This is a genomic window from Lyngbya sp. CCY1209, from assembly GCF_055795065.1.
On the sequence record NZ_JAYFER010000647.1, the window covers coordinates 1 to 57,671 of the forward strand.

Consider the following 57,671-nt stretch of genomic DNA (forward strand, 5'->3'; position numbering starts at 1 on the left):
CTATAGAAATCCTGTTCGTAAAGGGTGTTGCTCATGGGGTCGGGTCGAACGGATTCTCAGTGTCGTGTGGTTTCTAGGTTAGCATGGGTTAGGGGGGAGGGGCGATCGGTCGGATTTTGCGTTATCATCTCAATTCCACAGATTTTCAGAAAAATGTCTTCAAAAGTTTATATCACAACACAAATAAAATCAACTTCTAATATCACAATTTTTGCAGTGCCAAAGTCATTTCATGGTGACATTGGCATCATTCAAAGAAATGCGATTTTAAGCTGGAGTTTGCTAAAACCTAAGCCGGAAATAATTTTACTGGGTGATGAAAATGGCACAAAAAGAATTGCTGACGAATTTAATATCATTCATCTATCGAGCATCAAATGTAATCATTTGGGAACTCCTATGCTTGATGATGTTTTTGCAAAAACAAAAAAAATAGCCAGTAATAAAATTTTGGCTTACGTCAATTCTGATATAATTTTAACTCAAGATTTTTCCACAACAGTGCAACAGGTTGCAACAAATTTTTCAGAATTTTTATTGATCGGGAGGCGCTGGAATATCGATCTTAAAACAGCCATTGACTTTCGAGATTTGAATTTAGAAAAAAAATTGAAAAAGCTGATCTGGGATCGGGGAATTCTGGCTTCAGAGACAGCGAAAGATTATTTTGTTTTTCCCAAACATCTGTTTTCAGAGATGCCGGAATTTGCGATTGGTAGAGGATATTGGGACAATTGGATGGTTAATCGAGCATTAGAAAAAAGCTATCCAGTTATAGATGGCAGTCAAACAATTTTTGCATTGCATCAAAACCACAGTTATACTCACGTTCGTGGCAGCAAAACAGAAGCTTATTTCGGAAAAGAAGCCGAACGGAATAAAGTAATTGGGAAAGTTGAAAAATCGGGAAGTATTGGAATTTCAAATTATCAAACAAAACCCTTTCATTTGAGTCGTTTACCACGAGTTAGCGTTGTAATCTTCGATCTCGATGAGCGGATCGTTCAAAAAATCAACGATATTTTAAGTCGAGAATCCATAGAAGTAGAGTTTCTTTTAATCGCCACAGATCGGGCAAAAGAAAAACACATCATTGATCGACTTCATTTCCCAAAAATTAGCAAAGTTTTTCGCGAAAAAGAAAACGAATTAGTGACGAAGAATCGTGCCATTGAAATTGCAAAAGGTGAGTTTATTGTTTTCTTGAAAGGTGACTGCTGTCTGCTACCGGGGATGTTAAATAAGCAAGTTTCTTACTTTGACGATCGCTCGTCAACTGTGGATGTATTACTCAGCGGTTGGCAGAGAGGGGAGGGAGAAACGGTGCTCGAGTTAGAACCTTGGAAATTGCTGCCAGATTTAGAAGATATACATATTTGGAAGTTTTGGCAGTTGTGGCAACCGTTGAGGGAAAGTGCGATCATGTTTCGGCGCGATCGCTTGGAAATGTTTGGCGGATTCGATCCTCGATTGCATCCGGTGGCGGCGAATATAGAGGTTGTATTGCGGATGGTATTGTTAAGGGGGAGTAAAGTGGCGTGGTTGCCGGAAGCGACTTGTCATTGCGATCGCGAAAGGGAGGATTGGGAAAATGTGGTGGCGATGGCATCAGATATAGAGTCAGTGGTGAATTGTTTTTTTGAGCGATCGCTTGTACCCGAATGGATGCGGGAGTTGGAGTCGCGGGCTCGCTATCACGTTATGGTATGGTTGGGGTGGTTGATGTATGAGGCTGGGGAGAAAGAAAGGATGGCGGAGTATTTGGGGCGATCGCTTTCCTATTCCCCTTACCAAACGCAACAGACTGCTGTCAGTTGGGTGCAGAGGTTTAAGAAATTTGCCGAGTCCTCTGGGGAGGAGCTTGGGGAGCGATCGGCTTTGGATTTATTGTTAAAGTATTTCGATATTGCGGAAGGTAGATAGGTGGGAGGTTTTACTTTCATGACAAAAACCCCGGATTTTTTCAAAAAAATCCAGGAGTTTTACTGAATTTGCAAATCTAAAATGCTTGCAATTTGATCAACCAAAAGCTTCCAAATCTTTACAGTATTGACCTATTTTTTGTAACTTATAATTCTGATTTCGTGCCACTACGCTAATGTAATCAAACTCCGTACTCCATCCATTTTGAGCCAGCATTACTTTAACATCAAGGCCTTCCAAGATATCTATGATGTTGTAGTAAACCGCATCCCTGTAATGTTTTAAAAATTTAGGAGATGACAAATACGCCTTATTATAACCGCAACAAAACATACAAACCAAGTGTTTGTAACGATCTAAAAAGTGAAAAACTGCTTGTGTAATTGATGCACTACTGATGTTGAAAAAATCATCAATGACAATGATGCCTCCTTGATGAACGCATTGCAAAGCAAGTTCTAAATCGCTCATAACTCCGTCGTAAGAATGTTCGCCATCGACATGAAACCAACGGAAAGAGTCAAAATAGTCTTTGAGTTTTTCCTTTTTTCTTACAGAAATAGAATCCGCTTGAATCCAGTTTATAGCTTCAATTTTTTTGCCACTGGTCTTAGCTATATTGTCTGCAACTTCTTGTTTTCTCAGATATTTATCTATCAGAAAAAGTTGCTCGTCAGCCTGCAAATGAGTGGCAGATAGTCCACTTGCAAAGCCATACCAAACACCAATTTCACCGATGTTTCCCGAGACACCTAAATTGGTCTGTTGATGTTTTAGTAACAAATCCCATATAGCTGCAGATTGCGTATTTAGACCGCCTCCAGCGGGACTGTTAGCAGCTTTTTCTAGGTAAATTGGTAAATAGTTTGACGAGGTAATAGTAACCATTCTTAAATTCTCCTTTTTTTTCTTATCGAACTGACGTTGTAAGGGTTTAAAATCAAGTTTTCATCTTCCATTTATTGACGAACTGTTCGATCTCCTCTTTCGTATAAAAGTGCTGACAATATTTAGACGAATAGATCCGATCTAAAACGGAAACTGGAAACTTTAAGCTTGACAATATATCTTTATACGAATCTCCATAGTTTTTGTCATCAGAGGTATTTGTTTTGATGATTTTTAGCGGTTTTTCTAAATTCAAAAAATTTGTTAAAATTTCACTCCAATTTTGACTGCTTTCCAATCGAAGAACTAGAATGTCTAGATTGTTTTTTGAGAATGCTGTATAAGCTAATTTTGGGTCAAATTGATATTGATATACATCAATATCAAGAGCCTGTTTAAACTCTCGGTCGAACCAGTTGCAATTTTTTCCAGGATCGCGAACATCGTATTGACAAATTAAATTGTAAATATAATCTTTGATTTCTTTGACTTTCAAGTTCTCATCTGCATCTATAAATTGAGTAAAATCAACTTTTAAGTTTTGAAAGACCGATGAAATTAGCTGACCAATTGGTTCACGAACGGCAGTTATCACTTTTAAAGAAGCATTTTCTCTGCTATCTAGATAATCTCTTAAGATTTTACCGTGTTTTAATTGCAATGTTAAAGGTAGATTTCGGGAAATGAAACTGGCAGTTGAAATCTCCAAGTTTTGAGCAGACAAAAGATGAACGTGAAAAACTGGGTTTGGCAAGTTCAGTTCTTGAAGCGAGTGCAGTATAGTTGCAGATCCTACTTTACCCATTTGGTAAATGGCAATAGGGTAATGTCGATCCATTTCTGTAAAATTCTGCTTTAGTTCTTCGACGGAGAGATTATTTTCAACAAACTTGGATGAGAACGACATAACTTAGTACCTAATTGGTCAATAATTTGTTTACGAATCGCAGAAAAAAGAACTAATTAATTTAGCTCCAATACTCTGAATATTCTTGCCTAATCCGCAGCTTTCAGGATGATTTGCGTAATTAATAGGCTGGCAGTCCTTGAATCGTTGGGAGATAATTCCTCAACCCCCGGCGACTCGATATCAATAACGCAAGGTTCGTCCGGATTAATCGTTCCAGCAGGAATCTCGCCATCAAACGTCCATGAACCATCGCTTTTTTGTTGAATTGTCGTATTTTTAATCCCCACATCGCCTACTTTAACCCTCATTCCTTCGACAAAATCCGGATTCGTAGCTAACAAACCTTCAATTTTAATTTGAAGAGATTTTATGGCGAAAATTTCAGTAATAATCGTGCTGTTTTTTTTCATCCACCGAACAAACTTTCCTTGATAAAATTCCGCCGAAAACCAACCGTCACCCTGCAATTGCTCGTCCATCAAAATTTCTTTCTTTTTAAATATTTTTTTCTCCTCAAAAGGTTTAAAAATTACTTTTTCTACCAGCAAACTTGCCAGCCTTGGGTCATTTTCTCCCAACCGGTGAACCCCCGATGTCTCCAGCATTATCAAACAAGTTTCCCCTAGCACTATCGTACCAGTCGGAATAATTCCTTCAAAAATCCATAACCCTTCTGACTGTTGTTTAACCTCGCCTTCAATGGAGCGATCGTTGATTTTTACTGTCAAGTTGGCCAAAAATTCGGAGCCAACAGCGGCCAAAACATTAACTTGTATTTTAGCTGCATTTTCGACGGTAACTTCGGCAATAATTCCTCCCTTTTTTTCCATCCAACGCACGGGTTTATCGCCAAAAAACTCCGAAGGAAACCAACCCCAACCATTCAAGCGGCCGTCCATGAAAATATCTTGATCTACTTTTTCTTTTGCACCGCCTTCAAAATGATTTGAAATTCCACCTTCTTCAAAGGCAATACTTTCGATCAAAAAAGCTAAATCTCTGTTAGCTCCATCTATCAAATACTTCTCAGTTTTCAATGTAAAGTAATTAGAACCGGGCTGCAAGTCAACAAAAGTAGTAAAAGTATTAGGCTGACTAATGTCCGTACTTGATGCCGACTCTTTTAATAATAATTCGTCCTCTAAATACACTTCAATAATCTGTCCTTCACAAACATTTCGACCGGAAATTGTGAGCCTTCCTTGCTTCGCTTTATCAGCCGTAATTACAAACCGACTTTCCGGCCAAATTGCCCATCGACTAGAACTCAAAACTCCGATATCTTGGTTGGGCTTTTCTAAGTGGTCGAAACCTCGCAAAATAGCAAATTCTAGCTCTTGACCCTGCCAAATATCTCGAACCAAAGATTTTTTAGCAGTTTTATCGATATAAATAGGTTCGGCAATTTTTGGTTTTTTAACGCCGAATTTTGTGGCAGGATTTAGTTGCAATTTTTCCAACCAGTTTACTTCTTGAAGGGCGGCCACAAATTTTAAATAGCTGGCTTGCAAAGAAAAAGTGTTCGCAACATAAATTGGAGCGGTAGCAGTTAATCTCGATAATTGATCGCGATCGGAATACAATTCTGTAATCATTTGTGCTAAAGCTTCGGGATTTTTCGTGTCCACTAAACGACCTGAAATTCCATCGGCGATCGCTTCTTGTACCCCTCCAACTCGATAACCAACGGCAGGAGTACCGCAGGCAGCAGCCTCGATAAATGTCTGACCGAACGCCTCTTCTAAACTGGGTCCGACAAATAAATCGGCGGCGCTATAATAAAGAGCCAAAACAGAAGGATCGTTAATAAAACCCGCTTGATAAAGCTCGAATTTACCTTCAGAATCGAGACCGTAACCAAACCCCACAAGCATCGCATTATCTAAAGCAGCAATCTGTAATGCTTCGATCAAATCTTGAGTTCCTTTCCGCCGATCTTTCATGGACTGACAGCCACTAATAATAATAAATTTATCCGGCGGCAAGCCTAACTTTTGACGACACAAAGATTTGTCGTGTGGATAAAAAACGTTTAAATCTAGACCGTAATAAATGCCGTGAAATCGACCGTCTAAACTTAGAAATTGCTGGCGAGATAAATGGTTGAGAATGGCATAGCGAGCCCAGTTAATTGTAGAGTTACTATTGCCCACTACGATCAAATTATCAGATTCTTTTAAAATCCGATGTTTTTTATCGAAAGCATCAGCTATTTCGTCGCCGAGTAAACTGGGATATTCTTGTTGAGTCGGACAACCCCGATCGCATGAAGTCATGTATTTTTCGCAACTACCATTGTAAGCACATCGACCCGTTAGCAACCAGCGATCGTGCATGACAAAAATAGTTGAAAATTTGGAGGTTAACATCTCCAAAATTTCAATGTTTTGCTTGATATTATGAACGTTTCCCACGACTACTAAATCGGGTTCTACGCTGGCAATTAAGTTATAGACATCCGTTACTGATATGTCTGCTGGAGCAAAAGACCATTCCGCTCTAGCTGCAATGGGAATTACTTGATGTCCCGCCAAAGTAAATGCTTGAGCTATACGCTTGTGAGCGATGCCCGCTCCTCCCAAGAAGCCAATATCATTAAAAAATACCACTCTTAGACTATTTCGCTTGGGTTCAATGGCTTTTGCCTGTGGCGCAGGACAATTTAATTGCACTCGCAGGGCGTCTCGCGCTTTAGTCAGTTCGGGAGTATATTTGTCAGTAGTGCTAGTTTTCTGTTCGGGGTGCATCCGATATTGAGCGATCGGAGTACCGATAACATGAATATGAGCTCCGCAGGCAGCAAATCTCGCCCACAACTCATAATCCATACTATAATACAAAGACTCGTTGATCGAACTACCAGATTTTTCCCATATTTTCCGACTAAACATAACCTCTGGCTGATAGAAAAATTTTCCACTCAGCCAACTGTTTTCGATATCTAAGATGTCTTTTAAGGGTAAGACACCGTTGGGGCAAGATGTGATATGTTCGCCAACTTGTCTATCATTTTCAAATATTTGACAGATCCCAGCGACGATATCTGCTTTACTGGTGTGAAATGCCAAAGCCATTGCGTAAAGAGCACCGGGGGCGAGGCGATCGTCGCTATTTATCCATGTTAATATGTCTCCGGTGGCGCGATTTAATCCTTTATTGAGAGCATTACTTTGCCCGTTATCGGGTTCACTGACGACGTAACTAAAATGTTCTCGATAGCGATCGACTACACTCATCGTTTCATCCGTCGAACCCCCATCGATTAATATATATTCGATGTTCGGATAGTTTTGATTTGCGACAGAAAGAATGGTTTCTTCAATAAATTTTCCTTGATTGTAAGAAGGTGTAACGATAGATATTTTTGGCCACGGACTGCCGTCGGGTAAAGTTATCGGCCACTGAAAATTTTTGTGAGCAATATAAGGCCATTGTTCGGGGTATTTTTCTACCGATGGAGCGACAATAATCTCTGGTTTGATCGCCGTGTCAGTCGTCTTTTCTGCCTGTAGTGCATCAGCCAATCTATTGTAGATTGCAGCGTGAATATCAGGTTCAATATCGATCGCTTTTTTGTAGTATTTTATTGCCTCTGACCATTCCCCAAGTATCGTAAAAGCATCGGCTAGTTTCACGTAAACCCATAATGAGTTCGGATTGATGTCTATTGATTTTTTATAAAAATGAATCGCCTCGCTTGTCCGATCAATTATTGCGAGGGATTCTCCAATTTTTTGATATAACTCATCATGATGTTTCGTGTCAATTTCGATTGCACGTTGATACGCTTCAACCGCCTCTTCCCACTTCTCCAATTTTGAAAGCGCATCTCCCAAATTATGATGGGATAAAGCAAGATCTCCTTTTAAACTAATTGTATCTTGATATGCCTCGATCGCCTCCTCCCACTTCTCCAACTTGGATAACGCATCCCCCAAATTGTAGTGAGACCACACAAAATCCGGGTTCAAACCGATCGCACTCCGGTAAGCTTCCACCGCCTCCTCCCACCTCTCCAGCCGGGAAAGTGCGTCACCCAAACTGTTGTGGGACCAAGAAAAATCCGGTTCCAAACCGATCGCACTCCGGTAAGCCTCCGCCGCCTCCTCCCAGCGTTCCAGGCGGCTCAACGCCTCCCCCAAACCGTGGTGAGCCCTCGCCAAATTCGGGTTAACCGCGATCGCCTTTTTGTAAGCCTCAACCGCCCCCGCAAAATCCTCCTGTTTCGCCAGAGCCGATCCCAAATTATAGTGGGGTAAAGCCGGGTCGATCGCCGTTTTACGAAGCCGACGACGGGGGGATGAAATCTCCTCACACCGATAATTTTTATCCCGCAAAAGCTGCGCCAACTTTTGATAAACTTCCCCCCAATCCGGCTTCAACTCCACCGCTTTTTGGTAAGCCGCGATCGCTTCCTGAACCCGGCTCAATTTGACCGCCGCATCCCCCAAACAGTGGTAAACATCAGCCCCATTCGGATTCAATTCGATCGCATCCCGATAACAGGCGATCGCCTGCTCCCATTTCTCTTGTTCGGCCAGTTCTTTGCCCGCATTCAACGCTTGCAAATAGCCCTCTGGGAAAAGTGGAATCACCTGATTTGTCGAACGTCCTGAAGCCATTGTTTAACCGTTCCTAATCAATCTTAAGGGATGGATAAAATTGAATCTCTGAGCCGACTTACTCTTCTATACGATCGCGCGGATAACTATCCGGAGACTTGGCGATTATTTTTCAAGCTGGCCGACTCTCCTGTTGGCGGTGCTTTTCCGCCAAGGCACTCGCCCGCTCGTAGGCTTTGACGGCCTCATCGAGCATCTCCCGCTGCTGGTAGGCATCTCCCAAACTGTGGTGAGCTTCCCAATTCTCGGGTTCCAATTCCACCACTTTTTGATAGTGGGAAATAGCCTCCTCGGTTTGGCCTTGCTCGAATACCAGATCCGCCAGATCGTGATGAACCCAAGCCAAATCGGGATTCAGCTTCACCGCCTTGCGGTAGACCAAAAGTGCGTCGTCCCACCGTTGCAGTTCAGCCAATGCCTGACCTAACTTACCGTAAAACTCCGGCTGACCCGGATGGTTTTCAATTCCTTTTTGATAAACCGCGATCGCATCCTGCCAGCGACCCCTTGACAGCAGCATTTCCCCCAGATTATCATAGATTTCAGTTCGGGACGGATCGGCTTGAATCGCACGACCGTAACAGCCGATCGCCGCTTCCAAATTACCCGATTTCGCCCAAGCATTTCCCAGGGCGATATCCTCCGCCACCGAACCCCCGCCCGGTTCCAATTCCCGCGCCCGGTTCCAGCATTCCGCCCAGGCTTCCACCTTGCCCAAGCGCTTCCAAATTCGCGCCAAATTGCGGTGTGCCGAAGCCAAATTCGGCTTCAGTTCGATCGCCCGCTGGTAATGTTTGATCGCCACATCCCAGCGCCCCTCGCGGCCGTAGAGACTGCCCAAATTGACATGAACTTCGGCAAAATCCGGGTTCAACTCGATCGCCCGTTCGTACTTCTCCCGCGCCGCCACCGCATCGCCCGAACCTTGCAACGCATTGCCCCAAATCTTGTAAATTTGAGCCTCATTTGGAGCGATCGCAACGGCTTCCTCACAGGCTGCGACCGCGCGATCAAATTCTTTCTGTTTTAAATGAGATTCCGCCTGATCGATATAAGTTTTGACGCGATCGGTTTCATTCGCTTTGAGGGGTGCAGTCGCCAACATATCCTCGCTGCGGATGGGTTGATTTCCCTTTCCATTCCGTTCTAAATTCACGGGATATAAAACCAGATTTCCCTTTTGCCGCCGTTCCGCTTCTGCCAGTTTTTGACGGGCTTGATTCAAGTTTTCATCCCGCTCGATCGCCCGATGGTAACAGGCGATCGCCTGGGTAATCTGTCCCTGTTTTAACAAAGCATTTCCCAAGACAAAATGTTCGGTGGCTTTCACTTTATCCGGTTCCAGGGAATAGGCTTCGTACAGACAACCCGCCACCTCCTCTTCTCGGTTCAACTGCCGCCACACTTTCGCCAAATTCCAATAAATCAGTGCGGATTTGGGGTGAAAATCCAACGCCTTATGATAGAATTGAATTGACTGATGCCACTGCTTTTGATAGGCGTACAAACTGCCCAAATTAAGATAAACTTCCCCATCTTCTAGCCCCAAAGCTATCGCCTTTTCGTAATAACTTTGGGCGACTGCGCGATGCACCTGAGCCTGTTCAATTTGCCCCAGAATTTTATAGGCTTCGGCTATGTCAGGCTGCAACTCCAAGGCTCGCCGACAGTCCGCCGCCGCCTCGGGCAGATTTCCCAATTTAGCAGCCAATTCCGCCCGTTGCAAATAATCTTCAACTCCCAATTGTTCGGAAATTTGAAGGGTGACGGCAGTATTTTCCGCTTCTTCTCCGATCCAAATATCAGATAGTTGTTGATACCTGTCCTCGGGCTGAGGTTGGGGAGGCGGAACAGTTGCAGACGTCTGTTGAATGGGAACTTCTGGAGCTGCTGATTTTAAGTCTGAATCCCCTCCAAAACCAGAAAAAATGCGGTTAAATATTCCGAAAAATCCTCGATTATTTTGCGATTTTGATGTTTTTAAATGATGCCGATTAGCCGATCGCATTCTCGGTTTTGAAGGTCGATTACGCACCGCCCCGATCGCCCGTAACGTCAGATTTTCTTGATAGTCAGAAGCGTCCCGACCCGAGTATTGCTGGCGTTTCATCGCCTCACCCAAATGGTGATAAGCCTCGTCTGAATTGGGGTCGGATTCGATCGCACGGCAGTAGGAGGAAATCGCCCGCGTCACCAGCCCCATTTCCATCAAATTGGTCGCCAGATCGAGGTGATCGTCTGCAGACACCTGTTCCCCGTCCAAAGAATAGGCGTGATACCAACATTCCGTCGCTTCTTCCATTTGTCCCAACTGCGTCCAAGCCCGGGCGAGGTTGCGGTAGGCGGCGCCCAATTTCGGCTGTAGGGCGATCGCTTTTTGGTAGCAGGCGATCGCCTCTTGCCACTGTTTTTGGTGGGCGTAAATGGTTCCCAAATTGCTGAAAACGTCGGCGAAATCGGGCTGCAATTGGATGGCTTTGGCATACCACCGTTTCGCCTCTTCAACTTGTCCCTGAGCCTGTCGGGCGTTGCCCAACAACTTGTAAGTTCGGGCATCCTGGCGGATCGCGATCGCCCGCTGACAGGCTTGGACTACCTGCTCGTATTGTCCCTGATGATACAGGGTTTCTGCCCCTCGGAAATAGACCTCCAAATCTTCGCTCGAAACCAACAAGCCACCCGCCGGAGGAGCGACGTTTTTCGGGGGCGAATGGCTGGGAGGATCGAAGGTTGGGATGGGGCGATCACTTCCCGTTTCAATCGTCGCAGTTGACTCGTTCCCATCCCGGGACGGACTGCGACTCGTGCCCGTAGCTGGGGCAGGGCGATTGGTCGGTAACTGTGTGAAAGACACCATTGTATTTTTTTGGATACCGGCAATATTCATCATTTTTTCAAGAGATTTTATGGAAATCAGAACATCTTCCATCAATGGATTGGGATACATCAGTTGTCGGATGGGATAGCAGTCAAAAGCCTCGCCCTTGATGTAATAGTGATGCAAGCCCAATTGCTGACTGATGACCCAGTAATAATGGCGGATGTAGTGGGGCGATACCAGTTCGATAACCGTCGTCCCCGGACGGCAAAACATCAGGTTCGTCAGCCCGCTGCCGTGGGGGGCGACGATCGCTTCGGCGTTGGCAAATAAGAAAGCCTGTCGTTCGACGCTCAAAGCTTCCAAGGCGACCGGAACGAACCCGTATTTTTTCAGACAGGCGATCGCTTCATTTTCATTGACAACTTGGCGATAACTCGACTGATTTCGGCTGATATAAATTCGGGTGGGAAACTGAAAATTACCCCGGCAACTCGTCGATAAAAATTGACGGCGATGAAAAGCTAAAGCCTGCGGCGACGGCCACCCCAACGCATCGGGAAAGGAGGGAACGAGCAGCCGTTCCGCCCGGATGTGGGGATGGCGATCGCTTTCGATGATTTTTTCCAAAGGAATTCCCAATTTCAAAAGGGTTTCCTTTTGAAAGGGAGCTTGATAACTGTTGATCAAAAATCGGTCGATACTTCGCACAGTATACCCCCGGCGACGGAGGATGTCAAATCGAGGCAAAATATCAACCATCCAGTGAAAGTAGACGTTCCCCGACAACCCCGACAAAACAGCCACCGTCCCCGCGACGAACTCCGGCTGCGGAAGTTCCTCAATTCTCAAATTTTTGTGGGGGTTAGAATTTTGACAGTTGGGTAATTGACCCGGATAATTACGCGACAATTCGGGGACGAAGCGATTGCCCCCATCCCACACCGCGATCGCGTTGCAAACCATCCAATCGTTCTTTTGGGGGACGACCCAAATCCGCCCATTTTTGAAGACTTTTGCTTCGCATTTCGGCGACGTTTGAATGGGTTTTGCACGGGGATTTAATCGATAAATTTGCGCTCCGAGGTGGCGGGGCTCGAAGGATTTTAGAATTCCCTCCAGACAGGGACGGCAGTTCAAACCGTCGCAGGGGGGGGTGGAGGAACTTTTTGGAGCCTCGATTCGGCCGGTTGCCGGTTCAATTTTTGCCTCGGAAGATCTGACAAATTCTCGATATTTTATCCCGGCAATTTGATAAACAAAGCGAGCCGCATTGTCTCTTCCCTGTTGGCTGAGACAGTATCCCAAACGGAGATAAATTGTACTCGAATCGGGATGAACCAAGAGCGCTTTGTGATAGTGCGACTCACCTTTCTTGGGTTCCCCATATTCCACCATTACATCACCCATATAAAGGTGAATTTTGGCAAAAAACTCTAAAGTTTTTGTCAGTTTTTCTCGACTTTTTAGCGCAGTAAGGAAATCTGCACAAGCTTGTTTAGACCGTTCCAACTCATCTTTTCCGGTCAACATTTTCGCCCGGTTGCAATAATGTTCGACCCACGGATTGTCCGTCGCGATCGCCGCTTTAAGGCCGGCGATCGCCTCCCGCAACCGACCCATTTCTATCAGGCTATAACTGCGATGATAGCGGGCGAGTTGGAAATCCGGTTTAAGTTGCAAAACCCGTTCAAAACATTCCGCCGCCAGCCGATGTTTTCCCAGGTGCTGCCAGGCCCGACCCAGGTGATAATAACCCGCCATATTCTCGGGTTCAATGCCGATCGCACGTCGCCATGTGAAGACCGCTTTTTGGGCTTCTTGTCGCTCCAAAAACGCTTGCCCAAGGTTGAGATAGAGAACCGCTTCTCCCGGAAATTTAGAAATGGCAATTTCCAAAATTTTTACCGCTTCCTCTAATCGTTGTTCTCGGACTAGCAATCCCCCTAAATTATTGTGAGCATCGACATCGAGCGGATCAACCTCGATCGCCTTTCGATAACTCCGCATCGCTGCGTCAATTTCGCCACAATCTTGGAGCGCAACCCCCAAATTGTAATGTATCTTGGGAAGGTTTGAATTCTGTGCGATCGCGCGCCGATATTGAGCAATCGCTTCTGTCAAGTTGCCGAGCTTATAGTACAGCCACCCCAAATGATACCGAAGTTCCGGGCGATCGGATGCCCTAGAAAGTGCCTGTCGGTACAGGGATACCGCCTCTTCAAATTGCCCATTTTTCTCGCAGATCGAACCCATCGCCGCCCACCTGTCGGCTACTGGAAATTTGACTTTGGACTCCGGGTAACTTGACATCAATACCCTCGACAATTTTTAACCGAGAATGAAACAGCCCTGCTTGGAAAGGGGGACTTTGAATGAATTCTCCCCCCCCAATTCTCCCCCCTTACAAAGGGGGGGGCGAGGGGGATGAATAAAGGTGAACGAGCCAATCTGCCATCTCAACTTGAAGCCAGATGATTTCAAAGTCATCGTCACTTAAATTCAAATTCGTTCCCAACTGGGCGAATCGGGAAATATTTCCCAATTCGTCGATTTGGAAATTTCCAAGAATCGGGGTTTCGAGGTCAGTCCTCTTTACCCAACTGTAACCACGCTCTTCGATCATTGCTATATAGCAGTGTGAAATGATTCGCGAAAATTCGATCCGGTCAAAGCCCCCAGAATTGGGGGTTTGGGGGCTAGATATGTTTCATGATGACTTCACACTGCTATATCATGTCTGCCAGAATAGTTTGAATCAATGCGATCCGGTTCCCCGGGTCAGGTTTGAATTAAAACCAATTAAATAATTTCAAAATCATCATCACTTAAATTCAGACCCGTTCCCAACTGGGCGATTCGAGAAATACTTCCCGATTCATCGATATAGTAAAACTGACCGCTGTTCGGGTCGTAGATCAAGTTGGCTCCCTGAGTCGGGGTCTGACCGGGAATAAAGTTCCCGACCGAAGCAAATTCTCCGGAATCTAAACTGCCACCCAACGCACCGAAGATCGAATCTGACAGTTGGATGGTATCTTCGTCGGGGTCGAAGTCGGTGAGGGTATCGGCGTTTTCTTCCCCAAAATAAGAGAAGGCGAATGTGTCGGCTCCAATTCCTCCCGTCAGAACATCACTTCCTTTATCGCCGTGGAGAATATCATCTCCTTCACCCCCCAAAACGGTATCGTTCTCCTGGCCTCCGTAAATCGTATCGTTACCGGAGCCACCATCTGCCGTATCATCTCCCCGACCGGCCAGAATCAGGTCATTCCCACCGCCACCACTAACGCTGTCATCTCCCTTATCGCCGAAAACCTGATCATTTCCTTCCCCCCCCAGGACGATATCATTACCCTGACCCCCATAAACGCGATCGTCTCCGGAACCGCCATCGACGAAATCCTCGCCCTGGTTCCCCTGAACGAAGTCATCATCGTCTCCGCCGTAAACGGCATCGTTCCCTTCGCCGCCGTAAACTTCATCTTGGCCGGAACCGCCACTGACGATATCGTCGCCTTTGTCTCCGAAGACTTCATCATCGCCGTCTCCGCCGTCAACGGTGTCGTTGTCCTGGCCGCCGTGGGCGGTGTCTTGGCCGGGTCCGCCATCGATGAGATCTTCGCCTTGGTTGCCTTGAAGAAAGTCGTCACCCTCGCCGCCCGCGGTGGTATCATTTCCCAAGCCCCCGGCGAATTCGTCGTTATTGTTCCCGCCGGTGAGATTGTCATTGCCCGGTCCGCCGGCAAAGATATTCGGCTGTTCCGTGGCTCCCCGGAAGATCAAACTTCCGTCGGAGAGCTCTTCGATTTGAGGGGTTTCAATAATTTGTGACATGGTGGAGGACTTTCCTAATACAAAGAGCAACTCATGATTGATCGGGCGATCGGCACCTTAATGACATTGATTCCCACTCTTGAAATGGGGGGTAGGTGAAGGGATATCGCAACAGACTCTAATGGTTAGCTGGATCTTCTCACCCTGTCTCAAATCTGATGGTTCGCAATTGTGCAGTCGTCCGACACCAGATTACTGCACAAACTACTTCTTTACTCCAGCCACAAAGCCACTCATCCGGACAGAACATCGATCATTCTCACCCGTCCGGCGTGTTATATCAAATCCAGTTGAATGCTCGGAACAAAACGGGTTGGATATCCAAACCGCTTGGGAATCAATTCCCTTTTCTTGTCGCTCAAATCATATTCAGATGATTGGGGAGGTTTAGGAGGGGATAACCGCATCTGATCTCATAGCAATGAGCGATCGTGTGTTTACAATCAGCATAAAAAAAATGCAGGGTTATCACTAACCCTACATTTCAAATAATGTTCGATGAGTTTTGGGGAGCTGATCATTGTGGCTCCCAACTGAAAATCACTTGAATAAAATTCCGATCGCGATCCGTTAAACTCTAGAACAGCTCGAAATCGCCGCCATCGATAGTCGGATTTCCCGCGAAGGTAGCCACGAGATCCCCGTCGAAGTACAGTTGGCCAGTGGTTTCGTTGTATTCCAATCCAGAGCCAGTCGGTGCCCCAGTGATGACTGTAAAATTCCTCGTGTTATACCCGGCGGCGATGCTGAGGGCAATGGAATCTTCACCGGCCACGAAGTCGGTAACGATATCGCCATCGGGGGTGGAAGTGAAGGCAAAGGTATCAGACCCAGCGCCACCGGTCATGACGTCGCTGCCTTTGTCCCCGGCGATGAAGTCGTTACCGGCTCCGCCTTGGACGCTGTCGCTGCCTTGACCGCCATACATGATGTCGTTGCCGTCGCCACCTTGGAGAAGGTCGTTGTCTTGTTCCCCGTAGAGAATGTCGTCTCCTTCGCCGCCTTGAAGGACATCATCGCCTTCGTTACCGCGCATGATATCATTGCCGGCACCACCAGCTAAGGTGTCGTTACCCTTGTCGCCCCCCATCAGATCGGCTCCATCTCCGCCGTACAGGAGGTCGTTGCCCTGACCGCCGTAGAGTAGATCGTTACCGTCTAAGCCATAGATGGTATCGTTACCTTGGTTGCCGTAGATCTCGTTGTCACCCGTACCGCCAACGAGGGAGTCGTTCCCCCCGCCTGTTATGTCATCGCCGTAGATGATCATACTGGGGTTATCACCCGCAACGATGGTATCTGCATCTGAGCTACCGACGACTATGGAAGCACCTGCGCTTGATTCCGCAGGAGTTCCATCGGGGTTGAGCGCTGCATTAACACCGGGCTGAATTCTTATACTTTGACCGGACGCGAGGGGTCGGATCGTAACGGCTCCATTCACACCTGGGCCGATGACAACGTCGGCTACCTGTGGATTAATATCGGCTATATTTGACATGAGTGCTCCTCACGAGTATTGGACAATTGAACAATTTTCGACAATTGGGATTCTACAATAGGAGTCTGGATATGTGGTAGGTTTGTGAGTGATTTTGGCTAAATTGTGCTGAACTTTATCGATCTACAAGCCAATTCTCACTTTATTTATCCGAAACAATATGGGCAACACCCCGAACTATTTGTGCCTCATCAATTGAGGTTAAGATCCGGAGAGTTTGTGAAACTTAGACCTAGGGTTTTGGCTGGCATTACCGATCGCTAATGCTTCTAGAGAATTCCTCCAAAATTCAAGATGAATCAAAAAATCATCATTAGCTTAACAGATCGTGCCGAACCCTGGCAATAGCTCGAACACTTTCAACTCAACACTCCCCCAACACTTGATATATCAAGCGTTACAAACTCTCCATTTCGGAGGGGGCCAATTTCCCCTCGGGCTGGAACTGGCCGTTCAAAAGATCCGTCTCGGCGTACCAATTGGGCAATTTTGGAAATTGGATCATCGATCGCGCGGACAGATCTCCGGCTTTTTTAGGAAGACGCAAGCCGTGGGGGAAAGGTTCCAAAATTTTTCTCGGAGCGGCGAGGGCACCCTGACAACCCTTTCAAACCTCCGTATCATCGGGGATCTGGATCTCCAGACCGTTGAGCGATCGCCCCGGATCGGCTAAAATTCTCACGGGTGGCGGGATATCCTCCCCGCCCCATTTCCGATCCCCGGCCACCTCCGAGTGCTTGCATCCCAACATCCACGACCAACAACCTCCATGACAGATCGGCATTTTCTCACACATCGGGTTTTTCTGAGTCATCAATTGAGCCCATCCCCGTTTCGATTTCCAACATGGCGGCGGCTGGGCATCGGCCTCCTGATCGCGCCCCTCGCCCTCGGGCCGATCGCCCCCCTTCTCCCGACCGCATCGGCGATCGCGGCGGGACGAGTCGCAGAAAACGGAGGAGATGGGACACCCGCAACCCTTCCCCCCACCCGAATTTCCCAACAACCCGCCGCGGCCCAAATCCTCCACGTCGATCCCGCCCGGGGCATCGACAGCGCCGGTTCCACGGGCTCCGAAGCGGGTCCGTTTCGCAGCATCACCTACGCCCTACAAAAGGCGACCCCCGGCACCGTGATCCAGTTGGCACCGGGCACCTACAGCCAGGAGACGGGGGAAGCCTTCCCCATCACCCTCAAGCCGGGGGTGACGCTCCGGGGGGACGCGGCCACCAACGGCCAGACCGTGGCGATCGTCGGCGGGGGCAATTACGTCAGCCCCACCTTCGCCCGCCAAAATGTCGGCATCCGCACCCTCGGCGACAGCCAAATTGTCGGCGTCACCCTCACCAACCCCAACACCCGGGGGACGGCGCTGTGGGTGGAAAATTCCCACCCCACCATCACCAATTCCACCTTCGTCAACAGCCAGCGGGACGGCATTTTTATCAGCGCCGAGGGAGACCCCCAAATTCTCGACAATCTTTTTTCCCAAAATGCGGGCAACGGGATCTCCGTGGCGCGATCGGGCCGGGGGGTGATTCAAGGCAACTTGTTCCAAAATACCGGCTTCGGCATTTCCGTCAATGACGAAGCCTCGCCCCAAATCGTCAAAAACCGGATCGTGGAAAACCGGGACGGGGTGGTGGTGTCCCACGCCGCGCAGCCGATATTGCGAAATAACCTGATCGAAAACAACAGCCGGGATGGCATCGTCGCGATCGCCCAGGCCCAACCTGACCTGGGGACACCGGACGATCCCGGGGGCAACGTGATCCGCAACAACGATCGCTACGACCTCTACAACGCCACCCGAGGGTACACCATTTCGGCGATCGGCAACGAAATCGACGAATCTCGCATTTCCGGCCCGGTGGAATTCGTGGCGGCGGCAGTCGAACCCCCGGACGTGGGCATCGAACTCGGCGCCATTTCCGACCTGCGGGGACATTGGGCGCAATCTTACATCGAAGCGCTGGTCGCCCGGGGCATCATGTCCGGATTTGAGGACGGTTCCTTCCGCCCGGACGAACCCGTGACCCGCGTCCAATTTGCCGCGATCGTCCGCAACGCCTTTTCCCCCGCCCCCCAGCAACCGCCGGGGGAATTCGCCGACGTTTCCGGCGACTTTTGGGGATACGAAGCGATTCAAACCGCCTACCGGGCCGGGTTCCTGTCCGGATACCCCGACGGCCAGTTTCGCCCCGGCGAACCCATCACCCGCATTCAGGGGATCGTCGGTCTGGCCCAGGGCCTCGGCTACCGCTCGGACAATGTGGACGTTTTGTCCCTCTACCAAGATGCCGGCGAGATTCCCAATTGGGCCGGGCCCGCCGTGGCGGGGGCGACCGCCCAAAATCTGGTGGTGAACTATCCTGACCCGGATCGGTTGAACCCCAACCGCCTCGCGACCCGGGCCGAAGTCGCGGCCTTCGTCTACCAAGCCCTGGTCAACGCGGGGGAGGCGGAAGCGATCGCCTCCCCGTACCTGGTGAGCGTCCCGTAGTTGGGGAGTGGGGAGCCAGGGGAGGCGGAGGAGGCAGGGGAGTCAAATCCTATCTGTGTTCTTCCTCGGCTTGACCGTTGCTTGACCGTTGCCTGACCGAAGCCCAGACCCGATCCGAATCAATGCCACTAACCAGCTCTCCGAGATCGGGGAGCTGGCAGTGGGGTGGGTTTGATTATGGTTAGGGTCTTTATTCGGCTGACCCCAATTGAAGGTAAATGGGCATTTATCGTTAGGGTCTTTATTTGGCTGACCCCAATTGATCCTTGTACTGTATTGTTGCAGGGATCATGACATCACCCGATGTTTCGTAATATTTTCTTTATTTTCGTTTCTTTGCGAGATGTTTAGGTTTGTCTAGCGATGTGAAGTTATGTTAATCGGACGGGGGCGATCGCGACTCCAGGCGAAACAGCCAGATCATCAGGGCCACGATGCCCACCTGGAGGGCAAAATTGGGGAGGGCGGAGGCGACATCCCGGCCGGCGATCAGTTTGGAGAGGAACACGACGGCCCCGATGAAGCCCGAAGCCCCGAAAGAAATGTATATAAATTTTCGTAAACCCCGGTAAGGCGCCTTGGCTTCGGCCCGGAGGCGCTTGTAAATTTCGGGGTCGAGATTTTTGGGATTGCGGCGATCGCGTTTGGGATCGGACATAACTGTAATGCAATTTAAGCTGGGTAGATTTAGCTATTGTATGACGTCGGGAGTCGGGAATCGGGAGTCGGGAATCGGGAATTTATCAGTTATCAGTTATCAGTTATCAATTATCAATTCTCAATTCTCAATTCTCAGCGCAGCAGCAAAATCACCGTCTGCAGCGACCCGACGATGACGCCGAGGAAGCCGCCCAAATTGACGATCGCCTGCAACTCGCTTTTGACGATCCCGTTCACCGCCACCTCCAACTGTTGCGGGGAGGTACTCATTATCCGTTCGACAATCACCCGATCTAAGTTGACAATCGGAATCGCCTTGGCGACGAGATTCTCCAGATCCTTCTCCAGATAGCGTTCCAACACCAACGCCAACTCCCGGCTGACCATTCCCAGGGAATCGCTGAGGACCGGGGAATTCTGGAGACGCTTCAAAATCAACGCCGACACCCTTTCCCAGTCGATAGATTGGGTCAACCCCTGGATCAGGTCGATGCCCTGGGTCTGGAGGTAGTCCCGCACCGTATCCCGCATGGTTTTCCGCAACTCCCGCACCGTCGAGAGGGGCAAATTGGCTCCGGACAGATTTTGCAACCATTCTTGCAAGCGTTCCCGGGCGCCGAGGGAGGTCAACAATTGCGCCAGACGCCGGTTGGTTTCTTCCTTCTCGTCCAGGCAAAAGGTCCGCAGGCGGGTGAGGGTACTCCGCAGGCCGAACAGGTTGGCGACCACCCAATAGGTGCCCGTGGTTTGCTCCCGAAATCCTTCGTCGATGATGGAAATGTTGCGGTCGGTGAGGAAGTCGATCAAGGCCTGCCGCAGCACTTCCGGGGGAATCACCCGATCTAAGAGCCAGTCCGAGAGTTGTCGCGCCTGTCGGTCGCCGAGTTGAAACTCCAACATGACGCGATCGAAGATTTGGTTGAGTTGGGGTTCCAAAAAATCTTCCCGGCGGGCCAGCACCCGCAACACCCGAGGCAGGGACTCCCCCAGAAAGTCCCGCAGGATGCCGGCTAGAATTTTGGCGGTTTTTTGTTCCGTATCAGCTTTGACCTGGGCCAGGGCGAGTTGCAGCAACCAGAGGATGGTCGCTTCGATGCGTTCGGTTTTCAACAGGCGGCGGGCGATGTTTTGCAGTTCTTCCGGGGTGAGGAGGGACTGCAGGATCGTGTCGGACACCCGCTGCGCCAGACGTTCTTGGTTGCGGGGGATGAGACCCGGGGTGAAGGGGAGTCGCCGTCCCGCGATTTTGACCGCTTTGTAGGGGCGGAACAGCATTTTGATCGCCAGGTCGTTGGTGAAGTAGCCGATGATACCCCCCAACACTGGGGGGACGATCAAAATCGACACGTCTGACCAATTGACCATGTATTTTCTCTCAGAGACCTGCGGCGCGGCGATCGCGCTACGGACGGGATTTGGTGACGACCAATACTCCCATCATACCGCCCGCGATGGTATAGTGTTTAGCCTCGGGGAAACCGGCGTTTCGGGCGATCGCGACCTGTTCGGGACCGGTGGGGAATTTTTCCAAGCTGGGGTTGAGGTAGGCGTACTCGTCTCGGAATCCGAAGGAGCGGGCGACGGGGACGACGACGTCATCGAGATACCACCGTTGGAACTGCTGCCATCCAGTTTGTCCGGGGCGGTGGAAGTCCAAAATGGCCGCGGCGGCGCCGGGTTTGAGGACGCGGCGGAGTTCGGCGAGGCTGCGGGGGATGTCCGCCACATTTCGCAGGCCGTAACCCATCGTGGCGCAGTCGAAGCTGTCGTCGGGGAAGGGCAGGTCGAGGACGTCCGCCTCCACCCAGGTGATGGGGGCTGTGGGGATGGTGAAGGGGGGTTTGCGATCGCGGGCCACGGCCAGCAGTCGGCCGGAAAAGTCCACCCCGACCGCCTCTCCGGAACGGCCGATCGCCTGGGCCAACAGTCGCGTCAGGTCGCCGCTGCCGCAGCACAGATCCAAACCCCGATCGCCGGAACTCGCGCCGCTCCACTTGACGGCCATTTGTTTCCAGATCCGGTGAGAACCCAGACTCAGCCAGTCGTTCATGCGATCATAAACCGGGGCGATGCGGTCGAACAGATCCCGGACCTGTTCGGAGTTTCCGACTTCGATTTCTCCCTTGTCTTGAACCATAATTATTGGAGTCGGTGCAGGTGAGAGAACACCAGCGCCATTTCCTGGGTGACGAGGTGAACTGTATCCAGGTCGTCCGGGGACAGTTGGCAGGGTTTTTGCCACTGAAGAGACAGCAGGCCCACGATCCCCTCGCGGTCGAGGATGGGGGAACAGAGGTGGGCCTGGATGTCGGCGGTTTTGTAGCGATCGCACTCGGCCAGGTCGGAGTTGGCTGGAATGTTGACTTCGCACTGTAGGGTGCGGGCGGCGATCGCTTCTCCGACCAGGGGATCGTCCTTCAGCCAAGTGTCGGCGTCCGTGACGATGCCGTATCCGGCGGCGGGGGAGTCCGGGTTGTCCGCCACCATCGGTTGCAGAACCACCGCATCGGCCCCCAGATCTTCTCCGACGGAACTCGCGATCGCCCTCAACGTCTCTTCCAACGCCTCCGCCTTCAGCGCCAGATCCATGATGGTCGCCAGCAGTCGGGTTTGCTTTTGGGCCCGCTGCAGTTCCTCAGTCCGCTGCTTGAGGAGTTCGTAAGTTTCCGCAGCCCGCTGGACGACGGTTTTCAGTTCGTTCGGGTCCCAGGGCTTCGTGATGTACTTGTAGACCTGGCCGGAATTGATCGCGTCCACCAAGTCTTCGATGTCGGTGAACCCCGTCAAAATGATCCGAACCGTATTCGGGAACTGCGGCACGGTTTTGCTGAGAAACTCCGTCCCCTTCATTTCGGGCATCCGCTGGTCGGAGATGATCACCGCCACCTCCCCCTCCGCCGCCAAGATCTCCAGGGCTCGCTTTCCACTCTCAGCTTTAAAAACGCTAAAATCGCGCCGAAATGTGCGGTAAAGCAAATCCAGATTGTCTGGCTCGTCATCTACCACCAGCATTTTCGGTTTTTTGGGTCGTTTGCTACTCATCAACTGGCGCTTTATCGTTTCGAGGTCTGGATTATCAAATTCCATACTATTTATATATTATGAGCGATTCATCCTTTGCCACACCCGAACCGTTCTCACTTCAGCCCGAAGCGAATAGGAATAAACTGCTCACGGCCAGTCCGAGGGCAATGAGGGCAACCCACAGAAATTGATTGTCCTTGGTGTTCACTTGGCTCAGATCGAGCGGTTCCTCTTCCATTTTTTGGGTTTGGGAGCGGGATGTCGAAGCGCCCCCCGACTTGGCGCTGGCCACCGCAAAGTTCTTGCCGTCGGTGTCGATATCGCTCAGGTCGGGAATTTCGACGAGTCCTTCCGAGTCCGGGCTGAGTTTGGGGGCCTCCAGAATTTCCAGGAGGCGGCGGGACTGTTTTCGGGTTTCCCAACTCGGGTGGAACTTCAGGGAGCGGCACAGGGCGATCGCATCTTGCCGATCGCCCGCCGCGTCGTAGGCCGTCGCCAGCCAAAGTTGCACCTCCCCCCCCAGCCGGGAAGCCGTTTCCACGCGATCGCGGGCCGTTTCCAAATGTCGTACCGACTGGCGGTATCGCCCTTGCTCGAATGCAATTTTTCCGGATTGGAATTCGGTCAAGATCCGATCTAATTCTGGTGAACTCACGAGACTGAATATTTGGCGTACAACGTTTCATGCATAGGTGCGGATTAGATGAATCGCACTAAAATTCATCGTAATTGTCGGGGACATCACCCGCTTCATTGTCCCGACGCGATCCCAACATTTGCAGGTCATCGACGACAATCACCGGACTCGAACGTTCCGCCCCGGTATTGCGATCGGACCAAGTATCAATTTTCAATTGCCCTTTCACCCCGACCAAACGTCCCTTGCGGACGTAATTGGAGGCAATTTCAGCCGTCTTGCCCCACATCTCCAGATTGAACCAGTCGGGTTTATCGCTGTTGCGACTCCGGCGATCGACGGCTAAACTCAACCGACATTTCACCGTCCCCGACTCAAAATATTTCACGTCCGGATCGCTGCCCACCCGTCCCACGAGCGTCACCACATTCAAACTCATCTGATACCTCCAATCTGTCTCAATCCCAATTTTACGGGCGATCGCACCGTTTATTGTATCAAAAGCAGAGTTGGGAGTGTGTGAATTGTAGGGGCCCCTGGCTTGCGCCCTAATTTTAGATTTCAGATGTCCCCAAATCAACTTAACATCCCGGCCACGCAGGCGGTCATGAAGCAGGCCAGGGAACCCGCCACCATCGCCGGGACGCCCAGTCGGGCCAGGTCGGGTTGCCGTTCCGGTGCCATGCCGGAGATGCCGCCAATTTGGACGGCGATCGATCCGATGTTGGAAAAGCCGCACAAAGCGTAGGTGGAGATCAAAATCGCCCTCGGGGAGAGGGTCGGGCCGGCTTCCGGAGAAGTGGAATTTTCGATCAGTCGTTGCAGATCTAAATAGGCGATAAATTCATTTAAAAATGTCTTTTTTCCGAGTAATATACCGACCTGGCGACAGTCCTCCCACGGCACGCCCATCAGCCAAGCGACGGGGGCGAAGACGAACGAAAAAATCCATTCTAATGACAATTGCGTCACCCCGATTCCGGTTCCGACCCATCCCAAAATGCCATTGACCAACGCCAATAATCCCAAAAACGCGATCAGCATCGCCGCCACATTCAAGGCGAGTTTCATCCCCTCCGACGCGCCGATCGCCGCCGCGTCGATCGCATTTGCCGAGGTGGGTTTGACTTCGATTTTCACCTGTCCCGCCGTGGGGGAAACTTCGGTTTCCGGATAAAAGACTTTGGAAATGGCGAGGGCGGCGGGGGCAGACATCACCGAGGCGGCGATCAGGTGTTCGGCGGGGACTCCGAAGGAGATATAAGCGGCCAAAACGCCCCCGGCGACGGTGGCGAATCCCCCGGTCATGACCGCGTGGAGTTCCGATCGCGTCATCGTAGAAATGTAGGGTTTGATCAACAGCGGGGCTTCGGTCTGGCCGACGAAAATATTGGCGGAACAGGAGAGGGTTTCCGAACCGGAAGTTTTCATCGTCCGCACCATCACCACCGCCACCCATTCCACCACCTTCTGCAAAATTCCGTAGTGATACAGTATCGTTATAAAGGAGGAAAAAAAGATGATAGTTGGCAGGACTTTGAAGGCGATGAAATGTTCCTCGAATCCCTCGCCGAATAAGAATTGCGCCCCGGCATCAGAAAAATTTAGGAATTGGGTAACCATATCGCCGAGGGCTTTAAATATGGCCAGTCCGAGGGGAATTTTTAATATAAAAATCGCCAAGAAAATTTGCAGGGCGATCCCCCACAGCACCGGACGCCACCGCACCGCCTTGCGATCGACGGAAAAGAGATAAGCCAATCCCACGAAAACCACGAGTCCGATCGCCGAAATTACCCGTTCCATGTAAGAAAGTGAAAAATGAAAAGTGAAAAGTGAAAAATTGGGGTGGATGGGATTCGCCCTCTTCCCATTCCCGACTCCCGACTCCCGACTCCCCACTCGGAAGCCGGCAAGCGATAAGATAGAACATTAGCACTATCGGAGCCCGCACCGGGCTACAGTTCCATGTCTCGACCCATTGTTGCCATTATCGGACGCCCCAATGTGGGGAAGTCTACCTTAGTCAACCGTCTCACGGCTACCCAGGACGCGATCGTTCACGACGAACCGGGGATCACCCGCGATCGCACCTACCGCCCCGCATTTTGGCAGGATCGGGAGTTCGTGGTGGTGGATACGGGGGGGCTGGTGTTCGACGACGAAACGGAGTTCCTGCCGCTGATCCGCGAACAGGCTTTGATGGCCTTGGCGGAGGCGACGACAGCGATTTTCGTCGTGGACGGACAGACCGGGCCGACGGGGGGGGACGAAGCGATCGCCAGTTGGCTGCGGGGACACCAGGTCCCGGTGTTGCTGGCGGTGAACAAGTGCGAATCTCCCACCCTCGGCATCACCCAGGCGGCGCAGTTTTGGGAGTTGGGGTTGGGAAATCCGTTTCCGATTTCCAGCATCCACGGCAGCGGGACGGGGGAACTGCTCGACGCCCTGATGGAACACCTGCCCCCCGCCGACGAGGTCTCCGACGAGGAGGAGTTGCGGGTGGCGATCGTGGGACGGCCGAACGTGGGCAAATCCAGCCTGTTGAATGCGTTTTTGGGGCAGGAACGGGCGATCGTCAGCCCCATTTCCGGCACGACTCGGGACGCGATCGATACGGTGGTGGAACGCAACGGCCAGATTTACCGTTTGATCGATACGGCGGGAATTCGCCGGAAAAAGCACGTCGAGTATGGGGCGGAGTTTTTCGGGATCAACCGGGCGTTCAAGGCGATCCGTCGGGCGGATGTGGTGTTGTTCGTCATCGATGCCGAGGAGGGGGTGACGGACCAGGATCAGAAGCTGGCGGGGCGGATTTCCGACGACGGGCGGGCCTGTGTGATCGTGGTGAATAAATGGGATGCGATCGAGAAGGATACTTATACCATTTTGGATTTTGAGAAGGTGTTGCGATCGCGGTTGTATTTCCTCGACTGGGCGTCCATGATATTTGTCAGCGCCAAAACCGGACAGCGGGTGAACAAAATTTTGGCCCTGACAGACCAGGCGGCCCAAGAACACCGGCGTCGGGTGTCCACGGCGGTGATCAACGAAGTGATCGAAGAGGCGGTACGCTGGCACTCCCCCCCCACGAACCGCCAGGGACGCCAGGGAAAAATTTACTACGGCACCCAGGTCAGTTCCCGACCGCCGACGATCGTTTTATTTGTCAACGATCCCAAGCGGTTCGGGGACAATTACCGTCGCTACATGGAAGGCCAGTTCCGGCAACAACTGGGATTTTCCGGGACGCCGATCCGGCTGATGTGGCGGGGCAAGGCGATGCGGGAAGTGGAGCGGGGTTCGGCCAACCGGGCCACGCGGGTCTGAATCGAGAATTGAAGACGAACTGATCTTTCTATGGATTTATTGCGATCGCTCCCCATCGGCCTGTATCTGGAACAGCCGATCACCTGGCTGCACCGCCTCGACGCCCGGATCAAGTTGGTCTGGCTGATGAGTTTTTTACTCGCCCCCCTGCTGGCCAGTTCCCTCTGGCGCCTGGGGTTGGTGGGCCTGCTGATCCTGATTACGCTGACGGCGCGAATTCCCCTGCGGGTTTGGAAACGGCAGATGGGTTGGCTGCTGATGTTCTGCGGGTTGCTGTTCGCGATCAGTTGCATCCTCCCCGACGGCTTGACGGTGGAACACCAACCCCGCCTGCCGCCGGACGAGATCGCGTTTTCTCTGGGGGAAACTGCCGAGAACGCCGCACCGCTACCCCAACCGACGCCCTACCGCTACGTCCTCATAGTTCAGGGTCCCCTGACCGTTACTCGCTATTCCTTGGATTTGGGGTTGCGGATCAGTACGCTGCTGTTTACTTTGGTTTACAGCACCAATCTGTATTTGCTGACGACGGCTTCAGAGGAAATTGCGGCGGGATTGGAAAGTTTGATGAAGCCGCTGCGGTGGCTGAAAATTCCGGTGACGGAAATTGCCCTGACACTTACTCTCTCGCTGCGATTTTTTCCGCTGGTATTGGAGGAAATTCAGAATTTGTATCGGTCGGTACGGACTCGGGCGATCGATTGGAAAAAATTGGGCCTGCGGCGGGCGACCCAAATTTGGCTGTTGGTGGCGGAACGACTGCTGGAGAATTTACTGTTGAGGGCCGAGCAAATTTCCAACGCCATGAAGGTGCGGGGGTTCACCAGTCCGAACCGACACCGGGTCGAGTGGCATCAGCTCCGCATCCGCTGGCGGGATTGGATCGCGCTGGCGGGCCTGACGCTGTTTTGGGGATTGCGCTTGATTTGGGGCTGGGAACCTTGAGGCATCGGGAAAAATCTTTCTCTTTTGTCAGACTTGAAAAGTTGCCGGGAGAATGTCAAGATATATCGGCGGATCTTCGACGCGAAACCGATCGCGGTTTCGGGTCTCCGGCGTTCTGCGATGCGGCGATCGCGGGATTCCCGCCATTCAACTGCTCCAGTTTTCGACAATGCCGACCCTTGCATTAAGCTGATTGAAGCGATTATTTGCTGACTTTGAGGTTGAATGACAACTGAAACTTACATGAACCATCCCAACTTCGGCTTACTTTTCAAAGTTTGCCCGGTTGAAGATAATCAAGAGTTATTTACGACCCTTTACGCCCAGCGCCTCTTTTTTTTAGTGACCCAATCGCCCGCCGGATTGAAGTTTGAACCCATCAGTCGCTCGGATGCCAGATTGTTGGTGGAAATTCGCCTGCGGATGTTGCGACGCACGGGCCAGGAGGAGGCCCTCCGAAAACTGCAATCCATCCACCACCGCACGTTTCAGTAACCGTTGATCTGGTATCAGTGCGCGATCGCGGTTGGAAATGCCCCGCAAGTCCTCTCAAGTCCGACCTAAATCTCTCAAACCGCTTCTCCCTCCCGTCAATTTTTGACTTTTAGTGAGATGCCGGACGCCACCCCAGACAGATTTTCGATATGAGTGATTCGATCGCCGAACAAATTGCCAATATTCGCGCTTCCATCCCCCCCTCCGTGCGACTCGTCGCCGTGACCAAAACGGTGTCCGCCGATGCAATTCGAGTCGCCTACGCCGCCGGGGTGCGGGATTTCGGAGAAAATCGGGTTCAGGAGGCGGAGGCTAAACAGGAACAATTGCGAGATCTCACGGATATCACCTGGCACCTGATCGGCCACGTCCAGAGTAACAAAGCGGCGCGGGCGATCGCCAATTTTGATTGGATTCATTCGGTGGACAGTTTGAAACTCGCCAAGCGGCTTGATCGCCTAGCCCGGGAACAGTCGCGATCGCCGCACGTCTGTTTTCAGGTGAAAATCTTGCCAGACCCCAACAAATACGGTTGGACTGTCCCCGAATTGATGGCCGACCTGCCGAAATTGGACGCCTGCACGGCCCTAAAAATTCAAGGTCTGATGACAATCCCCCCCCAGGGATTGGACGAAACCGAGACGCGATCGGTGTTCGAGGCCACCCGAGAATTGGCCGATCGCATCCGGTCGCAAAATTGGGATCACATCCAAATGCGGGAATTGTCGATGGGAATGTCGGCCGACTATTTACTCGCCGTAGAAGCGGGTGCGACTCTGATCCGGCCCGGACAGAGTATATTTGGTAAGAGAAAGATATAGACGAGAGCGTATTTTTTCTGTCAAGATGACCGAGTACAGAAAAACTCAGAATAGTAAACCCCTCCGGGCTAACCCGTGAGGAGAGTTCGGTCGGGGTTCGGAGTTTCGATGGAGAGTACACCGTGAATACACTGTTTGGCAAACTTCGGGATTTCGTGGGACTCAACGAATCCGTTGAGTACGACTACGAATACGATGAAATGGAAGGGGACCAGTACCAGACCATGTACCAGCAAGCCCCCCAACCGCAGGCGGCCCCCCTCGTCGCCGAGGAGGAACGCCGCAGCCCCCGCCGCGGGCGGGAAAGAACCGTCGGCACCGTCGGCGGCAGCAATCTTACACCTGAGTCAGTAGGAGTGGGTTCAACCGGAATGAATAATAACGTGATTGGAATGCCAGGAGCGCTCAACGGGATTTCCGAGGTGATGGTGATGGAGCCGCGCACCTTTGAAGAAATGCCCGCCGCCATCCGCGCCCTCAAAGAGCGCAAGTCCGTCGTTTTGAATCTGACGATGATGGACCCCGACCAAGCCCAGCGGGCCGTGGATTTTGTCGCCGGCGGCACCTATGCCCTCGACGGCCACCAAGAGCGCATCGGGGAGAGCATCTTCCTGTTTACGCCCAGTTGCGTTCAGGTCAGAACCCAATCCGGCGTGGCCAACGAAGTTCCGGGCGTCCGTCCCCGCATGGCTCCGACGGCGAGTTCCGTCTGGCAACCGGAGAAAATCCAGGCTATCCAGTAGTTGTTTTCAATTGGAACCTCGGCAACCGGTGGCCGCGAGCCCCTCAGCGGTACGAGTCAAAAACGGTCACGGTTGCTCAATAGGGAATAGGGAATAGGGAATAGGGAATAGGGAATAGGAAATAGGGAATAGGTAACATTTCACTTTTCACTTTCCCCACACTCCATACCAGAAGTGAGAAATTCTTCACTTCTGACTTGTGACTCCTCACTCCTCCTGATCGATGAGTGTTCAATGCGATTTAGAAAAGATTTATGACAGGGTTTAAATTTGGGGCGATCGGCGGCGGGGTGATGGCAGAGGCGCTGCTGTCTCGCCTCCTGGCGCGACAGGTGTACCAGCCCTCGGAAGTCATCGTCAGCGACCCCTCGCCGGCTCGGCGGGAGTCCCTTTCTCAACAGTATGGCGTGGCTCTCACCTCCGAGAATCGCGAGGCTGCAGGGGCTTCTGAGGTGGTGTTGCTGGCCGTGAAGCCCCAGATCTTCGGCGCGATCGCTTCGGATTTGGCCGCGGTGCCGCCGGAGACGCTGGTCTTGTCAATTTTGGCCGGGACGACCCTGGAAACGTTGCAGGGGGCTGTCCCCGATCGCCCCGTGATTCGGGTGATGCCCAATACCCCCGCAACGGTGGGGGCGGGGATGAGCGCCCTGGCCTCCGGAAAACGGGCGGAAGCCGTCCACGTCGAGCGGGCCACGGAAATTCTGTCGGCGGTGGGGGACGTGGTGGAAGTCCCGGAATATTTGATGGATGCGGTGACGGGTTTATCGGGTTCGGGTCCCGGATACGTCGCCGTGATGGTCGAGGCCCTGACGGACGGTGGGGTGGCGGCGGGACTGCCTCGGGCGATCGCGGCTAAGTTGGCTTTGAGTACCGTCTGGGGCACGGCCCAACTGCTGCGGGAAACGGAACTGCACCCGGCCGAACTCAAGGATCGCGTCACCAGTCCGGGGGGCACGACGATCGCCGGAATCGCTCAATTGGAGGCGGCGGGTTTTCGCTCGGCTTTAATTGAGGCGGTGCGGGCGGCGCGCGATCGCTCCCGGGAATTGGGAAGTTAAATTGAATTGATAATTGACAATGGATAATTGATAATTAATTGTTCCTCTTCCCCACGGTATTTGTACGATTTGTGAAATCGTTTTAATAAGAATTGTAAATTTTTCGGCGAAGAGGGGTTGACAGGGGGCGACGGCTGGCGGTATGATATTGACAAGGTTCTTAATAATGGGGTGGTCGCAAAAATTTTATTTCAATCACCACTCCCATTATCTAAAATAATACCGGAAGTCAAGCCCAAAATCAACCCCCCTCAAAAAAAAGTCGAAATTTTTAATATTTTTTTAATTTTTTCAAAACAAAAACATAGCAGTGAGCGATCGCGTCAAGAATCCGCTCCGGCTGCGAGACTCCCGCGCTGTCATTTCCGATTCGGCATCGGGAGTCCGTCAATTTCCGCTGTTGGCTGATGCCATTCCCCAGTCGATTTTGCGATCGCTCCCCGACTTTTCCCCGGATTGAAAAACGGTATTTGTACGATTTTTGGGAGCAGGCGCGGCGGGATGAGATCGGGGCGGAACGAAATTTTAGAGAAGTGGTGAAATCGTTTTAATAAGAATTGTAAAGTTTGTGGCGCGGAAGGGTTGACAGGGGGGCGCGATCGGCGGTAAAATCTTGACAAAGTTGCGAATAATGGAGTGGTTGCACAAATTTTATTTTCGTCACTATTCCAATTATATAAAATAATACGGGAAGTCAAGTCAAAAATCAAGCTTTCTTCCCAAAAACGACGAAATTTTTAACATTTTTTTATTTTTTAAACAACAAAAAGATCGCCAGTATGGCGATCGCGTATGAACGAATCCAAGAAAGCCCGAAAACTCTGAAAGGGCTTTGGTTGTCCCGACTCCCGACTCCCGACTCCCGACTCCCGACTCCCGACTCCCGACTCTCGACTCCCGCGCCCACGCATGGGGGAGGATTGGACACTCCCCGACTCTGCGGCGTGGGAATTGGTCGGTATCAGAACGAAGGACACAGAGAAAAAGCATTCGCCGTCCGAGTTGAGAGAATCAGTCGAGATGCCGATTTCCGATCAAAGTGCGATCGCGCCTTTACTGGGTTTCCACCGACAATTTCTGACCGATGCGGGGTTCTTTCCCCTGCAACAACCGCTCGATATTGGTGCGGTGACGCCAGATGACGTAGGCACCCGCCGCCACGGCGAACAGTTGGTAGGGGAGGGGTTGTCCGGTGACGATCATCAGGGCCGAAATGGCGATCGCGCCGGCGATCGAACCCAAAGAGACGATCCGAAAACTCGCCAAAACCACCGCAAAAACGGTTAGCGTCGCCAAAGCCAGCACCCAATTGAGAGCGAACAAAATCCCCAAACTGGTGGCGACGGACTTGCCCCCCTTGAAACCGATCCACAGCGATGTGGTGTGGCCCACCACCGCCGCCAAGCCGGAAAGAGTCGCCACCCAGTAGGCGAGGGCGTCGGGATTTTGAATCCCGGCTTCCAGGGCGATCTGGCGGGTGGCGGGGAGGGAGTAGGCGGCGAAAATCATCGCGATCGCCGCGGCCCCTTTCAAGATATCCACCAACAGGACGGCGAGGGCCGGCCCCTTGCCGCAGGTTCTCAGGACGTTGGTGGCCCCCGTCGAGCCCGATCCCTGTTCCCGAATATCGATCCCGTAAAACCAGCGGCCGATGGCGTACCCGGTGGGGATCGATCCCAGCAGGTAGGCGGCGGCCAAGAGCCCTCCATTCAAGACGAACCACTCAATCATGTTTAACCCATTCCCTTTAAAAGTTCGATCATCGGATTCGCATCCTAAATCCAACATCGGGCCTCATTCAGCCGATTGTCAAGTCGTTTTTTGTAAAGATAATTCCCGGGCCGGATGCGATCGCCCGTGGGGGGATGCGATCGGGGGAGGTTCTGACCTGTTCATCTCAACTCCTCGATCCCCGCGCCGATCTTCAAAGTCCCACACCGATCCCAGTTTAGACGATCTCCCCCGGACCCGGATGGATCGGAGGGGAGAAATCGCCGGCGACCGCCGCCGTCAACCGTTCACCAAAAACTAAAATTTGTCCGCCGCAGATTGAGCCGCCTGGGGGTCGGGAGCGAAGGCCAGCCAGAGGGGAAACTGAAGTAAGGAAAGGCTAATTTTTTCCTCCGCGTCGTCGATGATGATGAACGGGAGCCAGCCGCCGCCGGTCAACCGCTCCGCCTTTTGGGCCAACAATTCCGGGTCTTCAAACAATCCCACCCCGCGATCGGGGCCGAAGTCGCGGCGGTCGATGCCCAGACAATCTTGCAGTCCCCGCCGCCACTCTCCGAGCCGCTCGGGACTGTTTGCCAAAACCAGCGTCCGCAGGCGATCGTCGTAGAGGGTTCTGAGCACCGAGACGGTCGCCGAGGCCACCAGAATATTTTGCAGGCGGGAGCCCATCGTCCGCATCGCCCCCCGTCCCCCTTGGGTGAAAAACCAGTTGGAAACCTGTTTGGCGTGGATGGGTTCAAAGGTGCGTCGCAACTGCCAGGGGGGGCCGTAATAGTCCGGCATCGTGCGATATTGGTCAATAATACGGCGGATTTGCTGGGTCTGTTCTTGAAAAGCCGATGGGGTAAATTGGGGCGCGGGGGACTCGTCCGGAGACTCCTCCGGGGACACCGGGGCGGCGGGGGAACTCGATGGAGCCGGGGTGTCCTGAGCTTCTGGGATCAAATCGAGCTGTTCGGCCGTAGCGGCGAGATCTTGGAGGCTGCCGACGAGGTAATCTTTGAAGCCCTGCACCCGGATCGCCAAATCCTGGGAGACGCCGGCGAAGGTGGTCCGCATCTCCTTTTGGATGCGATCGCGGCGGCGTTCGAGTTTTTCCACTTCCACTTGCAGGGCTTGGCGTCGCCGTTCCAACTCGCCGAGGGTTTCGGACACCAAATTGCCGATGGATTGGGAGAGGTCGCTCTGTTCTTGCTGAAGTTTGGCTTTGGTCGCCCGGAGTCGGGCGATCTCCTGTCGCAGTTCGTCGGCTTGGCCGTCGAGATTGTCGCCGGACTCGAGGGGTGATGATTCGGTCGGGGGATTCAATGGTTCGTCTCGGTCTGGGGTTGGGATGTCGTCTGAATTCATGGACAAGGTTGACTTCTGTGTTGGGCTAACGGTCGATGCGATCGCGATCGCAATTCACAATAGAGTAGTGCCGGGACGCGAAATCGAAAAGTACCCGCACAACGAACGATCGCCAAAGCGACAACTACAAATCAATTCGTAGTCTTCGCCTCGGCGAATGTTCGAGATCCGGACTCGAGTGCGTCCAATTCTATTTTAGTGGGGCAGCGGGAACTCGAAAGGGGGAGCGATCGCGCCCCCTTTCCGTAGCGCCGATCAACTCACGGGAGAGGGTTGCTTGCTGAAGAACGCCTCCCGGATCTGTTCGGAAATTTGGGAACTGGTCAGGCCCAGATCCGCCTTCGACTCGTCCGGCTTGGCGTGGTCTACCAGTTTGTCGGGGACGCCGAACCGCTTCAGTGGCACCAGAACCTGGTGATCCATCAGGGCTTCGGCCACCGCAGACCCGAAGCCGCCCATGACGCAGCCCTCCTCCAGGGTGGCGACCTTGCCGATCTGCCGCGCCAGGGGCAGGATCAGTTCCGTATCCAGGGGCTTGACGAACCGGGCGTTGACCACCGTGGATTCGATGCCGTGTTCGCCGAGAATTTCGGCCACCTGCATCGCCGAGGCGACCATCGAACCGTACCCCAGCAGTAGCAGGTCTTCCCCGTGGCGGAGGATTTCGCCCTTGCCGATGGGCAGGGGTTCCCAGCCCTCTTCCATGAGGGGGACGCCCAACCCCGATCCCCGGGGATAGCGCATGGCGATCGGGCCGTCGGTGTGGTTGATGCCCGTCACCATCATTCGCTGCAATTCCGCCTCGTCCTTCGGCGCCATGATGGTCATGTTGGGCAGGCAGCGCAGGTAGGCGATATCGTACATCCCCTGGTGGGTGGGGCCGTCGGCGCCGACGATCCCGGCCCGGTCGAGACAGAAGAACACGGGCAGCTTTTGGATGCAGACGTCGTGGATGATTTGGTCGTAAGCCCGCTGCAAAAAGGTGGAGTAGATCGCCACCACGGGGCGCATCCCCTCGCAGGCGAGTCCGGCGGCGAGGGTGACGGCGTGCTGTTCGGCGATGCCGACGTCGATGTACTGTTGGGGGAGTTTGGCCTGAAGTTTGTCCAGACCGGTCCCCGTCGCCATCGCGGCGGTGATGCCCAAAATTTTGGGGTTGTCTTCGGCGAGTTTGATCAGGGTTTGGGCGAAGACTTTGGAATAGCCGGGGGGCTTGGGTTTGTTGGAGGGGATCGCCTTGCCGGTGGCGAGGTTGAAGGGGGACTGGGCGTGGTAGCCGACCTGATCTTTTTCGGCGATCGCGTAACCCTTGCCCTTGGTGGTGGAGACGTGGACCATCACCGGGCCTTTGATTTCGTGGGCCTGCTGGAAGGTGTCGATCAACTCCTCCAAATTATGGCCGTCCACCGGGCCGAGGTAGGTGAAGCCCAACTCTTCGATCACCGCCCCGACTTTCGACACCGCCAGACGTTTCATCCCATCTTTGAGGCGCTCCATGTCGGGACTCAACGTCTCGCCGACGAAGGGAATTTGTTTGAACTGTTCCCGCAGGTTATCTTTCAGGAACTGCACGGGGGGGCTCAGGCGCATTTTATTGAGGTAGCGGGGGATGGCGCCGACGTTGGGGGAGATGGACATCTCGTTGTCGTTGAGGACCACCATCATATTGGTGTGGGGCAGGTGGCCGGCGTGGTTGATGGCTTCCAGAGCCATGCCCCCGGTCATTGCACCGTCACCGATGACGGCCGCGACCTTGAAGTTTTCGCCCCGCATATCCCGGGCCATCGCCATCCCCAGGGCGGCGGAGATGCTCGTGGAGGCGTGTCCGGCGCCGAAATGGTCGAAACGGCTCTCGCAGCGTTTCAGGTAGCCCGCCACGCCGTCTTTCTGGCGCAGGGTGCCGAAATTGTTGTAGCGGCCCGTCACCATTTTGTGGGGGTAGGCCTGGTGTCCCACGTCCCAGATCACCTTGTCCCGATCCAGGTCGAGGGTCTGGTAGAGTCCCAGGGTGAGTTCCACCACGCCCAGTCCGGGCCCCAGGTGTCCCCCCGTGGCGGCGACCGTTTCTAAATGTTTCTCGCGGATTTGTCGGGCAATTTCTTGCAGTTCGTGGACAGACAAACCGTGGAGTTGATTTGGATGAGTAATTTCACTCAGATGCATACTTCAAATACCCGCGCTAACCATAATTGACATTGGAGACCATCACGCCGGAGCTGTCGATCGGTCCGAGCATCAACACAGATGACATGGTAGCAGGGGATGGGGTACGCAAACATCCCGGAGTCCGCCGCACCCCGGGATTAAATGACCCCGAAATGAAGGGACATCAGGGTAAAGGGAATCGATCGATTCTTTGCAATCCGATATATTTCGTAGCGTTTCTTGATTAAATTTGTTACAAATGCACCCTGTGGGACGGCCCGATTCTCAAAATTGGGGGAGGTCGGCCGGGGTCGCCTCTGCGATCGCCCCCTTGGGTTCGCCATCCGGATCGAGTTTCGGGGCGGGCAGATTCTCGATCTCCCAAACTTTGATCAAGATCAGGTACTCGTAGAAGGCTTGCAGGGTACACCAGGCGAAGCCAGCGGAGCCGTCGAGGAAGCCGCCGAGCAGGATGTACATATACAAAAACCGGATCAGGGGGCGAAACGGCATCCGCAGGGACAGATCTTTGAGGGCGTGCCGCCGTTCGACTTCCGTCTTCCCGAAAAACAAGTTCTTCCAGTCCACCGTCCCCGATCGCAACTGCCTGACGGTTTCATAGGCTTCGTCGGTGGAGTAGCGGTTGTGCTTGTCGAGCCAGCGACTCATACCCTTGCTGGAGGTGTAGTGGGGGTAGGTTTCTTTCAGGAAGCCGGTGGGGCCTTCGCAGACTTCCCGCTCGGTGTGGCCGTAGTCGTCGAACCAGACTTTCTCCTTGTGGAACAGGCGCATCTGGTAGCGGGGGTATTGGGTGCTGCGGCGAATCCAGCGGCCCATGAACATGACCCGTTCGGCGACGTAGAAGCCGATGTTGCCGTCGGTGTTGTCCTTGGCGCGATCGCACTCGGCGAACAGTTCCGGGGTCATGCGCTCGTCGGATTCGAGGATGTAGACCCATTCATGTTTGGCGGGGACGTTCCGCAGCATCCAGGTGCGCTGGCGGCCGTGGCTTTCAAACTCGTGTCGGAGGACCCGCACGGGGTAGCGTTCGGCGATCTCGACGGTGCGATCGCTGCTGAAGGAGTCCACCACAATGATATCGTCGCATTGGAGGGCCGACTCGATGCAGGCCGCAATGTCGATCTCGTCGTTGTAAGTCAAGATATAAATTGAAAACATCGTATCGCGATCAGTGATGCAGGTGTGGGAAAAAAAGGCAGTGTTTCGCGCGGGGGGCTATCCCCGGAGGTGGAGACCGGAACTCTGGAGATCCGGGATGTCCGACGGCTCGCTTCGGGTTCGCGCCGGCGGTAGATGCCCCGCCTCCGGGGATCGGAAGTGTCCCGTTCGCGATCGCCGGCGTCCGCACTGCCTCGGGGATCAACTCGCCGACGACGGAGACGACGGCTTGCGGCGGCTCTTATTCGTCAGGCCCAACCCTTTCAAACCCGTCCAACCCACGGTGATATAACCGATCGCCAGCAGCAAGCTGTTGATTCCGGTCTGGAGGCTGGATTTGAGCGACTGCCGTCTCGCCTGCTGTTCGAGTTGCGCCTTGCGTTCGCGAATTTGGGTGAGCAACTGGGTGGGGAGGGAATCGGCCTGCTGTTCCAAAAAATCGTCGAGGACGCCAGGATCGGTCTTCGCCTGTTCCAGAAGGTCTTGAATTGGCTGGGGGACGTTTCCTTCTTCGATCGCCTGGTTCAACTGGTCTTCGTTTTGCAGGAGGCTGCCGAGTTGGGTGCGGAGTTGGGTTTTGCGCTGTTCCACCTGCTGTTGAAATTGGGCGCTGCCCAACTGGGTCTCCAATTCCGTTTCGGCCTGGGTCGCCTGCTGGTTGATTTGAGCCAGGGCATCCCGCCGCGCCAGACGGGTGTTGTTGAGGTGCAGCGGAAACAGCAACAGGTACATTAACCCCAGCAAGCTGGCGAGGATGGCGACCCAAAACCGCAGGTCGGCGACGGGAGATTTCCCGGACTTGCCGGCGCCGGCCAGGACGCTGTCCATCCAATACCCGATCAAAATCAGCGCCATCCCCACCAGGGGGACCACCCCCCGATCAACCAGGCTGCTGGCCGTCTGGATCAGCCAGTTGCGATCGGTCAGATTGAGGGGGAATAACAACACCAGATAATCAACCAGGGCCGAAATAATGAGTATAGCCCCGACGATTTTGAGACTCCAGGAGGCTTTGAAGGAAAACTGACGGTTTGTTGTTGATGTCATGGGACTTTCGGTGATCTAATTGTGTGTTCGCAACAGGGGCGAGATGAGTTCGAGCTGCCATCGGATCGGCCGGTTAACTCGGCCAGCCGTTCGCACACCGTCCAACTTCGAGGAAGCACCGCAAAAAAGACCCAGGAACCGGGCGAGTTTGGACATTTGATCTTTGACTTGGAGTGGCGACCGACCTACGGCTACACTAACATAGGTTAATTTTGAGTCCATTGAAGGCGGGTCGGTAGGTTCCCCCGGTGTAATGTTTGGGTGTCGGCCTTCCGGTCGATCGCGATCGCGATCGCGATCGCTCCCTTTCTCCAAGGTATGCCACCGGACGCCATTCTCGACCATCGCATAAACAAACGTTACAAGATGGGGCGCGACCCCCGAATATCCCCGCCCCCAAACCGATCCCAACCATGCCCGACGATCTCTATTCCCTTCAATCTATAGCCGAGGCGATCGCCCGCCACCCGGAACGGTGGCGGCCCCTGGTGCTCACCAACGGCTGTTTCGACCTCATCCACGCCGGACACGTCCGCTACCTCACCCAAGCCAAATCCCTGGGGCGATCGCTGGTGGTGGGACTCAACAGCGATCGCTCCGTCCGCGCCATCAAACCCCCCCGACCGGGCTACCCCCCCCGCCCCATCGTGCCGGAATGGCAGCGGGCTGAGGTGCTGGCCGCCCTCAAACCCGTGGACGGGGTGGTAATTTTCGGCGATCGCACCGCCGACCGCCTCATCGAAACCCTCCAACCGGATATCTACGTCAAGGGGGGCGACTACACCCGGTCAACCCTGCCCGAAACCCCCACCGTGCAAGCCTGCGGGGGTCGCATCGTGTTCGTGACCGTCGAGATCCCCAGTTCCACCAGCGGCCTGGTCGATCGCATCCTCGGGAAATCTCAAATCTAAAATTCCCCACCCCCTACCCTGTAGAATTCTGTCGGATGCCCCTGTACAATGATGGAACGTCAAAAACTGCTGTAATCCTGGATCGCCCAACTCCAACCCCTCCTATGACTGATTCGATCGCTCCCTCCGAACGGGATTTGTCGCCCGATCTCGACGCACTCCGTTCCCAACTCGACTCCGATTCTGAGAAGACGCAGCTACAGGCGATCGCAGCCCTGGCGACGGCCGGGGAGGAGGGTTCGGACCTGTTGATGGAATTTTTGCTCTCCCGGAAATCGCACCCCCCCACCCCCGTCGAAGGGGAAGCTTACAAAAGTCTCTATACCGCCAATTCCCCCAAAACCACGGCATTTCTGCAAGACCACTTCCCCAAAGGGGTCGTCCCCCTCGACTCGGACTCGGCGGTGGACTATTTTCCCGTCCAACAGGAACTCGTCCGGGAAAATTTCCAGACCGCCGACCGCCTCACCCTGGAAAAGCTGTGCGAACTGGCTGGCCCGAGATCCCGGCAACGGAACTGGCTCTATTTTTCCGAAGTCGAGCGCTTTCCGACGACTGACTTGCAAACCCTAGACACCCTCTGGCGGATCCACTCCCTCGGGCAATTCGGCTATTCGGTGCAGCGCCAAATTTGGCTGGGGACGGGCAAAAATTGGGACAAATTCTGGCCTAAAATTGGCTGGCGCAGCGGCCGTACCTGGACTCGCTACCCCGACGGGTTCACCTGGAATCTGGAGGCGCCCGCCGGCCACCTGCCCCTGTCCAACCAACTGCGAGGCCGGCGGGTGATCGAGGCGCTGTTCAACCATCCGGCGTGGAAATAATTGATAATTGATAATTATTGATTGTTCGTCTTTGGCCTTGGAGTCTGGCAATAATTAACAATTGATAGTTAAAAATTAATAACTATTGATTGTTCGTGTCTTTCCTCACAGTCGGGCGGTACATTCGAGGATGAGGCGCTGGTTTTCCAGGGAGTAGGGTTGGATTTCTAGGGCTCTTCGGAAGGCGGCGATCGCTTTCGGGTAGTTGCCCAGGGCGGCATGGCAGAGTCCGATGCCGTGGAGGGCGCCGAAGTGGACGGGGTTGAGGCGGACGACTTCTTCGCAGTCGCCCAGGGCCTTGGCGAACTGGCGGGCGGTGTAGTAGAGGACGGCGCGGCGGTTCCAGGCTTCGGCAAAATCCGGCAGATCTCGGATCAATTGCGTTAAAATGGCTTCCGCGTCCGAGACGGCCCCGGTTTGGAGGCAGTCTTCGGCTCGGCGGAGTTGTTCCAAACCGGCGCTCCCTTTTTGTTCAAACCACAGGCGCCAGAGTTGACGGGTCGCCCGGTCACGCACGGCGGGATCGGGGCTTTTGAGATCTTCGAGAAGCAACTGCAGGTGGGAGTCATCCATGATGGCACTTTGCTCTCTCAAGGGCGGGTGTACGGGTGGCGATCGCACCGAGTCTCGACGGCGATCATCCTGCGGAACCGTGATCGAACGAACCGCACATCCGATCGCATTCTATCATCTTTGTCCGCGACTCCCGGCTCCTTCTCCCGTCGCCGACATCGAACCATCCCAAGAAATGTTATCGTTGACAATAGAACTTGCCATCAAAAAGTTCTGTTTTTCCCTTAACTTATCACAAAAACAGCTATGGTTGGCTTTTTAAAAGGGATTTTTTCCGGCCGCAAGCCGGGAATGGCGATCGAACTGGCATCGGAGCGAATTCACATTGTCGAACTTCGCAAAAAGGGGGATAATTTAAAGTTGCTCACCTTGGCGACCACGCCCGTCCCCGAAGACGTGGTGATCGACGGTCAGATCGTGGATACGCCCACCATGTCGGAACTCATCCAATCGACCCTCGCCGACAACAATATCAAAACTAAGCGCATCGCCACCGCCATTCCCGGGCGGGAGGCAGTGACTCGCCTGATCGCGGTTCCGGCGGAATTGAACGAAGAAGAACTCAAAGATTACATGGACGCGGAAGCAGGATTGTACCTGCCTTTTTCCCGGGAAGAAGCGGACGTTGACTATCAGAAATTGGACTTATTTGTGGACGAAGACGGCATCGAAAAGGTGCAGGTTTTGCTGGTGGCGACCCGCAAGGAAGTCACCGATACTTACCTCGACACATTCGAGCAGGCGGGGTTGCAGGTGGATATTTTAGAAGTCAGCAATTTCGCCCTGATTCGCACCCTCAAAAATCAGCTCGAACAGTTTTCCTCCAACGAGGCGGCGATTTTGGCCGACATCGAATTCGACAGCACGGAATTGGCGATCGTCGTCAACGGGGTGCCCCAGTTCAACCGCACCATCCCCATCGGACTGTTCCAGGTGCAGAGCGCCCTCAACAACGCCATGAACCTGCCCCCCTCCCGGGACGTGAGCGAGCTGCAAGCCATGACCCTTCCCGTGACTGATACAATGGGAGCATTGAGCGATCCCAATCCGGGGACGAATGCCATTATTAAAGTCTTAGCAGAGCTGGCCGACGAACTGCGCCGCTCGATTGACTTCTACATCAATCAGAGCGACGGGTTGGAAATTGCCCAGCTTCTCCTCGCCGGTCCGGGTGCTGCGATCGGACAACTCGACGAGTTTTTCATGCAGCGTCTCGCCATGCCCGCCACCCAAGTCGATCCGATCGAAGCCCTCGGGATCTCCGCCGACGATCGCGAAATTCCCGTCGAACAACGTGCCAGTTTGGGAGTGGCCTTGGGTTTGGGACTGCGGGTCAGCTAACCGGGACGCCCCGGCCGCTCGGACATCCCACGACAGTCTTGCAAGAGGTTATAGTACCATGTACAGCCTGGATATTAATTTTCTCAACGATCGCCCGGACTACAAGCCCACGACGAAACCGAAGCCCACACCCGGCGGCGGGGGGCAACCGATCGACCAAAAGCCGATCCTGATCGGAGTGGGAGCCGCGATCGCTCTCAACGCTCTGGTGGGGGGAGTTTGGTTCGTCTTCAACCAGCGCAATGCCCAACTTCAGAAGGAAGTGGAGGCCCTACAAGCGCAACTGGGCGAGAAAACCAGTCAAGTTAACGAACTCGAACAGATCTACAACGAAACCAAACAAACCAACGAGGAAGCCGACGCCCTGGCGACAGTCTTCAACGAGATCAAACCCTGGTCTGCCCTGAGCCAGGAGGTGGCTGAATTGATGCAAATTGCCGGCGTCCGCATCGCCAATATCGAACAAACCGAACCGGAACCCGCCGCGGAACCCGCCGCGGCCAAAGAGGGCGAAGAAGCCCCCCCGCCACCGCCGCGAAATACCGCCACGGTCAAGATCGAAGGGTTCGCCAGTTCTTTCGGTCAGCTCAACGATTTTATTCTCCTGCTGAATCAGTCTCCTTTCTTTGACGGAGAAAAAACCAAACTGCTCGCGGCTGAACTGCAAGACAACCCTATCCAGTTGGTCGTCGATGGCGGCGACAGACAAACCGACCTGGAATTGCAGCCGGTGGTGGAATACGAGATCGAGACCGCCCTCAGTTCGGCGAAGGCCTCGGAACTGTTGCCCCTGTTGAAAAGCAACGACGCCGCTGGACTGGTGAACCGGATCGAAACCCTGCAGGAAAAGGGCGTGATTCAACCGTAAGCGTTTCCCCGCCTGATGCGAGTCAGGTTATCCGAATCATAGGAGGTTATTCCAAATGACAGCAGCAAATGAATTCATTCCCGAAACCGAAGAGGAGGAGGTATCCGGCCCGAATTTGTTCGGATTGCAGTTGACCTCCAAAACCATCGGGATCGCGATCGCGGTGGTGGGATTGCTCTTGGCGGGGGCCGGCATTTTCAAACTGGTGCTCCCGGCGATGGAACGGGGATCCAACCTCAATGCCGACATTCAAACCAAGCAGCAGGAGATCGAGCAACAAAACGAAAAACTGCTCAAGAGAGAGCAGGCGGAGCGGGAGCTGGAGGAAGCGAAACAGCGTCGGACTAACGTCACGGCCCTGTTTGCTGACGAGGCGACTTTGAATACCCTGATGTTTGATTTGAACGAACAGCTCAATCAAATCAATGCGGGTATCGAGGATGATGCCCTCAAAGCCCAGATTAAGAAATTCGAGCCGGTGGAATTGGAAAATGGGGAATATGAGAAGATCGTCGATGATGGTTCCCTGGGTTCGCAAGTCAACGGCAAACTCAGACGGCGGGAATACGAGGTCGAGTTTGAGGGCAGTTTCGAGCAGACCCGGGATTTTCTGATCGCCCTGGAGCGGATGCAGCCGATGTTGGTGGTGCGAAATTTCGAGTCGGAACTGATGGAACGATCGCCGGAGGTGCGGGGAGAATACCGCCAGGGCCAGTTCGTGCCCCTCGCAGACCAGCCCCAGCGGCGGATCGAGACATCCTTCGACCTGCACGCCCTGCTCCCCCTGAGTCAGGAGGAGTTGGATGCCAAACTCCAAGCCGCCCAGGAAGCGGAAGAGGAAGAACAAAAATAATCGCCGGTTATCGACCTGATAACGGGGCGATCGCGTCTGAAAGGAGCGATCGCTCTTTTTTTTGGACACAGGGGCACAGAGGCTCCAGGAGGCTCCAGGAAGCTCCAGGAGAATCTAAAATCTAAAATCCCCCTACCCAACGCCCCACTTTCCCCCGGTAAAAATTCCGGTTGACAGGTGGTGTCAAATGGTCTAACCTGTCTTCCATCACTCAATCTGGCGAGAATTGTGGGAGTCGGGTGGGGGGCAGCGCATCGGCTCAGGCGTTCCGGCGGGTTTCGGGAATGCCGTCCTTAGATTGCGTAGGGTGTACAGTTGTTGCGATCGCGCTCCATCGAATATGATTTGTTAACTTAAACCCTTAAACCCATCTATAAATAAACGTAAAACCGCCACTTTCCAATGTGAGGAGGGAATGTGAAACAGATTTTAGGATTTGGTGGAGGAGCGATCGCCGGAGCCGCCGCGATCGTCCTGGCCCAGGCTCCCGCCCAGGCGTTTACTGTCGTGCGGGACGTGCAGTTGGTGCAGGCGAACAACGGCGAAATTAACCTGGTGCTGGTGACGGAGGGGACGGAACGCCCGGAAGTGTTCGTCATCCGCCGGGGGAATGATTTTGTCGCCGATATTATCAACACCCAACTCAACTCGCCCAACGGTTCGTTTCAGCAGAACAACCCGGCCCCCGGCATTTCGTCGATCATGGTCAGCCAACTGGACCCCACCAGCGTCCGGGTGATCGTAACTGGAAGCAATGGATCTCCCGACGCCAGAATTATCCAGGGTGCGACGGATGGAATTGCGATCGCGATCGCACCGGGTGCCGTGGCTCAAGCTCCGGCGACTCCCCCCCCGGTTCCCGACTCCCCCAACGTGATGGTTCCGGACCCGGATGTGAACATCGGCGGGCGTCCGGCCGTCCCCAACCAGGCGGGGGGCGAAGAAATTCTCATGCCCGACCCCAACCTGGCCCCACAGCAGCCCGGTCAGGCGCCCCTGCAACCGCGCCGAGACCCTAATCCGGCTCCCCCCTTCCAACCCCGCGCCGTCGCCCCGCCCTTGGGCGATATCGCCGTTTCCAACGTCAATCCCGCCGTCTCCAATATCAACCTCAACAGCAACGAAGTCATCCCCCGTCTGGTGTTGCGAGACGCATCGGTGAGAGAAGTCTTATCCCTGTTGGCGCGAGTCGCCGGACTCAATGTCGCCTTCAGTAATTTGGAAAAAGATGATGAAGGACGCTTTCGGCCCTCAGAGCAGGAAGAGGAATTTACCATCTCACTGGATATTGAAAATGAGCCAGTCCAAGACGTTTTTAACTATGTTCTCCGTCTGACGGGACTGCAGGCGAACCGAGTTGGAAATACCGTTTTTGTCGGTCCCGAACTTCCTGAATCTGCACAAGATGTAGTCATGCGAACTCTGCGGCTGAATCAGACACAGGCAGAGAGTGCTGCTGGCTATTTAAGCACCCAGGGGGCTGAAACTCAAATTCAAATTGATCAAACTCAAGTTCAAGTCGTCGGTCAGGGTCTACTGCAACGGGTTGTGGAAACAACAACCCCCCGAATCATCGCTCTGGGAGCAACAGAGGGACAAGGGCCTCTGTTGCTTCGAGGGTTATCAGTTTCAGCCGACCCCCGCCTGAATTCCGTTACCCTGGTGGGACCTCCCGAAAAAGTTGAGATCGCAACTGCCCTGTTGATGCAACTCGACCTGCGCCGGCGTCAGGTGGCAGTTAACGTCAAGGTGATCGACATCAACCTCTCCGGCGAAGCGACCCAGAACAGCAGCTTCTCCTTCGGTATCAACGATACGTTCTTCGTCAATGACGGCGGTGCCGCCGCCGTCAACTTTGGCGGTTTCAATCCTCCGGGCCGGGATTTATCGACGGGTGGAATTAATTCTCGACCGATCATCGAAAATCGCACGAGCGATGGCATTTTGCTCGATTCGGCAGATCCATTCTTCGATCGCGACGGAACCACCAGCACTCCGCTGACGGCCCCCGGCGGTGGCATCGGCTTGAGACCGGTTTCGCCCGTCACCGACCGACCCGGCCAGGTCGGCATTTCCGAGTACACACCTTTTACCCGAAATCTCAACACCGGGGAATTGACGGGTTTGGGATCGGTGGAATTTGCCCAATTCCCCTTCTTCCAGTATCCCCGGCGCTTCCTCTCCACCCTGCAAGCTCAAATCGTGAGTGGCAATGCCAAGATCCTCACCGATCCCACCTTGGTCGTCCAGGAAGGTGAAACGGCGAGAGTGAACTTGGTGGAGAACATCGTCAAATCGATCGACGTGGAAACGGTCAACACCGTCGCCGGTCCCCAGGTCAACCGAGATCCGACGTTTGAAGATATCGGTCTGACCGTTTCGGTCAACGTCGAGCGAGTTGATGATAACGGGTTCGTGTCAATGCGGATCAACCCCGAAGTCAGCGCCGTGGGCGAACGCATCGAAACGGACAACCAGGGCGGTTTTGCGACGGAAACCTTGATTCGCCGTCTGGACTCCGGCCTGGTCCGCCTGCGGGACGGTCAGACCCTAATCCTTTCCGGCATCATTCAGGAGCGGGAACGGCAAGCCGTGAGCAAGATTCCCCTGTTGGGCGATTTGCCCATCATCGGCGCCCTGTTCCGCAGCACCACCTCAGAAAACGAGCGGGCGGAAGTGGTCGTGTTGGTGACGCCGAACATCCTCGACGATTCCGATCGCTCCCCCTACGGCTACCAGTACAACGTCAGTCCCGACGCCCAACGGATGATCCAGGGCCGGTAGGATAATTGACAATTGAGAGTTGACAATTGATCATTCGTTTTCCTCCGATCGCTAATCGGAGGGGCATTTTTTTGCCCTCACATCTAAAGAAAAGTGGAAAATCCCCCCAAATCCCGGTCAATTCGGGGGTCGGACGATCCATAGCCGGCTTTCACACCTTAGAATAAATCAGTGCAAGTCAGATTCCGTGGGGGTTCTGGGCGATATGCCCAAAGCCCGGGCCGGCGTTTGCCACATCCCCGACGGAGCGACCCCAAACAGAGGGCCGGGGAGAACCGGGTGAAACCTCCGCCAGTCGGGGGATTTCGGGTTCCGCCCGCCTCAATCTGGCGCTACGCGAAGCGTCAAAAGTCAAAATTTGATGAAACGGGCTTTTCAGCTTTTGGCAGAGTCCCAATCAATCTGCGTAGTGCTATCTCTCTCTTTTGTCACTCCGGGACATTTCGACGATTTTCCGGCATCAGGACCGGCGAACAATCGAGGTTTCACCCCAGTCTGACAGAAGAGGAATATTTCGCCCGCCGTCCGGTGTCGGGCGAATCGTGCAAACCAAAAGGAGTAATCGTTCAGATGAACAAGGGTGAATTAGTCGATGTGGTTGCCGCCAGAGCGGACGTGACCAAAAAACAGGCCGACGCGGTGTTGAGCGCCGCCCTCGATAGCATCATGGATTCCGTTTCCCGACAGGAAAAAGTCACCCTGGTGGGGTTCGGCTCCTTTGAAGCCCGGGAGCGGAAGGCCCGGGAAGGGCGCAACCCCAAGACCGGGGAAAAGATGGACATTCCGGCTACCCGGGTCCCGGCCTTCTCCGCCGGTAAGATGTTCAAAGATAAGGTGGCAGAGTAGTGACGGCGATGCGCTCTGATAGATTCAATCCGTCCATCGGAGCGATCGCGCCGAAAATGCTGATGAGCAGACCCAAACACGGCGGAAATCTGACCTGGGCGGCGTCCGTCGCGAACTGTCCCCCGTCGGAGATCCTGGACTTTTCCGCCAGCATCAACCCCCTCGGGCCGCCCCGGTCGGCGCTCGCGGCGATCGAAGCCCACATCGGGCAGATCGCGGCCTACCCCCAGCCGGACTATCGGGAACTGCGGGAAGCCCTCGCCCGATTCCACGGCCTCCCGGACCCGGACTGGATTTTGCCGGGAAACGGGGCGGCGGAGTTGCTGACTTGGGCGGGGCGGGACCTGGCGGAAACCGCCGCCACCTACTTGTTGACCCCGGCTTTCGGGGACTACCGGCGATCGCTCAGAGCTTTCGACGCCCGCATCGTCGATCGCCCGATCTGGCAAGACGGCGACATCCGCCCGCTGTCCGACCTCGGCGCCGACGCCCCGAAATCCGCCGGACTCTTGATCAATACCCCCCACAACCCCACCGGCCACCTGTTTTCCCGGGACTCCCTGCTGCCCCTGCTGGAGCGGTTCGCCCCGGTGGTGGTGGACGAGGCCTTCATGGACTTTCTGCCCCCCGCCGAGCAGCAGAGCTTAATTGGGGAGGTGGCCGATTTTCCCAACCTGGTGATTTTGCGATCGCTCACCAAATTTTACAGCCTCCCCGGTTTGCGGTTGGGATACGCCATCGCCCACCCGGAGCGCCTGCACCGCTGGCAAGGGTGGCGCGACCCCTGGTCCGTCAACGCCCTGGCCGCCGCCGCCGGCATCGCCGTTTTGGGCGATCGGGACTTCGAGGCCCGGACTCGCACCTGGCTGGAAACCGCCCGCCCCCAACTGTACCGGGAGTTGAAAGAACTGCCGGGACTCGACCCGTACCCCGGTGCGGCCAATTTTTTGCTAGTCTACTCACAATGGCCGGTTCCCGAACTGCAAGCCCGAGTGCTCCGGGAGCACCGGATTCTGATCCGGGACTGCCTGAGTTTTCCCGAACTCGGCGATCGCTATTTTCGGGTCGCCGTCCGCACCGAAGCGGAAAACCGGCGCCTGCTCGACGCCCTGGCCCGTTGTTGCCCTTGAGCGCCATGACCGATGGATCGGGGTAATTATTAATTATTAATTGTTAATTGTTAATTGCTGAAAATGCTCGATTACGACGTGGTTATCATCGGCGGCACCCTAGCCGGACGCCAAGCCGCCCTCACCGCCACCCAAATGCGGGCCCGGGTCGCCCTGGTGGAACCCCACCCCGCCCCCGTCGCCGGCCAAATTTTCGGCCCGAACGCCCACCAAACTTTGTTGCAGGTGGCCCGGGTCGCCCGCCAGATGCGGGAGATCTCGCAATACGGCATCAGTTGGGAAACCGCCACCCGGGCCGGGGAGGGGGAGGACGATCGCTCCCGGTCGGAAAATATCAATATTTTGGTGCGCCAGGACCAGACCCGCCGCTGGATGGAGTGCGTCGCCGACCACATGGAAAGCCTCTACGACTCCGCCATTTTGGCGTCCCGGGGGGTGGATGTGATTTTCGGCAACGGGGAATTTACCGCCGAGCCGAAATTGTCGTTCGTCGTCAACGGCCGCCGGTTGCGATCGCGCACTTACCTGCTGGCGACGGGTTCCCGGCCCCGCCTCCCCGACGCGGAGGGGTTGCCCCTGGCGGGTTGCCTGTCGGCCGATACCGTCGGCAAGCTGACCCAAATTCCGGCCCGGTTGGCGGTCGTCGGCGGCGACCCCACGGGGGCGGAACTGGCCCAAACCTTCGCCCGCCTGGGTTCCCAAGTCACCCTCGTCACCCGCGGCCCCCACATCCTCGGCCGGGAAGACCCGGAGGCGGCGTTTCTGGTCCAGGCTCAGTTGGAGGCCGACGGGGTGACGGTGCTGACGCGCACTCCCGTCACCCAGGCCAGACAAATTGAGGACACCAAGTGGATACAGGCGGGGGACCGGGCGATGGAAGTGGACGAAATTATCCTGGCGGCGGGGCGCACGCCCCAGGTCGGCGGCTTGAATCTGGAGGGGGCGGGGGTGCAACTCCTCCCGGACCGTTTGGTTTTGAATGAGAAATTGCAGACCACGAACCCGAGAATTTACGCCTGCGGCGCGATCGCGGGGGGATATCCCCTCCCCCACGTCGCCGAGTATGAAACCCGCGTCGCCCTCAAAAATGCCCTCTACTGGCCCCGGCTGAGGGTCAACTACCACGGCATCCCCTGGGTCGTCCACACAGACCCGCCGTTGGCGCGGGTGGGGTTGACCCAGAAGCAGGCGCGACGGCGCTACGGGGACCGGGTGCGGGTGAGTCGGGAGACGTTCCGGCACGTCCCCAAAGCGCACTTATTGGGGGAAACGACGGGGTTTTGCGAACTGGTGGGGCACCGGGACGGGCGGATTTTGGGGGCTTCGATTTTTGGGGCGGGGGCGGACGAGTCGATCAATTTGGCCGCGATCGCGATTCGGGAAGGCCTTAAAATGGATGCGATCGCCGACTTCCCCGCCGTCTGGCCCACCCTGGCCGGGGTCGCGCCCCAAACGGCTGCGGCCTGGGTGCGGGACCGCCGTTCGCTCCGGTCCGACTGGATCGAAATGCTGTTCGACTGGCGGCGATCGTGGGGATCTTAGGCTTAGTTTTGGAGTGTAATTGTGAGAATTCGGAAGCAGGTTTTGACGGCAACTCTCTGTTCGTTGCTTTTGGTCGGCGTCGGCTGTTCCACCCCACCCCAGGAAGGGAATCGGGCGGGTTCGGTGTTGGAAACGAAGGAATGTTCGGACTGCGATTTGAGCGGCCAAAATTTTGAAGGGGCCGACCTGGCTGGGGCGGTTTTGAACGGCGCCAATTTGAGCAATGCCAATTTGAAAAGGGCGAATTTGGAGGGGGCGCTTTTGGACAGTGCCAACCTCGGCGGCGCGGATCTCGGCGGTGCCAATTTGAGCGCGATCGCCCTGACTCAAGCGGATCTGACCGGCGCGAATTTGACCGGGGCGAACCTCAAAAATGCCTATTTGCGGGGGGCGAATTTTGCGAACGCAACGTTAAATAATGCCGATTTTACTGGGGCTGATTTGAATGCGGCGGATCTGACGGGGGCGACGTTGGAGGGGGCTAATTTTCAGGGGGCGATCATGCCGGATGGGGAAGTTCAGAATTGAGGGTTGATTCGACCCTCTCCTTTGTCCGGGGAGGGCTAAAGCCCAACGACAATCTCCCCTGCGTTTCCTCCGTGCCTGGAGTGGTTAAAATCTCCGCAATTTGACCATAAAAAATCCGTCCATATCCCGGCGGTGGGGCCAGATCTCGATCGCCCCCTTTTTGGTCAATTCCCCCGGCAGATCCAATTCCGGCACCTCGATTTGCCAGTCGGAATGGCGGCTCAAAAAGGATTCGATATTCCCCTGATTTTCCCTCGGGTGCAGGGTACAGGTGGCGTACACCAACACCCCTCCGGGCTTCACCCAGCGGCTCGTGTGCTCCAACAATTCCGACTGCAATTGAGACAGTTTGTCGATATTCTCCGGAGTCTGCCGCCACCGCGCATCCGATCGCCGGTGCAGGGTTCCTAACCCTGAACACGGTGCGTCTAATAGTACGCGATCGCAAGTATTCTCATACTGGGAAAACTGCCGCGCATCCCCCACCTCAATTTGAATCGATCGCAACTGTAACCGCTCCACGCTCTGCTGTAATGGTTTCAAACGGGACTCGGCGCGATCGATGGCGATAATTTTGCCATTATCCCCCATCAATTCCGCCAAATGGGTCGTTTTTCCCCCCGGTGCGGCGCAGGCGTCGATTATCGTTTCCCCCGGCTGCGGATCGACGACATACCCCACCAACTGCGCGGAGGCATCCTGAACCGTCCACCAGCCGTCCGCGTATCCCGGCAAATTTCGGATCGCGCCACTGCCGGAAGACAGCCGCAACCCTTGGGGTAATTTTGGAATGGAATTGACGGCAATTCCCGCGTCTTGAAATGCGGTTTTCACTTCTTCCAAAGCAGTTTTGATAGGGTTAATTCGCAAATCTAAATGCGGCGATCGGTTGAACCATTGGCAGAGTTGTTCCGCCTCTTCGATTCCCAACTGCTTCACCCAAAATTTCACGATCCAATCCGGGAAACTGTGTACAATTCCCAGCCGCGCCGGATTGTCCGGCAATTTCAAAATCGACTCCGGCGATTTCCCACCCTCCACCGATCGCAAATATTGCCGCAACACCCCATTCACAAATCCCCGCAAACCCGACAATTTGTTATATTTGGTCAATTCCACCGTCGTATTCACCGCCGCCGAGGGGGGAATCTGTTCGAGAAAACCGAGTTGATACAGTCCCAAATGTAAAATAATTCTCACATCCGGCGGCTGCAGGCGAGCCGGTTTTTTGGCGAGGCGATCGATCAGCGCGTCCAGGGTCCGCATTCGGCGGGTGCAGCCGTAGACCAATTCCGTCGCCAGTCGGCGATCGCGATCGCTCAATTTCGCCCGACGCAATTTGCCATCCAAGGCGAGATCCGCAAATGCCCCCCGCTGCTGGATATCGCGGAGAGTTAAAAAAGCCAGTTGGCGAGGATTATCTATCACAATAACAGTTTACCCGATTTGTGTTCAAAACTGAGACAATAGTTAAACGTTGATTTGACCGCTAAATTCTGAGGATTTGGGTTGAGACCATCATGAATCAAAATTTCCCGGATGAGAGCGGCTGGGGTGCATGGCTCGATCGCCGGCTGAAACCGCTGTTTCGGAGTCCCGACATCATCGAGGCAGCCGACTATCCAACCTGGCGACATCATTTCATGCACCGACGCCTGGGGTTGGGCCTGTGGCTGGCTCTGATCGCCTATTCGACCTTTTCGATCTCACAGCTTAACAACTTGTTATTTTACCCCCAACAGTTTCGGATTGAGTGGTTGATCACCCAAATTGTGGTGGAAGTGGGACTCATTGTTGGTGTCGTCCTGCTGCGAAGTGCGATCGGCCGCCGCCGTCCGGAATTGATTTTTCTGCTGCTATCTTGGCTGGTGACGCTGAGTCCCCAAATTCGCGGGACATTGCTGGGAATTTCCCAACCCGCGATCGTCGAATGGCCCCTGACGTTCTTTTCCCAAGCCACCCTCGTCCCGGTGCTGTGGCCGCTACACCTGATTTCTCAACTGGGGGTTTTGGTCTACTATTTTGGCAGTCGAATTATTTTCAATTTAGACGTGCGATTCCCGGCGGATTGGATGACCCAGGATTTTCTGGTGCTGTACTTTTTCTGGATTTGTGTGATTTGCAATTTATCCGTTTATCTTTACGACCGGTTGGCGCGGTCCGAATTTCAATCCCGCCGCGCCTTGGAACGGGCCTACGAACAGGTTAAAATTGAACAGGAGCGATCGGAAACCCTGCTGTTAAATATTTTACCCCACCCCATCGCCGAACGCCTCAAACAAGACCGCACCACCATCGCCGACAGCTTCACCCATTCGGGGGTATTGTTCGCCGATATTGTCGGATTTACCGAACTGGCCGGAAAGTTCGACCCCAGCCAGTTGGTGCATTTGCTCAACGGCATTTTTTCCGAATTTGACGCCCTGGCAGACCGCCACAATTTGGAGAAGATTAAGACCATCGGCGACGCCTACATGGTCGTTTCCGGGTTGCCCTTGCCCCAGGATGATTACGCCGAGGCGATCGCGGATATGGCTTTGGATATGCAGCACGCCCTCCGAGATTTTAACATCAAAACTAACCAGGATTTTAAGATCCGCATCGGCATCGCCACCGGCCCCGTCATCGCCGGGGTGATCGGGTTGAAAAAGTTCATTTACGACCTCTGGGGAGATACCGTAAATATCGCCTCCCGCATGGAATCCCACGGCATCGCCGACGAAATTCAAGTCACCGAAGACACCTACGAAGTCCTCAAAGATAGCTATCGGTTTGAAAGGCGCGGCGCGATTACAATCAAAGGCAAAGGAGAGATGACGACTTATCTGCTCAAAGGGAAGCGATAAACCCTTTTCGACGCACCGATTTAAACCGGTTAAGACTCGTTTGATAGGACTGAAATTAACCCCCTATTTTCCTCGGTTTTCCCTGGACAAAACCAAATAAATGATCTACAATAAAATTGAGGAGTGATCCCGAATTTTTGTCATTTTTATGGATGTCATTCGTCCCGTTTTTACGGAGGAAATCCGGCTATGATTCAACTCAAAGAAACCGTTATCTACCCCGACAGTGACGGAAAACCAATGTCAGACAATACTCAACAATTTCGGTGGATTGTCGTCATCAAAGAAAATCTAGAAATTATCTTCAATGACGATCCCAATGTCTTCATCGCTGGCGATTTGCTCTGGTATCCAGAAGAAGGAAATAACAAGCTCCGCCAAGCTCCCGATGTGATGGTTGCTTTCGGACGGCAAAAAGGCGATCGCGGTTCTTACAAACAATGGGAGGAAGAGGGCATCACCCCCCAGGTTGTCTTTGAAATTTTATCTCCCGGAAATACGCTCAAAGAAATGGCGAAAAAGCTGAAATTCTACGATCATTATGGGGTGGAAGAATATTATATCTTCAATCCCGATCGCCCGGACTTTAACGGCTGGCTGCGGAGTCCCGATGGCAGGTTGGATGTCATCGAACAGCCGGAAAACTGGACCAGTCCCCGGCTGGGAATTCGCTTTGAATTGCAAGAGGGAGAATTTACAATTTACCGCCCCGACGGCGAACGTTTTCTGACGCCAACGGAGTTGGCTAAAAAGGCGGAAACCGAACGACAACGGGCGGAAACCGAACGACAACGGGCGGAAACCGCCGAACAACAAATGGAAACCGAACGACAACGGGCGGAAACCGCCGAACAACGGGTTCGCGAACTCGAAGCCCGTTTGCGAGAACTCGGACAAAGTTTGAATGGTGATTAGAACCCCACCCAACCCTCCCCTTGGCAAGGGGAGGGCTCAGAAGTTATTTTTAATTCTTTAAAAAAAAATTTTTGATGGGGATGGGGGTTGACATGGCAGCCGGCGAACTGTAGAATTTAATTCGGAGGGGGAAGTGTGTCCACTTGCTTGATTTTTTGTTCAACGTCCCCGAGACTTTTATGAACGATCGCCCAATGGAACCCGCGAAGAGTTTGGCTGTCATCCTGCTGGTGGGAATGGTGGCAACGCCGGTTTCTGCGTCTCCCGAAATCGCCGTCAATCTTCACCAAACCCCGAATGCGATCGCCCAGAATAACGCCTCCCTCAGCCTGGGACGGGCGGCGGATTTAATTGATGATTGGTTGAGGGCAAAAAGTCGTATTTTTGCCCCGCCGTTTGATCGCGATACCCTGGCGGCACTGACGACGAGTCGTTTGTATGCAGACACCCTGGAGGCGATCGACTATTTACTCGAAAATGATGGATATTACGAGTACGGTGTGCAAAAACTGGAGTCCGTGGAACGGTTTGCAGAATCGGGCGATCGCGCCACAATTGAAGTAACAATTACAGAAGATGTCACCTTTTATCAAGGCGGGAAAGTTATCGAAAGTACCTTCAACACCCAGCAAGTTCGCTACCAACTCCGATTCCGAGATAACCTCTGGAAAATCGCCGATTCTCAGATTTTGGAGTGAGATAGAATCACCCTTTTTTCAGATGCGGAGTTCGGCAATAGGTGAAAATGAAAATTGCCAAGCTGGCGATCGTGTTGAATGCCATCAAATTCAACAGGATTTTGGGATCGTTATCCCAGCGTCGAAAATACAAATATAAAGACCGATCATTTGATTTGAATGAGTTCCTATAATAGGAATTATTGACCGCTTCCCCGAGATTATTGTGGGCTATCAAACTTTTTTTTAAGCCAACACTGATGTCCGTTATCATTCCCGGCATTAATACAAAAAAGAATACACTGGCCGAGACGACAACTAAACCTCCGAGTACAATCGGAACACGAAGACGGGCCACAAAAACTCCACTTCTCCACGCAAAATATAAGCTCATTATAATCGCGATCGGGATGCCAAACTGACCGATAATTGCACTCAATTGTTGGATATATCCGAGTTTTTCTGGAGGGTCGGGAGGGACGGAAGTCACCGCCAAATAATTCGCCGGAATTCCATCAAATTGTGCGGTCAACAGACCGGGTTCTGTTTCCGTCATCGGCAGGGTGGTGGAAATGTGCCAGTCGGGGGGATAATTGACCGTCACATTCAACGTTCCAAAGTCTTTCCAAGCCTTCGCGGGAGCCAAAATATAAACGATTTGATAGTCCCAATAAAATCGCCCGCTCTGGTGGGTACTCGGGATCATATCGTAGGCAACCTGTAGCCGGCTGGGTGCTTCCGGAAATTCGGCGACAAATTTGAATCCCGTCTCTCCCCGGAAGTCATAGCTGTTATAACTTAACATTTGATCGGGTCGATCTGGGAAAGGAAAAGCCGCCGGAACTTGCGATGGAACTTGCCATTCTTCCGGCACAGGAAACTCTCTGACCATTTGATAAGAAATGGGGGCGTCATCGAGTGTCACCGTGGCAACGGTTTCGGAGGTGCGATCGCTGAAGGCGTTGGGGGCGATAAATAACAATTCGACGGACTCGGATGGACCTCTATTTTGAATCGAATAGGTCGCCGTAATTTTGGCTTCTTTGCCGACTTCCAAAGGTCGGAGGTCGATCGCGAGGGTTTCCTCGACAATTTCAAGCGGTTCCAAATTGCCCCACAATTCTCCGAGTTGGTCGCCCCGTCTAAAAGGGGGCGCCGCATTGGGTAAAACGGCGGACTGGAACAGTAAGATGGCGATCGCCGTTGCCAACAAACCGGCCCAAAACCGCCCGATTTTTGTTAATATCTTGTTACCGCCAGACATAGCCAGAACACTTGCATCAAAATTTACAATTCTTTATGAAAAAATATTGAGCAATTTCAACTCGTCATACCGCCAATCAATTGCAGTATAACATCCGGGCGATCGCCCGGGTTTATCCATTCCCGATTCAAACCCGAAAATTAGATTAAAATTTTCCAACTCGGCCGAAGTGGAGTATAATTAAAGCAATGGAGTAAATTGGGCTGATCCTGTTCTAATTTCCAGATCGACACCGACATCAAACCTCCCGCCAACCGGACGACCCGTCCCCAATCGAGCGATGACCGAACCCGATTCTTTTTCCCCCGAACCCACGGCAGACGGTTCATTCACCTTTTTTTCTCCCGAATTTGGAGAGGCCTTTCACAGCCACTATGGAGCCAAGCAGGAGGCAGAATATAAATTTGTTAAGCCCCTGCAACTGCGCCAAAAAGCCCAAAAAAATCAGATCAAATTATTGGATATCTGTTACGGTTTGGGATACAATACCGCCGCCGCATTATCCGCCATCTGGGAGGTCAACCCGAATTGTCGGGTGGAAGTCGTGGCGTTGGAATCCGACCCGCGAGTACCCCGAAGTGCGATCGCCCAAGGGTTATTAAACGAGTATCCCTTTCCCATTCCCAAATATTTGGCGACCCTGGCGGATGAATTTCGCCTTGATATCGACCTTTTCAATGCCCAATTATTAATCGGCGACGCCAGGGAAACATTGCCACGGGTTTATGATTCCAATTTCCGGGCGGACGCCATCTGTCTCGACCCCTTTTCGCCCCCCGCCTGTCCGCAACTGTGGACGGTAGAATTTTTGGGACTGGCGGCCAAATGCCTCGCACCCGACGGACGCTTGGCGACCTATTCCTGTGCGGCGGCAGTCCGAAGCGCCCTCCTGGCAGGGGGACTGGCGATCGCATCCACCGAACCGAGAGGCCGTCGCACCCCCGGGACCGTCGCCAATTTCGGTGGGACGGACCTGCTCCCCCTGACCCAGAGGGAACGGGAACACCTGCAAACCCGCGCCGCCGTCCCCTACCGCGACCCGAATTTGTGCGATCGCGCCGAATCCATTGTAGAGCGGCGGCGGCAGGAACAGTCCACCTCCGCCCTGGAGCCGACCACCCAATGGAAAAACCGTTGGAAGCGATGGGGAATAATTGACAATTGACAATTGACAATTGACAATTATCAATTCATAATTTTGTGTAAGTGAACCCGAACGAGTAATATAATTAGTAGGTTTTTTGGAAATAATCCACGGGTGCGATCGCTCGCATCTGTACTTGAACACTGACACCGAAAACGTTTGATGGTAGCAGTAGCAATTCTAGCGGCGGGGCGGGGAACGCGCATGAAATCCGACCTGCCCAAAGTTTTACACGAATTAGGGGGGCGATCGCTCGTCCAATGGGTTTTGGAAAGTGCCCGGGGTTTGCGGCCGTCGAGGCGGCTGGTGATCGTGGGTTACGAAGGCCATCGCGTCCGCAACTCCCTCACGGAAACCTATCCGGGGGAAGATCTCGAATTTGTCGAACAGAAGGAACAGTTGGGGACCGGCCACGCCATCCAGCAACTTCTGCCCCACCTCGAGGATTTTACAGGGGA

Annotated in this window: 48 protein-coding genes (1 of these 48 running past the window's edge); 24 read left to right on the forward strand and 24 right to left on the reverse strand. The window is 53.7% G+C overall.

Annotated elements, in window-relative coordinates; genetic code table 11:
* Nucleotides 1-153: 153 nt before the first annotated feature.
* Nucleotides 154-1,923: a glycosyltransferase family 2 protein gene (locus AC0QHF_RS26315; RefSeq protein ID WP_324707242.1), complete on the forward strand. Its 1,770-nt coding sequence runs from the start codon at nt 154-156 to the stop codon at nt 1,921-1,923.
* Between the two features lie 96 nt (nt 1,924-2,019).
* Here AC0QHF_RS26315 and AC0QHF_RS26320 read toward each other — a convergent pair whose 3' ends face one another.
* The 8 genes from AC0QHF_RS26320 to AC0QHF_RS26355 all read right to left on the reverse strand — a co-directional run bounded on the left by AC0QHF_RS26320 (nt 2,020) and on the right by AC0QHF_RS26355 (nt 17,313).
* The gene (locus tag AC0QHF_RS26320) at nt 2,020-2,811 is read right to left on the reverse strand and encodes a class I SAM-dependent methyltransferase (RefSeq protein WP_324707243.1); all 792 of its coding nucleotides are present in this window, start codon (nt 2,809-2,811) and stop codon (nt 2,020-2,022) included.
* Nucleotides 2,812-2,863: 52 nt separating this feature from the next.
* Complete coding sequence (locus AC0QHF_RS26325) at nt 2,864-3,718, reverse strand: putative capsular polysaccharide synthesis family protein (RefSeq protein WP_324707244.1); 855 nt, start codon at nt 3,716-3,718, stop codon at nt 2,864-2,866.
* A gap of 89 nt (nt 3,719-3,807) precedes the next feature.
* The gene (locus tag AC0QHF_RS26330) at nt 3,808-8,343 is read right to left on the reverse strand and encodes a tetratricopeptide repeat protein (RefSeq protein ID WP_324707245.1); all 4,536 of its coding nucleotides are present in this window, start codon (nt 8,341-8,343) and stop codon (nt 3,808-3,810) included.
* 112 nt (nt 8,344-8,455) lie between these two features.
* Nucleotides 8,456-13,474: a tetratricopeptide repeat protein gene (locus tag AC0QHF_RS26335; protein ID WP_324707246.1), complete on the reverse strand. Its 5,019-nt coding sequence runs from the start codon at nt 13,472-13,474 to the stop codon at nt 8,456-8,458.
* A gap of 489 nt (nt 13,475-13,963) precedes the next feature.
* Complete coding sequence (locus tag AC0QHF_RS26340; RefSeq protein ID WP_324707247.1) at nt 13,964-14,998, reverse strand: calcium-binding protein; 1,035 nt, start codon at nt 14,996-14,998, stop codon at nt 13,964-13,966.
* A gap of 577 nt (nt 14,999-15,575) precedes the next feature.
* On the reverse strand, nt 15,576-16,499 hold the full coding sequence (locus tag AC0QHF_RS26345) for a calcium-binding protein (protein WP_324707248.1): 924 nt from the start codon (nt 16,497-16,499) through the stop codon (nt 15,576-15,578).
* 397 nt (nt 16,500-16,896) lie between these two features.
* Entirely contained in the window at nt 16,897-17,067 is a 171-nt protein-coding gene (locus AC0QHF_RS26350; RefSeq protein ID WP_324707249.1) for a hypothetical protein, read from the reverse strand.
* Nucleotides 17,068-17,106: 39 nt separating this feature from the next.
* Nucleotides 17,107-17,313, reverse strand: a complete 207-nt coding sequence (locus AC0QHF_RS26355; protein WP_324707250.1) for a hypothetical protein — start codon at nt 17,311-17,313, stop codon at nt 17,107-17,109.
* A gap of 3 nt (nt 17,314-17,316) precedes the next feature.
* Here AC0QHF_RS26355 and AC0QHF_RS26360 point away from each other — a divergent pair, with 3 nt between their 5' ends.
* Nucleotides 17,317-19,002 (forward strand): DUF1565 domain-containing protein, encoded by a 1,686-nt coding sequence (locus AC0QHF_RS26360; RefSeq protein ID WP_324707251.1) that lies wholly within the window; start codon nt 17,317-17,319, stop codon nt 19,000-19,002.
* Between the two features lie 376 nt (nt 19,003-19,378).
* Here AC0QHF_RS26360 and AC0QHF_RS26365 read toward each other — a convergent pair whose 3' ends face one another.
* The 7 genes from AC0QHF_RS26365 to AC0QHF_RS26395 all read right to left on the reverse strand — a co-directional run bounded on the left by AC0QHF_RS26365 (nt 19,379) and on the right by AC0QHF_RS26395 (nt 25,129).
* Entirely contained in the window at nt 19,379-19,660 is a 282-nt protein-coding gene (locus AC0QHF_RS26365) for a DUF3493 domain-containing protein (protein WP_324707252.1), read from the reverse strand.
* Between the two features lie 134 nt (nt 19,661-19,794).
* Nucleotides 19,795-21,027 carry a DUF445 domain-containing protein gene (locus AC0QHF_RS26370; protein WP_324707253.1) on the reverse strand — a complete coding sequence of 411 codons (1,233 nt, stop codon included), beginning with the start codon at nt 21,025-21,027 and terminating at the stop codon, nt 19,795-19,797.
* Between the two features lie 37 nt (nt 21,028-21,064).
* Complete coding sequence (gene ubiE, locus AC0QHF_RS26375; RefSeq protein ID WP_324707254.1) at nt 21,065-21,799, reverse strand: bifunctional demethylmenaquinone methyltransferase/2-methoxy-6-polyprenyl-1,4-benzoquinol methylase UbiE; 735 nt, start codon at nt 21,797-21,799, stop codon at nt 21,065-21,067.
* 2 nt (nt 21,800-21,801) lie between these two features.
* A complete protein-coding gene (locus AC0QHF_RS26380; RefSeq protein WP_324707255.1) occupies nt 21,802-22,749 on the reverse strand; it encodes a response regulator in 948 nt (315 codons plus the stop codon).
* Between the two features lie 55 nt (nt 22,750-22,804).
* Nucleotides 22,805-23,341 carry a tetratricopeptide repeat protein gene (locus AC0QHF_RS26385; protein WP_324707256.1) on the reverse strand — a complete coding sequence of 179 codons (537 nt, stop codon included), beginning with the start codon at nt 23,339-23,341 and terminating at the stop codon, nt 22,805-22,807.
* A 58-nt stretch (nt 23,342-23,399) separates the two neighbouring features.
* A complete protein-coding gene (locus AC0QHF_RS26390; protein ID WP_324707257.1) occupies nt 23,400-23,762 on the reverse strand; it encodes a single-stranded DNA-binding protein in 363 nt (120 codons plus the stop codon).
* Nucleotides 23,763-23,899: 137 nt separating this feature from the next.
* The gene (locus tag AC0QHF_RS26395; protein ID WP_324707258.1) at nt 23,900-25,129 is read right to left on the reverse strand and encodes a NupC/NupG family nucleoside CNT transporter; all 1,230 of its coding nucleotides are present in this window, start codon (nt 25,127-25,129) and stop codon (nt 23,900-23,902) included.
* Nucleotides 25,130-25,291: 162 nt separating this feature from the next.
* Between AC0QHF_RS26395 and der the strand changes: the two genes are divergently transcribed.
* The 7 genes from der to AC0QHF_RS26430 all read left to right on the forward strand — a co-directional run bounded on the left by der (nt 25,292) and on the right by AC0QHF_RS26430 (nt 31,175).
* Complete coding sequence (gene der / locus AC0QHF_RS26400; RefSeq protein WP_324707259.1) at nt 25,292-26,653, forward strand: ribosome biogenesis GTPase Der; 1,362 nt, start codon at nt 25,292-25,294, stop codon at nt 26,651-26,653.
* A 30-nt stretch (nt 26,654-26,683) separates the two neighbouring features.
* Nucleotides 26,684-27,598 (forward strand): energy-coupling factor transporter transmembrane component T family protein, encoded by a 915-nt coding sequence (locus AC0QHF_RS26405; RefSeq protein WP_324707260.1) that lies wholly within the window; start codon nt 26,684-26,686, stop codon nt 27,596-27,598.
* A 225-nt stretch (nt 27,599-27,823) separates the two neighbouring features.
* Nucleotides 27,824-28,093 carry a transcriptional coactivator PipX gene (pipX, locus tag AC0QHF_RS26410; RefSeq protein ID WP_324707261.1) on the forward strand — a complete coding sequence of 90 codons (270 nt, stop codon included), beginning with the start codon at nt 27,824-27,826 and terminating at the stop codon, nt 28,091-28,093.
* A 149-nt stretch (nt 28,094-28,242) separates the two neighbouring features.
* Nucleotides 28,243-28,914: a YggS family pyridoxal phosphate-dependent enzyme gene (locus AC0QHF_RS26415; protein WP_324707262.1), complete on the forward strand. Its 672-nt coding sequence runs from the start codon at nt 28,243-28,245 to the stop codon at nt 28,912-28,914.
* Nucleotides 28,915-29,036: 122 nt separating this feature from the next.
* Nucleotides 29,037-29,657, forward strand: a complete 621-nt coding sequence (locus tag AC0QHF_RS26420) for a cell division protein SepF (protein ID WP_324707263.1) — start codon at nt 29,037-29,039, stop codon at nt 29,655-29,657.
* Nucleotides 29,658-29,911: 254 nt separating this feature from the next.
* Nucleotides 29,912-30,715, forward strand: a complete 804-nt coding sequence (gene proC, locus AC0QHF_RS26425; RefSeq protein WP_324707264.1) for a pyrroline-5-carboxylate reductase — start codon at nt 29,912-29,914, stop codon at nt 30,713-30,715.
* Nucleotides 30,716-31,025: 310 nt separating this feature from the next.
* Nucleotides 31,026-31,175 carry a hypothetical protein gene (locus tag AC0QHF_RS26430; protein ID WP_324707265.1) on the forward strand — a complete coding sequence of 50 codons (150 nt, stop codon included), beginning with the start codon at nt 31,026-31,028 and terminating at the stop codon, nt 31,173-31,175.
* A gap of 593 nt (nt 31,176-31,768) precedes the next feature.
* Here AC0QHF_RS26430 and plsY read toward each other — a convergent pair.
* The 6 genes from plsY to AC0QHF_RS26460 form a co-directional block, all read right to left on the reverse strand.
* Complete coding sequence (plsY, locus tag AC0QHF_RS26435) at nt 31,769-32,446, reverse strand: glycerol-3-phosphate 1-O-acyltransferase PlsY (protein WP_324707266.1); 678 nt, start codon at nt 32,444-32,446, stop codon at nt 31,769-31,771.
* Between the two features lie 297 nt (nt 32,447-32,743).
* Nucleotides 32,744-33,754: a DUF3086 domain-containing protein gene (locus tag AC0QHF_RS26440; RefSeq protein ID WP_375341468.1), complete on the reverse strand. Its 1,011-nt coding sequence runs from the start codon at nt 33,752-33,754 to the stop codon at nt 32,744-32,746.
* Nucleotides 33,755-34,051: 297 nt separating this feature from the next.
* A complete protein-coding gene (gene dxs, locus AC0QHF_RS26445) occupies nt 34,052-35,959 on the reverse strand; it encodes a 1-deoxy-D-xylulose-5-phosphate synthase (RefSeq protein WP_324707267.1) in 1,908 nt (635 codons plus the stop codon).
* 267 nt (nt 35,960-36,226) lie between these two features.
* Nucleotides 36,227-37,120, reverse strand: coding sequence for a glycosyltransferase family 2 protein (locus tag AC0QHF_RS26450; RefSeq protein WP_324707268.1), 894 nt, complete (start codon nt 37,118-37,120; stop codon nt 36,227-36,229).
* A gap of 201 nt (nt 37,121-37,321) precedes the next feature.
* Complete coding sequence (hpsJ-B, locus tag AC0QHF_RS26455) at nt 37,322-38,167, reverse strand: hormogonium polysaccharide biosynthesis protein HpsJ (protein WP_324707269.1); 846 nt, start codon at nt 38,165-38,167, stop codon at nt 37,322-37,324.
* 196 nt (nt 38,168-38,363) lie between these two features.
* Entirely contained in the window at nt 38,364-38,492 is a 129-nt protein-coding gene (locus AC0QHF_RS26460; protein ID WP_324707270.1) for a hypothetical protein, read from the reverse strand.
* A gap of 88 nt (nt 38,493-38,580) precedes the next feature.
* Here AC0QHF_RS26460 and AC0QHF_RS26465 point away from each other — a divergent pair, with 88 nt between their 5' ends.
* Nucleotides 38,581-39,078: an adenylyltransferase/cytidyltransferase family protein gene (locus AC0QHF_RS26465; RefSeq protein ID WP_324707271.1), complete on the forward strand. Its 498-nt coding sequence runs from the start codon at nt 38,581-38,583 to the stop codon at nt 39,076-39,078.
* Nucleotides 39,079-39,182: 104 nt separating this feature from the next.
* Nucleotides 39,183-39,902: a GUN4 domain-containing protein gene (locus AC0QHF_RS26470; RefSeq protein WP_324707272.1), complete on the forward strand. Its 720-nt coding sequence runs from the start codon at nt 39,183-39,185 to the stop codon at nt 39,900-39,902.
* A gap of 105 nt (nt 39,903-40,007) precedes the next feature.
* On the opposite strand, the gene AC0QHF_RS26475 is transcribed toward AC0QHF_RS26470, so the two are convergent.
* Nucleotides 40,008-40,475, reverse strand: coding sequence for a tetratricopeptide repeat protein (locus AC0QHF_RS26475; RefSeq protein WP_324707273.1), 468 nt, complete (start codon nt 40,473-40,475; stop codon nt 40,008-40,010).
* 246 nt (nt 40,476-40,721) lie between these two features.
* Between AC0QHF_RS26475 and pilM the strand changes: the two genes are divergently transcribed.
* The 8 genes from pilM (at nt 40,722) to AC0QHF_RS26515 (ending at nt 50,367) form a co-directional block, all read left to right on the forward strand.
* The gene (gene pilM / locus AC0QHF_RS26480) at nt 40,722-41,816 is read left to right on the forward strand and encodes a type IV pilus assembly protein PilM (protein ID WP_324707274.1); all 1,095 of its coding nucleotides are present in this window, start codon (nt 40,722-40,724) and stop codon (nt 41,814-41,816) included.
* A 58-nt stretch (nt 41,817-41,874) separates the two neighbouring features.
* Nucleotides 41,875-42,684 carry a PilN domain-containing protein gene (locus tag AC0QHF_RS26485; RefSeq protein WP_324707275.1) on the forward strand — a complete coding sequence of 270 codons (810 nt, stop codon included), beginning with the start codon at nt 41,875-41,877 and terminating at the stop codon, nt 42,682-42,684.
* A gap of 55 nt (nt 42,685-42,739) precedes the next feature.
* A complete protein-coding gene (locus AC0QHF_RS26490; protein WP_324707276.1) occupies nt 42,740-43,537 on the forward strand; it encodes a pilus assembly protein PilO in 798 nt (265 codons plus the stop codon).
* 417 nt (nt 43,538-43,954) lie between these two features.
* Nucleotides 43,955-46,321: a secretin N-terminal domain-containing protein gene (locus AC0QHF_RS26495; RefSeq protein ID WP_324707277.1), complete on the forward strand. Its 2,367-nt coding sequence runs from the start codon at nt 43,955-43,957 to the stop codon at nt 46,319-46,321.
* 570 nt (nt 46,322-46,891) lie between these two features.
* On the forward strand, nt 46,892-47,167 hold the full coding sequence (locus tag AC0QHF_RS26500) for an HU family DNA-binding protein (RefSeq protein WP_324707278.1): 276 nt from the start codon (nt 46,892-46,894) through the stop codon (nt 47,165-47,167).
* 62 nt (nt 47,168-47,229) lie between these two features.
* Nucleotides 47,230-48,297, forward strand: a complete 1,068-nt coding sequence (gene cobD, locus AC0QHF_RS26505) for a threonine-phosphate decarboxylase CobD (RefSeq protein ID WP_324707279.1) — start codon at nt 47,230-47,232, stop codon at nt 48,295-48,297.
* Nucleotides 48,298-48,360: 63 nt separating this feature from the next.
* Nucleotides 48,361-49,839 carry a dihydrolipoyl dehydrogenase family protein gene (locus AC0QHF_RS26510; RefSeq protein WP_324707304.1) on the forward strand — a complete coding sequence of 493 codons (1,479 nt, stop codon included), beginning with the start codon at nt 48,361-48,363 and terminating at the stop codon, nt 49,837-49,839.
* Nucleotides 49,840-49,860: 21 nt separating this feature from the next.
* Nucleotides 49,861-50,367: a pentapeptide repeat-containing protein gene (locus tag AC0QHF_RS26515; protein ID WP_324707280.1), complete on the forward strand. Its 507-nt coding sequence runs from the start codon at nt 49,861-49,863 to the stop codon at nt 50,365-50,367.
* Nucleotides 50,368-50,451: 84 nt separating this feature from the next.
* Here AC0QHF_RS26515 and AC0QHF_RS26520 read toward each other — a convergent pair whose 3' ends face one another.
* Nucleotides 50,452-51,795: a 16S rRNA (cytosine(967)-C(5))-methyltransferase gene (locus AC0QHF_RS26520; RefSeq protein ID WP_324707281.1), complete on the reverse strand. Its 1,344-nt coding sequence runs from the start codon at nt 51,793-51,795 to the stop codon at nt 50,452-50,454.
* Between the two features lie 92 nt (nt 51,796-51,887).
* On the opposite strand from AC0QHF_RS26520, the gene AC0QHF_RS26525 reads away from it, so the two are divergent.
* From AC0QHF_RS26525 to AC0QHF_RS26535, 3 genes are all read left to right on the forward strand, one after another.
* Entirely contained in the window at nt 51,888-53,213 is a 1,326-nt protein-coding gene (locus tag AC0QHF_RS26525; protein WP_324707282.1) for an adenylate/guanylate cyclase domain-containing protein, read from the forward strand.
* Between the two features lie 189 nt (nt 53,214-53,402).
* Nucleotides 53,403-54,128 (forward strand): Uma2 family endonuclease, encoded by a 726-nt coding sequence (locus tag AC0QHF_RS26530; protein ID WP_324707283.1) that lies wholly within the window; start codon nt 53,403-53,405, stop codon nt 54,126-54,128.
* Nucleotides 54,129-54,307: 179 nt separating this feature from the next.
* Nucleotides 54,308-54,826: an ARC6/PARC6 family protein gene (locus AC0QHF_RS26535; RefSeq protein WP_324707284.1), complete on the forward strand. Its 519-nt coding sequence runs from the start codon at nt 54,308-54,310 to the stop codon at nt 54,824-54,826.
* A gap of 7 nt (nt 54,827-54,833) precedes the next feature.
* Here the strand turns inward: AC0QHF_RS26535 and AC0QHF_RS26540 are convergent, their stop codons facing one another.
* Complete coding sequence (locus AC0QHF_RS26540) at nt 54,834-56,069, reverse strand: hypothetical protein (protein WP_324707285.1); 1,236 nt, start codon at nt 56,067-56,069, stop codon at nt 54,834-54,836.
* A gap of 280 nt (nt 56,070-56,349) precedes the next feature.
* Between AC0QHF_RS26540 and AC0QHF_RS26545 the strand changes: the two genes are divergently transcribed.
* On the forward strand, nt 56,350-57,234 hold the full coding sequence (locus tag AC0QHF_RS26545; protein ID WP_324707286.1) for a tRNA (5-methylaminomethyl-2-thiouridine)(34)-methyltransferase MnmD: 885 nt from the start codon (nt 56,350-56,352) through the stop codon (nt 57,232-57,234).
* Between the two features lie 141 nt (nt 57,235-57,375).
* Nucleotides 57,376-57,671, forward strand: the 5' portion of a protein-coding gene (gene glmU / locus AC0QHF_RS26550; protein ID WP_324707287.1) for a bifunctional UDP-N-acetylglucosamine diphosphorylase/glucosamine-1-phosphate N-acetyltransferase GlmU. Its footprint extends 1,063 nt past the window's final position; only the first 296 of its 1,359 coding nucleotides appear in the window; the start codon lies at nt 57,376-57,378; its stop codon lies off the right edge, out of view.

Coding starts and splice junctions, on each gene's coding strand:
- AC0QHF_RS26540 (WP_324707285.1), bottom strand. CDS start 56,069: ATGTCTGGCGGTAACAAGATATTAACAAAAATCGGGCGGTTTTGGGCC.
- AC0QHF_RS26325 (WP_324707244.1), bottom strand. CDS start 3,718: ATGTCGTTCTCATCCAAGTTTGTTGAAAATAATCTCTCCGTCGAAGAA.
- AC0QHF_RS26450 (WP_324707268.1), bottom strand. CDS start 37,120: ATGTTTTCAATTTATATCTTGACTTACAACGACGAGATCGACATTGCG.
- AC0QHF_RS26525 (WP_324707282.1), top strand. CDS start 51,888: ATGAATCAAAATTTCCCGGATGAGAGCGGCTGGGGTGCATGGCTCGAT.
- AC0QHF_RS26395 (WP_324707258.1), bottom strand. CDS start 25,129: ATGGAACGGGTAATTTCGGCGATCGGACTCGTGGTTTTCGTGGGATTG.
- AC0QHF_RS26470 (WP_324707272.1), top strand. CDS start 39,183: ATGACTGATTCGATCGCTCCCTCCGAACGGGATTTGTCGCCCGATCTC.
- AC0QHF_RS26500 (WP_324707278.1), top strand. CDS start 46,892: ATGAACAAGGGTGAATTAGTCGATGTGGTTGCCGCCAGAGCGGACGTG.
- AC0QHF_RS26320 (WP_324707243.1), bottom strand. CDS start 2,811: ATGGTTACTATTACCTCGTCAAACTATTTACCAATTTACCTAGAAAAA.
- AC0QHF_RS26475 (WP_324707273.1), bottom strand. CDS start 40,475: ATGGATGACTCCCACCTGCAGTTGCTTCTCGAAGATCTCAAAAGCCCC.
- AC0QHF_RS26510 (WP_324707304.1), top strand. CDS start 48,361: ATGCTCGATTACGACGTGGTTATCATCGGCGGCACCCTAGCCGGACGC.
- proC (WP_324707264.1), top strand. CDS start 29,912: ATGACAGGGTTTAAATTTGGGGCGATCGGCGGCGGGGTGATGGCAGAG.
- AC0QHF_RS26370 (WP_324707253.1), bottom strand. CDS start 21,027: ATGGTCAATTGGTCAGACGTGTCGATTTTGATCGTCCCCCCAGTGTTG.
- AC0QHF_RS26330 (WP_324707245.1), bottom strand. CDS start 8,343: ATGGCTTCAGGACGTTCGACAAATCAGGTGATTCCACTTTTCCCAGAG.
- plsY (WP_324707266.1), bottom strand. CDS start 32,446: ATGATTGAGTGGTTCGTCTTGAATGGAGGGCTCTTGGCCGCCGCCTAC.
- AC0QHF_RS26465 (WP_324707271.1), top strand. CDS start 38,581: ATGCCCGACGATCTCTATTCCCTTCAATCTATAGCCGAGGCGATCGCC.
- AC0QHF_RS26335 (WP_324707246.1), bottom strand. CDS start 13,474: ATGTCAAGTTACCCGGAGTCCAAAGTCAAATTTCCAGTAGCCGACAGG.
- AC0QHF_RS26415 (WP_324707262.1), top strand. CDS start 28,243: ATGAGTGATTCGATCGCCGAACAAATTGCCAATATTCGCGCTTCCATC.
- AC0QHF_RS26390 (WP_324707257.1), bottom strand. CDS start 23,762: ATGAGTTTGAATGTGGTGACGCTCGTGGGACGGGTGGGCAGCGATCCG.
- pilM (WP_324707274.1), top strand. CDS start 40,722: ATGGTTGGCTTTTTAAAAGGGATTTTTTCCGGCCGCAAGCCGGGAATG.
- cobD (WP_324707279.1), top strand. CDS start 47,230: ATGAGCAGACCCAAACACGGCGGAAATCTGACCTGGGCGGCGTCCGTC.
- AC0QHF_RS26535 (WP_324707284.1), top strand. CDS start 54,308: ATGAACGATCGCCCAATGGAACCCGCGAAGAGTTTGGCTGTCATCCTG.
- AC0QHF_RS26490 (WP_324707276.1), top strand. CDS start 42,740: ATGACAGCAGCAAATGAATTCATTCCCGAAACCGAAGAGGAGGAGGTA.
- AC0QHF_RS26405 (WP_324707260.1), top strand. CDS start 26,684: ATGGATTTATTGCGATCGCTCCCCATCGGCCTGTATCTGGAACAGCCG.
- pipX (WP_324707261.1), top strand. CDS start 27,824: ATGACAACTGAAACTTACATGAACCATCCCAACTTCGGCTTACTTTTC.
- AC0QHF_RS26545 (WP_324707286.1), top strand. CDS start 56,350: ATGACCGAACCCGATTCTTTTTCCCCCGAACCCACGGCAGACGGTTCA.
- AC0QHF_RS26485 (WP_324707275.1), top strand. CDS start 41,875: ATGTACAGCCTGGATATTAATTTTCTCAACGATCGCCCGGACTACAAG.
- ubiE (WP_324707254.1), bottom strand. CDS start 21,799: ATGGTTCAAGACAAGGGAGAAATCGAAGTCGGAAACTCCGAACAGGTC.
- dxs (WP_324707267.1), bottom strand. CDS start 35,959: ATGCATCTGAGTGAAATTACTCATCCAAATCAACTCCACGGTTTGTCT.
- AC0QHF_RS26315 (WP_324707242.1), top strand. CDS start 154: ATGTCTTCAAAAGTTTATATCACAACACAAATAAAATCAACTTCTAAT.
- AC0QHF_RS26380 (WP_324707255.1), bottom strand. CDS start 22,749: ATGGAATTTGATAATCCAGACCTCGAAACGATAAAGCGCCAGTTGATG.
- AC0QHF_RS26530 (WP_324707283.1), top strand. CDS start 53,403: ATGATTCAACTCAAAGAAACCGTTATCTACCCCGACAGTGACGGAAAA.
- hpsJ-B (WP_324707269.1), bottom strand. CDS start 38,167: ATGACATCAACAACAAACCGTCAGTTTTCCTTCAAAGCCTCCTGGAGT.
- AC0QHF_RS26345 (WP_324707248.1), bottom strand. CDS start 16,499: ATGTCAAATATAGCCGATATTAATCCACAGGTAGCCGACGTTGTCATC.
- der (WP_324707259.1), top strand. CDS start 25,292: ATGTCTCGACCCATTGTTGCCATTATCGGACGCCCCAATGTGGGGAAG.
- AC0QHF_RS26355 (WP_324707250.1), bottom strand. CDS start 17,313: ATGACTCAGAAAAACCCGATGTGTGAGAAAATGCCGATCTGTCATGGA.
- AC0QHF_RS26365 (WP_324707252.1), bottom strand. CDS start 19,660: ATGTCCGATCCCAAACGCGATCGCCGCAATCCCAAAAATCTCGACCCC.
- AC0QHF_RS26340 (WP_324707247.1), bottom strand. CDS start 14,998: ATGTCACAAATTATTGAAACCCCTCAAATCGAAGAGCTCTCCGACGGA.